The 57671-nt window shown below is 71.7% G+C and carries 48 protein-coding genes (2 of these 48 only partly in view); 23 read left to right on the plus strand and 25 right to left on the minus strand.

Annotation, left to right across the window (positions count from 1 at the left end; translation table 11 throughout):
- The 7 genes from OCS65_RS15160 to pafA all read right to left on the minus strand — a co-directional run.
- A protein-coding gene (locus OCS65_RS15160) for a DUF4333 domain-containing protein (RefSeq protein WP_006945769.1) crosses the window boundary here: on the minus strand, positions 1–90 show its 5' end (the start). It extends 738 nt beyond the left edge of the window; only the first 90 of its 828 coding nucleotides appear in the window; it begins with the start codon at positions 88–90; the stop codon falls past the left edge of the window.
- A gap of 107 nt (positions 91–197) precedes the next feature.
- Entirely contained in the window at positions 198–2927 is a 2730-nt protein-coding gene (locus tag OCS65_RS15165) for a DEAD/DEAH box helicase (RefSeq protein ID WP_263507219.1), read from the minus strand.
- Positions 2928–2936: 9 nt separating this feature from the next.
- Complete coding sequence (gene tatC, locus OCS65_RS15170; protein ID WP_029543765.1) at positions 2937–3896, minus strand: twin-arginine translocase subunit TatC; 960 nt, start codon at positions 3894–3896, stop codon at positions 2937–2939.
- Positions 3897–3982: 86 nt separating this feature from the next.
- Positions 3983–4243: a Sec-independent protein translocase subunit TatA gene (tatA, locus tag OCS65_RS15175; protein ID WP_006945773.1), complete on the minus strand. Its 261-nt coding sequence runs from the start codon at positions 4241–4243 to the stop codon at positions 3983–3985.
- 95 nt (positions 4244–4338) lie between these two features.
- Positions 4339–5313, minus strand: a complete 975-nt coding sequence (locus OCS65_RS15180; protein ID WP_006945774.1) for a helix-turn-helix transcriptional regulator — start codon at positions 5311–5313, stop codon at positions 4339–4341.
- Positions 5310–6425, minus strand: coding sequence for a helix-turn-helix transcriptional regulator (locus tag OCS65_RS15185; RefSeq protein WP_263507221.1), 1116 nt, complete (start codon positions 6423–6425; stop codon positions 5310–5312). The genes OCS65_RS15180 and OCS65_RS15185 overlap by 4 nt, the downstream gene beginning before the upstream one ends.
- 66 nt (positions 6426–6491) lie before the next feature.
- Positions 6492–7850 (minus strand): Pup--protein ligase, encoded by a 1359-nt coding sequence (pafA, locus tag OCS65_RS15190; protein ID WP_263507222.1) that lies wholly within the window; start codon positions 7848–7850, stop codon positions 6492–6494.
- Between the two features lie 31 nt (positions 7851–7881).
- On the opposite strand from pafA, the gene OCS65_RS15195 reads away from it, so the two are divergent.
- Positions 7882–9447: a phosphatase PAP2 family protein gene (locus OCS65_RS15195; RefSeq protein ID WP_263507223.1), complete on the plus strand. Its 1566-nt coding sequence runs from the start codon at positions 7882–7884 to the stop codon at positions 9445–9447.
- Here the strand turns inward: OCS65_RS15195 and prcA are convergent.
- The 6 genes from prcA to arc form a co-directional block, all read right to left on the minus strand.
- Entirely contained in the window at positions 9435–10214 is a 780-nt protein-coding gene (gene prcA / locus OCS65_RS15200) for a proteasome subunit alpha (RefSeq protein WP_006931185.1), read from the minus strand. The two genes, OCS65_RS15195 and prcA, sit on opposite strands and share 13 nt — an antisense overlap.
- Positions 10211–11077: a proteasome subunit beta gene (gene prcB / locus OCS65_RS15205; protein WP_006931184.1), complete on the minus strand. Its 867-nt coding sequence runs from the start codon at positions 11075–11077 to the stop codon at positions 10211–10213. Before prcB ends, prcA begins: the two co-directional genes overlap by 4 nt.
- Positions 11074–11265: a ubiquitin-like protein Pup gene (locus tag OCS65_RS15210; RefSeq protein WP_003937722.1), complete on the minus strand. Its 192-nt coding sequence runs from the start codon at positions 11263–11265 to the stop codon at positions 11074–11076. Before OCS65_RS15210 ends, prcB begins: the two co-directional genes overlap by 4 nt.
- A gap of 139 nt (positions 11266–11404) precedes the next feature.
- A complete protein-coding gene (gene dop, locus OCS65_RS15215; RefSeq protein WP_263507224.1) occupies positions 11405–12898 on the minus strand; it encodes a depupylase/deamidase Dop in 1494 nt (497 codons plus the stop codon).
- Between the two features lie 10 nt (positions 12899–12908).
- Complete coding sequence (locus OCS65_RS15220; protein WP_006931181.1) at positions 12909–13340, minus strand: nitroreductase family deazaflavin-dependent oxidoreductase; 432 nt, start codon at positions 13338–13340, stop codon at positions 12909–12911.
- Between the two features lie 73 nt (positions 13341–13413).
- On the minus strand, positions 13414–15189 hold the full coding sequence (gene arc / locus OCS65_RS15225; RefSeq protein ID WP_029543755.1) for a proteasome ATPase: 1776 nt from the start codon (positions 15187–15189) through the stop codon (positions 13414–13416).
- Between the two features lie 174 nt (positions 15190–15363).
- On the opposite strand from arc, the gene OCS65_RS15230 reads away from it, so the two are divergent.
- Positions 15364–15837, plus strand: a complete 474-nt coding sequence (locus OCS65_RS15230) for a nuclear transport factor 2 family protein (protein ID WP_185712757.1) — start codon at positions 15364–15366, stop codon at positions 15835–15837.
- An 85-nt stretch (positions 15838–15922) separates the two neighbouring features.
- Here OCS65_RS15230 and OCS65_RS15235 read toward each other — a convergent pair whose 3' ends face one another.
- Positions 15923–16774 carry a tRNA (adenine-N1)-methyltransferase gene (locus OCS65_RS15235; protein ID WP_029543751.1) on the minus strand — a complete coding sequence of 284 codons (852 nt, stop codon included), beginning with the start codon at positions 16772–16774 and terminating at the stop codon, positions 15923–15925.
- Positions 16775–16844: 70 nt separating this feature from the next.
- On the opposite strand from OCS65_RS15235, the gene OCS65_RS15240 reads away from it, so the two are divergent.
- The 3 genes from OCS65_RS15240 (at position 16845) to OCS65_RS15250 (ending at position 20478) form a co-directional block, all read left to right on the plus strand.
- On the plus strand, positions 16845–17726 hold the full coding sequence (locus OCS65_RS15240) for a RecB family exonuclease (RefSeq protein ID WP_006931176.1): 882 nt from the start codon (positions 16845–16847) through the stop codon (positions 17724–17726).
- Positions 17723–18544, plus strand: coding sequence for a thioesterase family protein (locus tag OCS65_RS15245; RefSeq protein ID WP_006931174.1), 822 nt, complete (start codon positions 17723–17725; stop codon positions 18542–18544). Before OCS65_RS15240 ends, OCS65_RS15245 begins: the two co-directional genes overlap by 4 nt.
- Positions 18545–18633: 89 nt before the next feature.
- Positions 18634–20478 carry an alpha/beta fold hydrolase gene (locus tag OCS65_RS15250; RefSeq protein WP_263507230.1) on the plus strand — a complete coding sequence of 615 codons (1845 nt, stop codon included), beginning with the start codon at positions 18634–18636 and terminating at the stop codon, positions 20476–20478.
- 22 nt (positions 20479–20500) lie between these two features.
- On the opposite strand, the gene hisG is transcribed toward OCS65_RS15250, so the two are convergent.
- From hisG to metH, 6 genes are all read right to left on the minus strand, one after another.
- The gene (gene hisG / locus OCS65_RS15255) at positions 20501–21364 is read right to left on the minus strand and encodes an ATP phosphoribosyltransferase (RefSeq protein WP_006931171.1); all 864 of its coding nucleotides are present in this window, start codon (positions 21362–21364) and stop codon (positions 20501–20503) included.
- Between the two features lie 126 nt (positions 21365–21490).
- The gene (locus OCS65_RS15260) at positions 21491–21754 is read right to left on the minus strand and encodes a phosphoribosyl-ATP diphosphatase (RefSeq protein ID WP_003937712.1); all 264 of its coding nucleotides are present in this window, start codon (positions 21752–21754) and stop codon (positions 21491–21493) included.
- Between the two features lie 77 nt (positions 21755–21831).
- A complete protein-coding gene (locus tag OCS65_RS15265) occupies positions 21832–22719 on the minus strand; it encodes a pseudouridine synthase (RefSeq protein WP_251550973.1) in 888 nt (295 codons plus the stop codon).
- Between the two features lie 2 nt (positions 22720–22721).
- The gene (gene trhO, locus OCS65_RS15270) at positions 22722–23582 is read right to left on the minus strand and encodes an oxygen-dependent tRNA uridine(34) hydroxylase TrhO (protein ID WP_006931162.1); all 861 of its coding nucleotides are present in this window, start codon (positions 23580–23582) and stop codon (positions 22722–22724) included.
- Between the two features lies 1 nt (position 23583).
- On the minus strand, positions 23584–24273 hold the full coding sequence (locus tag OCS65_RS15275) for an HAD family hydrolase (protein WP_065922552.1): 690 nt from the start codon (positions 24271–24273) through the stop codon (positions 23584–23586).
- Positions 24266–27835, minus strand: a complete 3570-nt coding sequence (metH, locus tag OCS65_RS15280) for a methionine synthase (RefSeq protein WP_029543737.1) — start codon at positions 27833–27835, stop codon at positions 24266–24268. Before metH ends, OCS65_RS15275 begins: the two co-directional genes overlap by 8 nt.
- Positions 27836–27886: 51 nt before the next feature.
- Between metH and OCS65_RS15285 the strand changes: the two genes are divergently transcribed.
- The 4 genes from OCS65_RS15285 to OCS65_RS15300 all read left to right on the plus strand — a co-directional run bounded on the left by OCS65_RS15285 (position 27887) and on the right by OCS65_RS15300 (position 32849).
- Positions 27887–28780, plus strand: a complete 894-nt coding sequence (locus tag OCS65_RS15285) for a PAC2 family protein (RefSeq protein WP_006931159.1) — start codon at positions 27887–27889, stop codon at positions 28778–28780.
- Complete coding sequence (locus OCS65_RS15290) at positions 28777–29916, plus strand: MFS transporter (RefSeq protein WP_006931157.1); 1140 nt, start codon at positions 28777–28779, stop codon at positions 29914–29916. The genes OCS65_RS15285 and OCS65_RS15290 overlap by 4 nt, the downstream gene beginning before the upstream one ends.
- A 90-nt stretch (positions 29917–30006) precedes the next feature.
- Positions 30007–32517, plus strand: a complete 2511-nt coding sequence (gene nirB / locus OCS65_RS15295; protein ID WP_006931156.1) for a nitrite reductase large subunit NirB — start codon at positions 30007–30009, stop codon at positions 32515–32517.
- Entirely contained in the window at positions 32514–32849 is a 336-nt protein-coding gene (locus tag OCS65_RS15300; RefSeq protein ID WP_006931155.1) for a Rieske (2Fe-2S) protein, read from the plus strand. The genes nirB and OCS65_RS15300 overlap by 4 nt, the downstream gene beginning before the upstream one ends.
- On the opposite strand, the gene OCS65_RS15305 is transcribed toward OCS65_RS15300, so the two are convergent.
- A complete protein-coding gene (locus tag OCS65_RS15305) occupies positions 32836–33732 on the minus strand; it encodes a DUF4436 family protein (protein ID WP_231385904.1) in 897 nt (298 codons plus the stop codon). The genes OCS65_RS15300 and OCS65_RS15305 overlap by 14 nt on opposite strands.
- A 365-nt stretch (positions 33733–34097) precedes the next feature.
- On the opposite strand from OCS65_RS15305, the gene OCS65_RS15310 reads away from it, so the two are divergent.
- On the plus strand, positions 34098–35183 hold the full coding sequence (locus OCS65_RS15310) for a hypothetical protein (RefSeq protein WP_029543732.1): 1086 nt from the start codon (positions 34098–34100) through the stop codon (positions 35181–35183).
- A 6-nt stretch (positions 35184–35189) separates the two neighbouring features.
- On the opposite strand, the gene OCS65_RS15315 is transcribed toward OCS65_RS15310, so the two are convergent.
- Positions 35190–36248: a tyrosine-type recombinase/integrase gene (locus tag OCS65_RS15315; RefSeq protein ID WP_202917443.1), complete on the minus strand. Its 1059-nt coding sequence runs from the start codon at positions 36246–36248 to the stop codon at positions 35190–35192.
- A gap of 224 nt (positions 36249–36472) precedes the next feature.
- Positions 36473–37492 (minus strand): NAD(P)/FAD-dependent oxidoreductase, encoded by a 1020-nt coding sequence (locus tag OCS65_RS15320; RefSeq protein WP_185113654.1) that lies wholly within the window; start codon positions 37490–37492, stop codon positions 36473–36475.
- A gap of 80 nt (positions 37493–37572) precedes the next feature.
- On the opposite strand from OCS65_RS15320, the gene OCS65_RS15325 reads away from it, so the two are divergent.
- The 5 genes from OCS65_RS15325 (at position 37573) to OCS65_RS15345 (ending at position 46876) form a co-directional block, all read left to right on the plus strand.
- Positions 37573–38178 (plus strand): helix-turn-helix domain-containing protein, encoded by a 606-nt coding sequence (locus OCS65_RS15325; protein WP_006939377.1) that lies wholly within the window; start codon positions 37573–37575, stop codon positions 38176–38178.
- Positions 38179–38706: 528 nt separating this feature from the next.
- Complete coding sequence (locus tag OCS65_RS15330) at positions 38707–39711, plus strand: hypothetical protein (protein ID WP_263507238.1); 1005 nt, start codon at positions 38707–38709, stop codon at positions 39709–39711.
- Positions 39712–39894: 183 nt separating this feature from the next.
- Positions 39895–41361, plus strand: coding sequence for a TIGR02677 family protein (locus tag OCS65_RS15335; RefSeq protein WP_006939368.1), 1467 nt, complete (start codon positions 39895–39897; stop codon positions 41359–41361).
- Positions 41358–42728 carry a DUF2398 family protein gene (locus OCS65_RS15340; protein ID WP_006939367.1) on the plus strand — a complete coding sequence of 457 codons (1371 nt, stop codon included), beginning with the start codon at positions 41358–41360 and terminating at the stop codon, positions 42726–42728. Before OCS65_RS15335 ends, OCS65_RS15340 begins: the two co-directional genes overlap by 4 nt.
- Positions 42725–46876: a TIGR02680 family protein gene (locus tag OCS65_RS15345; protein WP_006939366.1), complete on the plus strand. Its 4152-nt coding sequence runs from the start codon at positions 42725–42727 to the stop codon at positions 46874–46876. Before OCS65_RS15340 ends, OCS65_RS15345 begins: the two co-directional genes overlap by 4 nt.
- A gap of 277 nt (positions 46877–47153) precedes the next feature.
- Here OCS65_RS15345 and OCS65_RS15350 read toward each other — a convergent pair whose 3' ends face one another.
- On the minus strand, positions 47154–48119 hold the full coding sequence (locus tag OCS65_RS15350) for an alpha/beta hydrolase (protein WP_185712755.1): 966 nt from the start codon (positions 48117–48119) through the stop codon (positions 47154–47156).
- A 158-nt stretch (positions 48120–48277) separates the two neighbouring features.
- Here OCS65_RS15350 and OCS65_RS15355 point away from each other — a divergent pair, with 158 nt between their 5' ends.
- Genes OCS65_RS15355 through OCS65_RS15365 form a run of 3 tightly spaced genes read left to right on the plus strand, consistent with a single transcriptional unit; the run spans position 48278 to position 51067 of the window.
- Complete coding sequence (locus OCS65_RS15355) at positions 48278–48949, plus strand: hypothetical protein (protein ID WP_050035252.1); 672 nt, start codon at positions 48278–48280, stop codon at positions 48947–48949.
- Positions 48942–50297, plus strand: coding sequence for a glutamine synthetase family protein (locus OCS65_RS15360; RefSeq protein WP_050035251.1), 1356 nt, complete (start codon positions 48942–48944; stop codon positions 50295–50297). The genes OCS65_RS15355 and OCS65_RS15360 overlap by 8 nt, the downstream gene beginning before the upstream one ends.
- Positions 50294–51067 carry a gamma-glutamyl-gamma-aminobutyrate hydrolase family protein gene (locus tag OCS65_RS15365; protein ID WP_050035250.1) on the plus strand — a complete coding sequence of 258 codons (774 nt, stop codon included), beginning with the start codon at positions 50294–50296 and terminating at the stop codon, positions 51065–51067. Before OCS65_RS15360 ends, OCS65_RS15365 begins: the two co-directional genes overlap by 4 nt.
- Positions 51068–51134: 67 nt before the next feature.
- On the opposite strand, the gene OCS65_RS15370 is transcribed toward OCS65_RS15365, so the two are convergent.
- The gene (locus tag OCS65_RS15370; protein WP_050035249.1) at positions 51135–51815 is read right to left on the minus strand and encodes a TetR/AcrR family transcriptional regulator; all 681 of its coding nucleotides are present in this window, start codon (positions 51813–51815) and stop codon (positions 51135–51137) included.
- Positions 51816–52297: 482 nt separating this feature from the next.
- Between OCS65_RS15370 and OCS65_RS15375 the strand changes: the two genes are divergently transcribed.
- From OCS65_RS15375 to OCS65_RS15395, 5 genes are all read left to right on the plus strand, one after another.
- Entirely contained in the window at positions 52298–53926 is a 1629-nt protein-coding gene (locus tag OCS65_RS15375; RefSeq protein ID WP_185712754.1) for a class I adenylate-forming enzyme family protein, read from the plus strand.
- A gap of 10 nt (positions 53927–53936) precedes the next feature.
- Positions 53937–54731 (plus strand): enoyl-CoA hydratase/isomerase family protein, encoded by a 795-nt coding sequence (locus tag OCS65_RS15380; protein WP_050035246.1) that lies wholly within the window; start codon positions 53937–53939, stop codon positions 54729–54731.
- Positions 54728–55825, plus strand: a complete 1098-nt coding sequence (locus tag OCS65_RS15385; RefSeq protein WP_407108172.1) for a Zn-dependent alcohol dehydrogenase — start codon at positions 54728–54730, stop codon at positions 55823–55825. Before OCS65_RS15380 ends, OCS65_RS15385 begins: the two co-directional genes overlap by 4 nt.
- Before the next feature lie 44 nt (positions 55826–55869).
- On the plus strand, positions 55870–57327 hold the full coding sequence (locus OCS65_RS15390) for an aldehyde dehydrogenase family protein (protein WP_050035244.1): 1458 nt from the start codon (positions 55870–55872) through the stop codon (positions 57325–57327).
- Positions 57328–57439: 112 nt separating this feature from the next.
- On the plus strand, positions 57440–57671 hold the start of the coding sequence (locus tag OCS65_RS15395) for a flavin-containing monooxygenase (protein ID WP_050035243.1). The gene runs 1433 nt beyond the window's last position; only the first 232 of its 1665 coding nucleotides appear in the window; the start codon lies at positions 57440–57442; its stop codon lies off the right edge, out of view.

Here is a 57671-nt window from a genome sequence, read left to right on the forward strand (position 1 = left end):
CCCCTGCTCGGCTCCGGAGGACGGCGGGGGGGACGGCGCCCACTGCTTGGTCGAATCGTCGGAATCCTGCGGGTCGTGCGGACCGCTCATTGTCGCCTCCACCTGCCTTCGCTGTGTCCAATTACCGTAGCCGTAGCGCCCCACCCACCACGAGAAAGCCGTGTGGCAGCGCGCGTATCAAACCACACGCGGTGTCGTCACGCCGCATCGACCGCGACGACACCGCGCCGGATCGCGCCGATCGCCCGGGCGGCGGTCTTCGCGATCTGAGGGTCGACCGCGCCGGTGCGGATCTGGTCGAGCAGATCGATCACCTGCCGGCACCAGCGCACGAAGTCGCCCGCCGACAGGTCGCGTCCGGCGGCCCCGGCGGCGATCAGGGCCTCCGTCAACGACTGGGTGCTCACCCACGTGTAGATGGCATCGACGAACCCGGGATCCGGTTCGCGGGTGGGGGGCAGCTTGAAACGAACCTCGTCGGCGCGCAGCTGCCCGCACAGGCGGACGGTGTCGGCGAGCGCGCGGCGCAGCGGCCCGGTGGGCCCGTACTCGGTGGCGCCCTCCTCGACGCGCGCCTCGTACACCACCGCCGAGACCACCGCGGCGAGCTCGGCGGGCGAGAGTCCCGCCCACACGCCGTGGCGCAGGCATTCGGCGACGAGCAGGTCGCTCTCGCTGTAGATGCGGGCGAGCCGCTCCCCCGCCTCGGTGGTCGACGGGTCGTCGCCGGCGGTGAGGTAGCCCCGCTCGGTCAGCAACGCGACGATCCGCTCGAAGGTGCGAGCGAGGGAGTTGATGGTGGCCGCGGACTGGCGGCGCATCTGTGCGACCTCCCGGCCGAGCCGGTTGTAGCGTTCCCCGAGCCGGGCGAGGCGCTCGAGGTCGGGATGCTGGTGGGCCGGGTGCCGGCGCAGGCGCCGCCGCAGGTCGTCGATCTCGCGGGTGTCGCCGTTCTTGGCGTGCTTGGGGCGGCGCGGCGCGGAAATCCCGGTGCTGCGCAGCGCCGACGCGAGGTCACGGCGGGCCCGGGCGGTGCGGGCGTCGGCGTGCCGGGGCAGCCGGAGCTTGCCGAGCGCGGTGGCCGGTGCCGGGAAGTCCGCGGCCGAGACCCGCCCGGACCAGGCGTCCGCGGTGACCACCAGGGGCCGGGGGTCGGTGACGTCGGTGTCGGTTTCGAGGACGACGGCCAGTCCGGTGCGCCGGCCGCCGGGGATGGCGACGATGTCGCCGCGGCGCAGCGCGAGCAGCGACGCGACCGCGGCCTGCCGGCGGTCCTGCCGGGCCTGGCGTTCGCGTCGCCGTTCGAGCTGGGTGAGTTCCTCACGCAGCTGCAGGTAGTCGATGATGTCGCCGTCCTCGCCGCCGAGCTGATCGCGGAGCTTGGCGAGGGCCTTCTCGTTGCGTTCGATGCCGCGGGTCAGGCCGACGACCGACTTGTCCGCCTGGAACTGGGCGAAGGACCGCTCGAGCAGCGCCCGGGAGTGCTCGGCGCCGACCGCGTCGATCAGGTTGACCGCCATGTTGTACGACGGGCGGAACGAGCTGCGCAGCGGGAAGGTGCGGGTGGAGGCGAGCCCGGCGACGTCGGCGGGCTCGAGGCCCGGCTGCCACAGCACCACCGCGTGGCCCTCGACGTCGATGCCGCGGCGCCCGGCCCGCCCGGTGAGCTGGGTGTACTCGCCGGGGGTGAGCTCGGCATGGGTTTCGCCGTTGTACTTGACCAGCTTCTCGAGCACCACGGTGCGGGCCGGCATGTTGATGCCCAGGGCGAGGGTTTCGGTGGCGAACACCGCCCGCACCAGGCCGCGGACGAACAGGTCCTCGACGGTGTGCCGGAAGGCCGGGAGCATGCCGGCGTGGTGGGCGGCGATGCCGCGTTCGAGGGCGGCGCGCCACTCCCGGAAGCCGAGCACCTCGAGGTCGGCGCGCGGCAGGTCGCCGGTGTGTTCGTCGACGATGGCCCGGATCTGCGCGGTCTCGGCGTCGGAGGCCAGGTGCAGACCGGCGCGCAGGCACTGGCCGACGGCGGCGTCGCAGCCGGCACGGCTGAACACGAAGGTGATCGCCGGCAACAGCCCCTCCCGGTCGAGGCGGGCGACGACCTCCGGACGCGGCAGCGGCCGGAACCCGATGCGCCCGCGGGGACCGCCCCACCGGCCGGTCGAGTCGAGGGCGGCGCGGCGGCGCACCTGCTCGACGAGTTCGCGGTTGACCACGACGCCGCGGCGGCCGGTGCCGTCCGCGGCGTCCGGGTGCGCGGTGGATTCGAACAGGTCGAAGATGCGGGGGCCGACCATGACGTGCTGGTGCAGCGGGATGGGCCGCACCTCGTCGACGACGACGGTGGTGTCGCCGCGCACGGTCTCCATCCAGTCGCCGAACTCCTCGGCGTTGGAGACGGTGGCGGACAGGCTGACCAGGCGCACGTCCTCGGGCAGGTGCAGGATGACCTCCTCCCACACCGCGCCGCGGAACCGGTCGGCGAGGAAGTGCACCTCGTCCATCACCACGTGGGTCAGCCCGATCAGGGTGGTCGAGGAGGCGTAGAGCATGTTGCGCAGCACCTCGGTGGTCATCACCACCACCGGGGCATCCGGGTTGACGGACTGATCGCCGGTGAGCAGGCCGACCGAGGCCTTGCCGTAGCGGGCGACGAGATCGGCGTACTTCTGGTTGCTCAACGCCTTGATCGGGGTGGTGTAGAAGCACTTGCTGCCGGCGCGCAGCGCCAGGTGCACGGCGAACTCACCGACGACGGTCTTGCCGGCGCCGGTGGGGGCGCACACGAGCACGCCGTGCCCGCCCTCGAGGGCGCGGCAGGCCTGCACCTGGAACGGATCGAGCGGGAAGGACAGCTCGGCGGCGAATTCGGCGAGCCGGGGCGGCAGCGCGGTCGCGGTGGATCCGGTGTCGGTGGAGTCGGTCACAGGCGGCGGCTAGAGGGTGTCGGAGTAGTCGGGCGGCGCGGGCCGGGCGGTGGGGCCGGGCGGCACCGTCGAGGTGGGCGCGGGCACCGGGGTGGGTGCCGTGATCGGGGAGCTCTCGTCGTCGTCGAGGTCGCCCCAGCCCTGTTCCCGGTCGCGGCGGGCGCGGCGCCTGTCGTTGAGGCGGGCGAGCTGGATGGCGAGTTCGAGCAGCAGGGTCAGGGCCGCGGCCAGCGCCAGCATCGAGAACGGGTCCTGGCCGGGCGTGGCGATGGCGGCGAAGACGAACATCGCCATGATCAGCCCCCGCCGCCACGACTTGAGCTTGGCGTAGCTGAGCACCCCGACGGCGTTGAGCGCGACGATGACGAGGGGAATCTCGAAGGACACCCCGAAGATCACGAGCAGGTTGATGATGAACCCGAAGTACTCCGAGCCCGACAGCGCGGTGACCTGCACGTCGTTACCGACGGTGAGCAGGAACGACAACGCGTGCGAGACCACCAGGTAGGCCAGGACCGCGCCGGCGACGAACAGCACCGCGCCGGAGACGACGAAGCCGATCGCGTAACGGCGTTCCTTGGCATACAGGCCGGGGGTGATGAACGCCCACAGCTCGTACAGCCAGATCGGGCAGGCCAGCACGATGCCCGCGGTCAGCGCCACCTTCAGCCGCAGCATGAACTGTTCGAACGGTCCCGTGGCGAGCAGCCGGCAGCTGTCGTCGGCGCTGATGTCGGCGCGCGCGGACGCCGGCAGATCACAGTAGGGGCCGCGCAGGATCTCGCCGAGGCTCGGGAGCCCGAACAGGCCGGCGCTGTACCAGACGAACCCGACGATCGTGGTGAGCACCACGGCGGCGAGGGCGATGAGCAGGCGGGTGCGCAGTTCGTAGAGGTGCTCGACCAGCGACATGGTGCCGTCGGGATTGGTCTTGCGCCGGCTTCGACGCGGATCGAACGGGATGCGCACGGTGCGGTTCTCAGCTCCTGTCACGGCCGCCGGGATCAGCGGAGGACCGGGACATCCGCACGGATGCCCCGGTCAGGGAAATACGGTCAGGCCGAACGTGATTCGGGCTGCGGCGTCTGCGGCTGCGGCTCCACGGGGGCCGGGGCCGGCTGGGCCGGCGGCAACGGGCTCGGAGCCTGCTGCTGCGCGGGGCGCGCGTCGTCGTTCTGCATCTCCTTGACCTCGCTCTTGAAGATGCGCAGCGACCGGCCGAGACCGCGGGCCGCGTCGGGCAGCTTCTTCGAACCGAACAGGATGATCACGACGATCGCGACGATGGCCCAGTGCCAGGGGCTCATTGCACCCATTATCAACCTCCACTGATCTGCTGGCGTCGATGCTACCGGACCGACCCTGCACCGGCGCGCCGCACAGGGGCGTTCACGACGAGTTCGGAGCAGGTTCACAGCCCGTTCCCGGCGGGGGCGTCGTACGCGGCCAGGGCGGCCTGCGCCCGGTCCCGCACCGCCGCGACCAGCTCCGGCGGACCCAGCACACTGACCCCCGCGCCGAGGCCGACGGTCAACCGCGCCATCCAGTCCAGCGACGCGTAGTGCATCACCGCGTCGATGACCCCGTCGTCGTGCACCCGCACGTCGATCAGCGGGTAGTAGTCGAGCAGCCACCCGTAGCCGGGGTCGATCCGCAACCGGGCCGCCGGCAGCGTCGGGTCGCCGGCGAACAGGTCGAGGTGGTCGTCCTCGCGCAGCGCCCGTTCGGGCGGGTCCGCCGGTTCGTCGAGTTCGGTGGCGGCGTCGATGCGGTCGAACCGGAACAGCCGCACCCCTTCGGCGGCCCGGCACCAGGCCTGCAGGTAGGTGTGTTCGCCGACCAGCACGATCCGGATCGGATCGACGTCGCGTTCGGACACCGCATCGCGGGAGGCCGAGTAGTAGGTCAGGTGCAGCACCCGGCGGTGCTGCACCGCCGAGCGCACGGTCGCCGCGACCGGATCCTCGGCGACGGGCTGCGCGGGGGCGGGCGTGCGGTCGGCGGCGGCCGCGGTGCCGGCGGCGGCCTCGATCTTCGCGATCGCCCCGAGCGCCGCGGTGGGGTCGACCACGCCGGGCATCTCCACCAGCGACCGCAACGCCACCAGCAGCGCCGTGGCCTCGGTGGACGTCAGCCGCAACGGCCGGTCGATCCCGGCGGTGAAGGTGACGACGATGCTGTCCTCGGAGAACGAGAGGTCGATCAGGTCGCCGGGACCGTAGCCGGGCAGCCCGCACACCCACAGCTGGTTCAGGTCGTCCATGATCTGTTTCGGGGTGACTCCGAGATCGCGGGCGGCCTCGGCGGCGCTGATCCCCGGATGGGCCGTGAAGTACGGCACCAGGTTCAGCAGCCGGGTCAACCGCCCGGACAGTCGTGTGCTCATCGGCTCTCCCCCCGGTCGGCACCGCCGCCGCTGTTCGAGACGGCACCGCCGCCGCTGTTCGAGACGGCACCGCCGCCGCTGTTCGAGACGGCACCGCCGCCGCTGTTCGAGACGGCACCGACGGTGGCCGTCGTGGTGGTGGCCAGCACCCGGGTGAGGATGCGGCGCACCTCCGCGCGCAGTTCCGGCGGGTCGAGCACCAGCGCGTCGGCGCCCTGCCCGGCGATCACCCGCCCGATCCACTCCCACGACCGCACCGGAACGTCGAGGACGGTGCCGGGACGGTCGCCGACCGCGCGGCGCTCGTGCTCGGTGCCGAGCCGGCGCAGTTCGAACGCGCGCCCGTCCGCGACCCATACGCGGGCGTGCCCGGTCACGTCGCCGGAGGTGGTGGCGGTCAGGGCGTGTGCCCGCAGGTCCACCCCGTCGGGGATCCGCACGACCCCGGCGGGGCCGAACGCGGTGACGTCGTCGTCGATGCGGGAGAGCCGGAAGGTGCGCGGCGCCCCCCGGTCCCGGTCGAACCCCACCAGGTACCAGCGGCCGTGCACGGTGACCACGCCCCACGGTTCGACGGTGCGCTCGGTCCACGGGTCGGTCGGGGAACTGCGGTGCCGGAAGCGCACCGCGCGGCGCGTGTCGACGGCGGCGAGCACCTGCCCCAGCACCGGCTCGGAGCCGCGGCTGCGGGTCGGCATCGCGGTGATCGCGCCCGCCGGGTCGGCATCGACCTGCACCCCGGCGGCGCGCAGCTTGAGCAGCGCGCCCTGCGCCGCGGAGGTGAGCTCCGGCGACTCCCACAGTGCCGCCGCCACCGCGACGGCGGCCGCCTCGGCGCTGGTCAGCTCGATCTCGGGCAGTTCGTAGGCGTCGCGGTTGATGCGGTAGCCCTCGACGGTGGAGAACCGCGACGGCATGCCGGTCTCGAGCGGGATGCCCAGGTCGCGCAGCTCGTTCTTGTCGCGTTCGAACATGCGGCTGAACGCTTCGTCGCTGCCCGATTCGTCGTATCCGGCGACGGAGGCGCGGATCTTCTCGGCGGTGAGGAACTGGCGGGTGGACAGCAGGCAGATGACCAGGTTCACCAGCCGCTCGACTTTGGAATTCGCCACGCGGTGCAGCCTAATCCCCCGCCCGCCGGCCGACCCGGTTACCGGACGCGGACGACCCGCGGCACGCTACATCGAGGCGATGAGCCGTTCGACGCGCTCGTCGACGGAGCGGAACGGGTCCTTGCACAGCACCGTGCGCTGCGCCTGGTCGTTGAGCTTGAGGTGCACCCAGTCCACGGTGAAGTCCCGGCCGGCGTCCTGCGCGGCGGCGATGAAGTCGCCGCGCAGCTTCGCCCGGGTGGTCTGCGGCGGGGTGTGCACGGCCGCGTCGACGGACTCGTCGTCGGTCAGCCGCGCCGCCAGCCCCTTGCACTGGAGCAGATCGAACACCCCGCGCCCGCGCTTGATGTCGTGGTACGCCAGATCCAGCTGGGCGATCTTCGGGTCGGACAGCTCCAGGTCGTAGCGGTCCTGGTAGCGCTGGAACAACTTGCGTTTGATCACCCAGTCGATCTCGGTGTCCACCTTCGCGAAGTCCTGCGACTCGACCGCGTCGAGCACCCGGCCCCACAGATCCACCACCTGCTCGACGTGCGGATCGGGTTCGCGGGTGCGCAGGTACTCCACCGCCCGGCCGTGGTACTCGCGCTGGATGTCGAGGGCGCTGGCCTGCCGGCCCCCGGCCAGGCGCACCGGCCGCCGCCCGGTCAGGTCGTGGCTGACCTCCCGGATGGCCCGGATCGGGTTGTCGAGGGCGAAGTCGCGGAACGCCACGCCGGCCTCGATCATCTCGAGCACCAGCGACGCGGAGCCGACCTTGAGCATCGTGGTGGGCTCGGACATGTTCGAGTCGCCGACGATCACGTGCAGCCGCCGGTACTTCTCGGCGTCGGCGTGCGGCTCGTCGCGGGTGTTGATGATCGGCCGGGACCGGGTGGTCGCCGACGACACGCCCTCCCAGATGTGCTCGGCGCGCTGCGACAGGCAGTAGGTCGCGGCCTTGGGGGTCTGCAGCACCTTCCCGGCGCCGCAGATCAGCTGCCGCGTCACCAGGAACGGCAGCAGCACGTCCGAGATGCGGGAGAACTCCCCGGCCCGCACCACGAGGTAGTTCTCGTGGCAGCCGTAGGAGTTGCCGGCCGAGTCGGTGTTGTTCTTGAACAGGTAGATGTCGCCGCCGATGCCTTCCTCGGCGAGGCGCTGTTCGGCGTCGATCAGCAATTCCTCGAGCACCCGCTCCCCGGCGTGGTCGTGCTCGACGAGCTGGAGGAGGTCGTCGCACTCGGCGGTCGCGTACTCCGGGTGCGAACCCACGTCCAGGTACAGGCGCGCCCCGTTGCGGAGGAACACGTTCGAGCTGCGGCCCCAGGACACCACCCGACGGAACAGATACCGGGCGACCTCGTCGGGGCTCAGCCGCCGGTGCCCGTGGAAGGTGCACGTGACGCCGAACTCCGTCTCGATGCCCATGATTCGTCGCTGCACACTTCGACAGTACCGCGCGGAACCACCGAGCATGAGCCGCAACGAGATTACGGTTGTACCCGTGATCTTCGCTCCCGCCCCGCTGACGCGCCTGGACCGGTCCCTGTTCGCCGGCAGCGCCGCCCTGCGTCCCTCCCCCGCCGACCCCGTGCTGCGGGGCCTGAGCCGCGCCGCCGACCACGGTCGGCTGTGGATGAGCTGCGCGGCGGCGTGCGCCGCGATCGGCGGCCGGCCCCGCCGCGGCGCCGTCCGCGGCATGCTGGCGCTGGCCGGGGCCAGTGCCCTGGCCAACGGGGTGCTCAAGCCGCTGCTGCCGCGCCGCCGGCCCCCGGCCCGGCAGGACGGCCCGCTGCGCCGCTCGCTGCCGACGCCGCGCTCGTCGTCGTTCCCGTCCGGGCATTCGGCGTCGGCGGCGGCGTTCACCACCGGGATGGCCCTCGAATCCCCGGTGACGGGGGCGTTGCTCGCGCCGGTGGCCGCGGCGGTCGCCTACTCCCGGGTGCACACCGGGGTGCACTGGCCGGCCGACGTGGTCACCGGCGTCGCCGTCGGTGCGGCGGTGGCCCTGGCCACGCGCCGCTGGTGGGCGGTGCGCCCCGACGAGCCCGCCCGGCTGGGCCCGCCCGGCCCGGCCCCGGCCCTGCCGCAGGGCCGGGACCTGCTGGTGCTGGTCAACCCCGGCGCCGGCCGCGACGACGACGCGGGCGTGATCGCGGCGGCGCTGCCCCAGGCACGGGTGGTCACCCTCGACCCGGACGAGGAGTTCACCGCCCAGCTGGACCGGTTCGTCGCCGAGCACACCCCCGCAGCGCTCGGCGTCCACGGCGGGGACGGCACCGTGCGAGCCGCGGCGAGCGCGGCCGTCGCGCACGGGCTGCCGCTGGCGGTGTTCCCGGGCGGCACCCTGAACCACTTCGCCCGCGACGCCGGGCTGCTCGACCTGGAGCAGACCGTGCGCGCGGTCGAGCGGGGGCAGGCGCTGCGGGTCGACCTCGGCCGGGTGTGGGTGGACGGCACCGGCCCGGACGGTCCCGATCGGTCCGGCCCGGACGGTGCCGACCGGTCCGGCCCGGACGGTGCCGACCGGGGTGGACACGTGTTCGTCAACACCGCCAGCGTGGGCGGCTATCCGGACTCGGTGCGGCTGCGTGAGCGGTGGGAGCCGAGGATCGGCAAGTGGCCGGCCGCGGCGGCGGCGCTGGCCGCGGTCCTCGCGACCGCGAGCCCGCTGCGGGTGTCGCTGGACGGGGTGCCCACCGCGGTGTGGTTGCTGTTCGTCGGCAGCGGCCGGTACGCGCCGGACGACCGGGTGCCGATGTCACGGCCCCGCATCGACACCGGCACCCTGGACGTGCGGTATCTGCGGGCCGACCTGCACTGGTCGCGGACCCGGCTGCTCGCGGCCGCGGTCACCGGCAGCCTCGCCGGATCCCCGATCCACGTGCGGCGCGAAGCGCCGGCGCTGTCGGTGCGGGTGCGCAGCGGCCGGGTCGCCCTGGCCACCGACGGTGAGGTGCTCGCCGAGGGCGCGCTGTTCGAGTTCCGCAGCGTCCCCGGCGAGCTCACCCTCTACCGGCCCCTCGATCAGGAACCCTGAACGGGCCCCGACCCGTCCGGCCCGGTGGTGCCGGTGTCGTCGCCGGACCGCTCGCCGGTGCCGGGCAGCAACTGGTCGAGCGCGGCGCCGGTGATGCGGCGGAACGCGCGACGCGGGCGCGGCTTCTCGAGCACCGCCACCTCGAGCTCGGCGCGGCCGAGCACCCGGGTGCCGATCTCGGCCCCGGCGGCGGGCACCTGCTGCAGCGCCTGCACCGCGACCTGCACCGCCTCGGCGAGGGACAGACCCGGCCGGTACGACTCGCGCAGGGCGGTGGCGATGGGTTCGGTGTGCCCGCCCATCACCACGAACTGCGGTTCGTCGACGATCGAGCCGTCGTAGGTGATGCGATACAGCTGCGCGGTGTCGGCGGAGTCGGCGCGGCCGACCTCGGCGACGCAGATCTCCACCTCGTACGGCTTGGGCTGCTCGGTGAAGATGGTGCCCAGGGTCTGCGCGTACGCGTTGGCCAGCGACCGCACGGTCACGTCGCGCCGGTCGTAGGAGTAGCCGCGCATGTCGGCGTGCACGATCCCGGCGCGCCGCAGGTTCTCGAACTCGTTGTACTTGCCGACCGCGGCGAACCCGATGCGGTCGTAGAGCTCGCTGACCTTGTGCAGCGCCTTCGACGGGTTCTCGGCAACGAACACCACCCCGTCGGCGTAGATCAGCACGACCACGCTGCGGCCCCGCGCGATGCCCTTGCGCGCCAGTTCCGAGCGATCGCGCATGATCTGCTCGGCGGACGCATAGTACGGCAGCGTCACTGCGCACCTCCCTGCCCGTGCTCGGCGACGGTGCGGTCCGCGACCACGGTGCGGGCCAGCGCCGACAAGGTCTGCTCCGGCACCTCGGTGGCGCCGTCGGCGGTGATGACCACCGCGGTGGGATAGATGCCGCGGGTGGTGTCCGGGCCGCCGGTGGCGGTGTCGTCGTCGGCCGCGTCGTAGAGCGCCTCGACGACGGTGCGCAGCGCGGCCGCCTCGTCGGCGTCGGCGCGGTAGAGCTTCTTCAGCGACGACTTGGCGAACAGCGATCCCGAGCCCACCGCGTGGTAGCCGGCGCGCTCCTCGTAGCGGCCCCCGACCACGTCGTAGGACACGATCCGGCCGGCGCGCTGCGGTTCCGGGGCCTCGAGGTCGTAGCCGACCAGCAGCGGCACCACCGCCAGGCCCTGCATCGCGGCCCCGAGGTTGCCGCGCACCATCGACGACAGCCGGTTGGCCTTGCCGTCGAAGGTCAGCGGCACACCCTCGATCTTCTCGTAGTGTTCGAGCTCGACCGCGAACAGGCGCACGAGTTCGATGGCCAGGCCGGCGGTGCCGGCGATACCGGCCGCGGAGTAGCTGTCGGTGACGAACACCTTCTCCACGTCGCGGCTGGCGACCATGTTGCCCATGGTGGCGCGCCGGTCACCGGCGATGAGCACGCCGCCGGCGAACGTCACGGCGACGATCGTGGTGCCGTGCGGGGCGATGTCCGCGTCGGCGCCCCGCAGCCCGGGACGGTTCTCCGGCAGCAGTTCCGGCGCATGCATGCGCAGGTGGTCGGAGAACGAGGACAGCGGGGAACCGAACGGCATGCGCGGCGGGTGGACGGGGAACGGGATCGGCGAACGCTCCGCTGTCACTGGCCGCCCTTCTGCACGTACGCACGCACGAAGTCCTCGGCGTTCTCCTCGAGCACGTCGTCGATCTCGTCGAGCAGGTCGTCGGTCTCGGCCGCGAGCTTCTCGCGTCGTTCCTGACCGGCACCGCCGTCGCCGACGACCTCGTCGTCGTCGCCTCCGCCACCGCGTGTGGTCCGCTCCTGAGCCATAGCGGTCGACCTCCTCGTTCGTTCGTGGGGCCCGCTCCGGCCTCGGCCGGTGCGAGCTCCGACTGCTCGGACCTCCACCCTACCGAGCAGATGCGACACTCCGCGCGACTACGCGCGTGTCGCGCCCGCCCGGGACGGGTCAGCTGGTCAGTTCGTCGACCAGTTGGGCCGCCGAATCCACCGAGTCGAGCAGCTTGCCGACGTGCGCGCGGCTGCCCCGCAGCGGCTCGAGGGTGGGGATGCGTACCAGGGATTCGCCGCCGAGGTCGAAGATCACCGAGTCCCAGCTGGCGGCGGCGATGTCGGCGCCGAACCGGCGCAGGCACTCGCCGCGGAAGAAAGCGCGGGTGTCCGACGGCGGGGTGTGCACCGCGTCGAGCACATCCGGCTCGGCGACCAGGCGCTCCATCGAGCCGCGGGCGACGAGCCGGTTGTACAGGCCCTTGTCCAGCCGCACGTCGGAGTACTGCAGGTCCACCAGGTGCAGCCGCGGCGCCGACCACGCCAGGCCCTCCCGGTTCCGGAAGCCCTCGAGCAGGCGCAGCTTGGCCGGCCAGTCCAGCAGGTGCGCGCACTCCATGGGGTCGCGTTCGAGCAGGTCGAGGATCATCGCCCACTTGTCGAGGATGTCGCGCACCCGCTTGTCGTCGGTGCCGTCGTGGAACTTCGCGACGCGCTCGTGGTAGATCCGCTGCAACGCCAGGCCGGTCAGCTCACGGCCGTCGGTCAGGGCGACGGTCTTGCGCAGCGTGGGGTCGTGGCTGATGTGGTGCACGGCGGTGACCGGCCGGGCCAGCTGCAGGTCCGACAGGTCCACCCCGGCCTCGATCAGGTCCAGCACCAGCGCAGTGGTGCCGACCTTGAGGTAGGTCGACATCTCGGCGAGGTTGGCGTCGCCGATGATCACGTGCAGGCGCCGGTACTTGTCGGCGTCGGCGTGCGGCTCGTCGCGGGTGTTGATGATGCCGCGTTTGAGGGTGGTCTCGAGCCCGACCTCGACCTCGATGTAGTCGGCGCGCTGGGACAGCTGGAATCCTGCCTCGTCGCCGGACTGGCCGATGCCGACCCGGCCGGAACCGGTGATCACCTGGCGGGAGACGAAGAACGGGGTCAGCCCGGCCACCACCGCCGAGAACGGGGTGTCGCGGGCCATGAGGTAGTTCTCGTGGGTGCCGTACGAGGCACCCTTGCCGTCGACGTTGTTCTTGTACAGCTGCAGGCGCGGCGCGCCGGGCACGCTCGAGGCGTGCCGGGCGGCGGCCTCCATCACCCGTTCGCCGGCCTTGTCCCAGATCACCGCGTCGAGGGGGTCGGTGACCTCCGGCGCCGAGTATTCGGGGTGGGCGTGGTCGACGTACAGCCGGGCGCCGTTGGTGAGGATCATGTTGGCGGCGCCGACTTCGTCGGCGTCGATGACGGGGGCCGGACCGTTGAAGCGGCCCAGGTCGAATCCGCGGGCGTCGCGCAGTGGGGATTCGACCTCGTAGTCCCAGCGGGTGCGCTTGGCGCGCGGCACCCCCTCGGCGGCCGCGTACGCCAGGACCGCCTGGGTGGACGTGAGGATCGGGTTCGCTGTGGGCTCGTTGGGTGAGGAGATCCCGTACTCGACCTCGATGCCGATGATCCGCTGCATGACGTCGAGATTAGGTGATCGGTGCCGGTCCGGCCGGGCCGGGCGGGCCGGGGCGGGCGGCGGACGGGGCGACGGCGGCGTCGAGATACTCGACCGAGCCGGTCGCGCGCAGGACCGTGCGGACGCCGGGCGGCGCCCACCGCACGGCCGGGTCGCGGCCGAGCACGGGGTCGACGAGGTCGATGCGGCGGCCGCGGGTGTGCAGGGTGCAGCCGCCGGCGGCGAGGACGTTGCGCACCCAGTCGGTGCGGGGGCCGTAGGTCAGGGCGATGCGGTAGCCGCCGTCGCGACCGAACACCAGCACCGGGGTGCGGTAGCGGCGCCCGGTACGCCGGCCGCGGTGCTCGATCACCGCCGTCAGCGGTAGGTGTCCGGCCACCGGCCGGGCGAGCCGGTTGGTGACGACCCTGTTGAACCGGGCCAGGGCGCGGGGCAGCGGCACGGTCAGCCTCCTGCCGGTCGCGTCGCACGCCGGTGGGGCCGCCGCGGGACGCGGCGACCCCACCGGCGCGGCGTCACAGGTACTGGCCCGTGTTCGACTCGGTGTCGATCGCCCGGCTGGCGCTGGCGTTCTTGCCGGTGACCAGGGTGCGGATGTAGACGATGCGTTCGCCCTTCTTGCCGGAGATCCGGGCCCAGTCGTCCGGGTTGGTGGTGTTGGGCAGGTCCTCGTTCTCGGCGAACTCGTCGACGATGGAGTCGAGCAGGTGCTGCACCCGCAGACCGGGCGCGCCGGTCTCGAGTACCGACTTGATCGCGTACTTCTTGGCGCGGTCGACGATGTTCTGGATCATCGCGCCGGAGTTGAAGTCCTTGAAGTACAGGACCTCCTTGTCGCCGTTGGCGTACGTCACCTCGAGGAAGCGGTTCTCCTCGCTCTCGGCGTACATCCGGTCGACGACCCGTTCGATCATGGCGCGCACGCACGCCCCGCGGTGCCCGCCGAACTCGGCGAGGTCGTCGGCGTGCACCGGCAGTCCCTCGGTGAGGTACTTGGAGAAGATGTCCAGCGCCGCCTCGGCATCGGGCCGCTCGATCTTGATCTTCACATCGAGTCGGCCGGGCCGCAGGATCGCCGGGTCGATCATGTCCTCGCGGTTGGACGCGCCGATCACGATGACGTTCTCGAGACCCTCGACGCCGTCGATCTCGGACAGCAGCTGCGGCACCACCGTGGTCTCGACATCCGACGACACACCGGAGCCGCGGGTGCGGAAGATCGAGTCCATCTCGTCGAAGAACACGATCACCGGCGTGCCTTCGGAGGCCTTCTCGCGGGCCCGCTGGAAGATCAGCCGAATGTGGCGTTCGGTCTCGCCGACGAACTTGTTGAGCAGCTCGGGGCCCTTGATGTTGAGGAAGTAGGACTTCGCTTCCTTCGAATCCTCGCCGCGGGCCTCGGCGATCTTCTTGGCCAGCGAGTTGGCGACGGCCTTGGCGATGAGGGTCTTGCCGCAGCCGGGCGGGCCGTACAGCAGCACGCCCTTGGGCGGGCGCAGCGCGTACTCACGGAACAGGTCCTTGTGCAGGAACGGCAGTTCCACCGCGTCGCGGATCTGCTCGATCTGCCGGCCGAGGCCACCGATGTCGTTGTAGTCGACGTCGGGAACCTCCTCGAGGACGAGGTCCTCGACCTCGGCCTTGGGGATGCGCTCGAAGGCGTAGCCGGCCTTGCTGTCGACCAGCAGCGAATCACCCGGCCGCAGCTTGAACGACGGCTCGGCGTCCTCGCTCACCTCGACGGTGCCGGCCGCCGCGGCGGCCGCGGCGGCGAGCGGCGCGGCCAGCCACACGATGCGCTCCTCGTCGGCGTGTCCGACGACGAGGGCGCGGGTGCCGTCGTCGAGGACCTCGCGCAGGGTGGTGATCTCTCCGACCCGCTCGAATCCGCCGGCTTCGACGACGGTCAGCGCCTCGTTCAACCGGACCGTCTGGCCGGAGACGAAACCATCGGGTTCGAGGTTCGGGGACACCGTGACCCGCATCTTGCGGCCGGAGGTGAACACGTCCACGGTCTGATCGTCGTAGATGCCGAGCAGCACCCCGTAGCCGCTGGGGGGCTGACCGAGCCGGTCGACTTCCTCGCGCAGGGTGATCAGCTGCTGGCGCGCCTCCTTGAGCGTGTCCATCAGCTTGCCGTTGCGCACGGTCAGGGAGTCGATCCGGGCCTCGAGGTCACGGACCTGTTCGGACGGTTCGACGAGCCGCCGCCGCAGGGCGGTCGCCTCGGCGCGCAGCGCTTCGAGTTCTTGTGCCGCCGCAACCGAATCCGGGTTCTCTGTCGAGCTCATGTGCGACTCCCTCCACTATCGGTCTTTCCACGCTACCGGCAGACGGCCGACTGTGTGGTGCGACGCGAAATCGGCATGCTGCGAATGCGTGTCGGACTCCTCACGGCCGCGGGCCCGAATCCCCGATACCGATGTTAGCCTTGCCTTTCTCTCTGCCGGGTCGAAAGGATTCCCGTGACCACTCGCACCAGACGGGCCGCTGCCGCCGTCGCCGTCGCCGCACTGACCGCGCTGCCCGCCTGCGCCGCCGACGACTCCGCCGGTGGGTCGCCCACATCCTCCGCCGCGACGACGTCCGCGGCCGGCCCCGCCGCCGCGGCAACCGAGGGCGAGCTCGAAGCGGTACTGACGACGTTCTTCGACCCGGCGGTGTCGGCGGCGGACAAGGCCGTGGTGGTCGAGGACGGCGACGACCGGGGCGCGCTGCTCGAGCAGTTCAACGGGGTGCTCGCCGGCTACCCGCTCACCGCCGACGTCGAGTCCGTGAACGCCGTCGACGACGACACGGTCTCGGCAACCGTGCAGGTCACCGGTCCGCACGGCGGCGCCCCGATGCCGCTGACGTTCGAGCGGGAGGACGGCACCTGGCGGCTGGAGGACGAGAGCACCTGCCAGCTCCTGGCGATGGGGTCGCTGAACTGCTCGTGACCGGGGCGGCTCGGCCGCCGTGGAGATCAGGCGGCTCGGCCGCCGTGCGGATCAGGCGGCTCGGCCGCCGTGCGGACCGGAGCGGTCAGCCCTTGCTGGGCCGGCGCTGCGGCTTCGGTGTGACGGTGCCCTCGGCGAGGCGGCGGGCGCTGACCAGGAACGCGGTGTGCCCCTGCATCCGATGCTCCGGACGCACGGCCAGGCCGACCACGTGCCAGCCGCGCACCATCGACTCCCACGACCGCGGTTCGGTCCAGCAGGTCTGCTCACGCAGCGCCTCGACCACCTTCGACAGCTGAGTCACCGTCGCCACGTACACGATCAGCACCCCACCGGGTACCAGCGCCTTCGCCACCGTCGGCAGCGCGTCCCAGGGGGCCAGCATGTCCAGCACCACCCGGTCGACCGGACCGTGCCGGTCGAGGTCGTAGTCCGCGACGTCGCCCACCGTGAGATCCCAGTTCCCGGGACGCTCCCCGAAGAACGTCTCGACGTTGCGCACCGCGTGCTCGGCGTGGTCGTCGCGCACCTCGTAGGAGATCACCCGGCCGGTCGGCCCCACGGCCCGCAGCAGCGAACAGGTCAGCGCACCCGAACCGGCGCCCGCCTCGAGCACCCGGGCGCCGGGGAACACGTCGCCCTCGTGCACGATCTGCGCGGCGTCCTTGGGGTAGATCACCTGCGCCCCGCGCGGCATGGACAGCACGTAATCGGTCAGCAGCGGCCGCAGCGCCAGGTAGGGGGTGCCGTTGGTGGAGGTGACGACGCTGCCCTCGTCCGTGCCGATGAGCGCGTCGTGCAGGATGCCGCCGCGGTGGGTGTGGAACTCCTTGCCCGCCTCGAGCACCACCGTGTACTTGCGGCCCTTGGCGTCGGTGAGCTGCACCCGGTCACCGACCTCGAACGGTCCGCTGCGCCCGAGTCCACCTGCTGCCATCGCCGTATCCACCTTCGTCCGCTCCGCCGGTACCGACACCGTGTCGGTCCCGGGCCATACCCTGCCAGGTGTGAGCACAGCCGCGACGACGCCCCCCACCGACGACCGGCCCGCGGCCCCGCGGACGCCGGCGCTGTCGCCGTCGCGCGCCGCCGACTTCAAGCGCTGTCCGCTGCTGTACCGGTTCCGGGCGATCGACCGGATCCCCGAGGTCCCGTCGCGGGCCCAGCTGCGCGGCAGCGTCGTCCACGCAGCCCTCGAGGCGTTGTTCGCGCTGCCGGCCGCCGAGCGGCGGCCCGGACCCGCCGGCGAGCTGGTGGCACCGGCGTGGCAGCGGCTGCTCGAGGAGGCACCCGACCTCGCCGACGTGATCGGCCCGGGCGAGCGCGACCGGTTCCTCACCGAGGCCCGCGCCCTCGTCGCCCGCTACTTCGCACTCGAGGATCCCACCGGGTTCACCCCGCAAGCGTGCGAGCTGCGCGTGGAAACCGAACTGGACGACGGGCTGCGGCTGCGGGGCTTCGTCGACCGGATCGACATCTCCCCCCAGGGGCTGGTGCGCGTGGTCGACTACAAGACCGGCCGGGCACCCCGCGAGACCGGCGAGGCGGCGGCGCTGTTCCAGCTGAAGTTCTACGCGCTGATGGTGCTGCGCACCCGCGGGGTGGTGCCGGCGCGGCTGCGGCTGCTGTACCTGGCGGACGGACAGGTGCTCGACTACACCCCCGACGGGGACGAACTGCGCCGCTTCGAGGGCACCGTGCGCGCCCTCTGGGCGGCCGTGCGCACCGCGACCGACGCACGGGACTTCCAGCCCAACCCGGGGCCGCTGTGCCGGTGGTGCGATCATCGGGTGCGGTGCCCGGCATTCGGCGGCACCGCCCCGCCCTATCCGGGCCGGCCGGACGAGCCCGCCGGCGCGGCCCGTCCAGAGGAGGAAACGAGCGAGTGAGCGACGCGGCGTACTTCGTGCCGATCGACGGCGGCCCCGGCGACGGGGGCACTGCCGTCGAACGGTTTCGGCCCACCGCCCATACGGTCAGCACGTGGGCACCGACGATGCAGCACGGCGCCCCGCCGTCGGCGCTGCTGGCCCGCGCCCTCGAACGCTGCGGCCGCCGCCCCGACGCCCGACTGACCCGCATCTGCGTCGAACTGCTCGGCCCGGTGCCGCTGACCGAGATCGAGGTCCGCACCCGCATCGACCGCCCCGGCCGCAAGGTCGAACTCGTCGTCGCCGAGCTGTGGGCCGCCGGCCCGGACGGCACCCCCCGAGCGGTGGCCCGTGGCACCGCCTGGCGCATGCAGACCGCCGACCTGCCCGAGGTCGCCCACGCCGCGGACGCGCCGCTGCCGCCGCCGGCGCAGGGCGTCGTCGAACACCCCGGCTCGGCGTTCTGGCAGACCGGATTCGTGCGCACCCTGGACTGGCGCACGATCACCCCGATCGGGGCGCCGGGGCCGTCGGCGGCGTGGCTGCGCACCGACCTGGCGCTCGTCGAGGGCGAGGCCCCGACCCCGGTCGAGCGGCTGTTCACCGTCGCCGATGTCGCCAACGGCGTCGGTTCCAAACTCGACCCCGCCGTCTGGACCTTCCTCAACACCGACCTGACGGTGCACCTGTTCCGGGAACCGGTCGGCGAGTGGGTCGGCATCAGCGCCGAGACGTCCACCGGCCCGGACGGGGTGGGCATGACCGCCGGGGTGCTGTACGACGAGGACGGCGCCGTCGGACGGATCGCGCAAACCGTGCAGGTCCGCCCCCGCTGACCCCGCCGCGGGCACCGATCACCGGGCGGGCGCCGGCGGACCGTGCCACACTCGACCGGACATTTCGGTCGGCACCAGGGGAGGACGACATGCCCGCGACCGGTCCCCACCGCAGAGCCCGCGCCGCCACCGCCGCGCTGCGCACGGCACCGTGGTGGACGTCCGTGCTCCTCGGACTCGTCTGCCTGCTGCTCGGCCTGCTGCTCACGACGAGACCGCTGACCTCACTGTCCGCGCTGGGCCTGCTCATCGGCCTGGCCGCGATCACCGCCGGCACCGCCGACCTGCTCGCCACGTACCGCTCCCACGCCGGGGCGGCGGCGACCGCCACCGCCCTCGCCTGGATCGGGTTCGGCATCGCCGTCCTCGCCTGGCTCGGCCGGGCCCTGGATCTGCTCGCCCCCGCCGTCGCGCTCGCCCTCGTCGTCGGCGGCGCCCTGCGTCTGGTCCGCGCCGCCCGCGGCGACCTCGACGAGCGACTCACCACCGCAGTCCTCGGCCTCGCCGACATCGTGTTCGGTGTCCTCGCCTGGCGCTGGCCCGACGTCACGGTCCTCGTCGTCGCCTTCCTGTTCGGCATCCGCACCGTGTTCTTCGGCCTCGCCCGCATCGGCGACGGACTCGCCGCCCTCGACGACCGCACCCCCGGACCCACCCCGACGGCGCCCCGCCGCACCCCGGCCCGGTACCGGCGACCGGCCGTGGCGGTTCTCGCGCTGCTCGTGGCCGTCGCCGCAGCCGGCGTGGCGGTCCGCCTCCGCGCCGGCTCCCCCGTCGTCGACGCGTTCTACACCGCACCGCACCGGATGCCCGATCATCCCGGCGCGCTGCTGCGCGCCGAACCGTTCACCCGCGCCGTCCCCGACGGCGCCGAGGCCTGGCGCATCCTCTACACCACCACCCGCGACGACGACCAGCCCGCCGTGGCCAGCGCCCTGGTCGTGGTCGCGAAGAACGCCCCGCCCGGACCTCGACCGGTGATCGCCTGGGCCCACGGGACCACCGGTTTCGCCGAACCCTGTGCGCCCACCCTCCTCGACGACCCGCTCGGCGCCGGCGCCCTGCCCGCCGAGTCCGCGCTCCTCGACGACCCGCTCGGCGCCGGCGCCCTGCCCGCCGAGTCCGCGCTCCTCGACCGCGGCTGGGCCCTGGTGGCCACCGACTACGTCGGCCTGGGCACCGCAGGCCCGCACCCGTACCTGATCGGGCAGGGCGAAGGACGCTCGGTGCTCGACGCTGTGCGTGCGGCCCACCGCCTCGACCACCTCGACCTCGCCGACCGCACCGTCGTCTGGGGGCACTCCCAGGGCGGGCACGCGGCCCTGTGGGCGGGGCTGCTCGCCCCCACCTACGCCCCGGACACACCCGTCGCCGGGATCGCCGCGATGGCCCCCGCCAGCGACACCGTCGCGCTGACCACCGGACTCGACACCGTTCCCGGTGGCAGCGTGTTCGCCTCGTACGTCCTCGCCGCCTACACCGCGGTCTACGACGACGTCGACGGCGACACCTACGTCGGGCCCGCCGCCCGCACCCTCGTGCGCGAGATGGCGACAAGGTGCCTGTCCGAACCCGCCGTCTACGTCTCGGTCCTGTCGGCACTCTCGCTCAGTCGCGACCGGTCCGTGCTGCGCACCGACCCCACCACCGGACCCCTCGGCCGCCGCCTCGCGGAGAACGTCCCCACCGGCACGACGGCCGTGCCCGTCCTGCTCGCGCAGGGCGCCACCGATTCCCTCGTCACCGCCGCCGTGCAGGACGGCTACGTGCGCGACCGCTGCGCCGAGAACTGGGCCCTGGACTACCGCAGCTATCCCGGCCGGGACCACCTCGGGCTCGTCGCCGAGGACTCCCCGCTCGTACCCGAACTACTCACCTGGACCGAACAGCGTCTCGTCGGCATCGCCGCCCCCGGCACCTGCCCCGGGCGCTGACGCGCCGGACGCTCGGCCGCGGCTACTCGGCGCCGCGCATCGCGCGGCACGACCGGATGTCCGTCGCCAGGATCGCCCGCGCCCCGATCTCGGCGAGCCGATCCATCACCGCGTTGTGACCCTTGCGCGGCACCATCGCCCGCACCGCCACCGACGAGTCGTCGGCGAGCGGTGAGATCGTCGGCGACTCCAGACCCGGAGTGATCTGCACCGCCTCGTCGAGAACCGGCTTGGGGCAGTCGTAGTCGAGCATCACGTACTGCTGCGCGAACACCACGCCCTCGATGCGGGCGACGAGCTGGTTGCGCGCCGAATCGCCGCGGCTCGCGCCCTCCTGCTCGATCAGCACGCCCTCCGAGTCGCACAGCGACTCCCCGAACGCCACCAGATCGTGCTGGCGCAGCGTCCGGCCGGAGCCGACGACGTCGGCGATCGCGTCGGCCACCCCCAGCTGAATGGAGATCTCCACCGCGCCGTCGAGGCGGATGACCGTCGCCTCGATCCCCCGCGCCGTCAGATCACGGCGGACCAGGTTGGGGTACGACGTCGCGATCCGCAGGCCGGCGAGGTCCTCGATCTTCCAGTCCCGGCCCTTCGGCGCCGCGTAGCGGAAGGAGGAGTACCCGAACCCCAGAGCGAGCCGCTCGGTGACCGGCGCCGCCGAATCCAGCGCCAGGTCACGGCCGGTGATGCCCAGATCGAGCTCGCCGGAACCGACGTAGATGGCGATGTCCTTCGGGCGCAGGAAGAAGAACTCGACGTCGTTGACCGGGTCGATAACGGTCAGGTCGCGCGAGTCGGTGCGGCGCCGGTATCCGGCCTCGCGCAGGATTTCGGCGGCGGACTCGGACAGCGAGCCCTTGTTCGGAACTGCGACGCGCAGCATGGACGGTCCTTTCGGCAACGGTGCGAAGAGCAGGGAAGGAAAATGCGGAAGGTCTCGCGGGCACGACGGCCGGCCCCGGGGCGGCTGCCCGACGGCGAGCCGTCACACATGCCCGACGGCGAGCCGTCACAGATGCTTGTAGACGTCCTCGAGCTTCAGACCCCGCCCGACCATCAGCACCTGCACCCAGTACAGCAACTGCGAAATCTCCTCCGCCAGCTGCTCGTCGCTCTGGTACTCGGCGGCGATCCACACCTCGCCGGCCTCCTCGATCACCTTCTTGCCCTGCGCATGGACGCCGGCGTCCAGGGCGGCAACGGTGCCGGACCCCTCGGGACGGGTGACGGCACGCTCGGACAGCTCGGCGAACAGGGAATCGAAGGTCTTCACGGGGGTTCATTGTTTCATGACCGCAGCGTGCTCCCGCACCCAGTGCCGCGACCGCCCCGGGCGCCCGGCCCGGACCGTCAGAACTCGAGGGCGAGGCCGCTGTCGAACCGGCGGCGCCGCCCGGTGCGCGGATCGTCGAACTCGACGGTCCGCGCCAGCAACCGCAGCGGATCCGAGAAATCGTCCGGCGCGCGGCGCCGGAACCGCGGATAGAAGTTGTCCCCGACGATTGGTATCCCCAGCGAGCTCAGGTGCAGCCGCAGCTGATGGGTGCGCCCGGTCCGCGGATGCAGCCGGTACCGGGCCAGGTCCCCGCGCCGGTCGAGCAGCTCGATCCGCGTCTCGGAGTTCGGCTCGCCGGGCTCCTCCACGGCCGTGAGCTCGCCGTGCCGCTTACGGATCCGGCTGCGCACCGTGCGGGGGAACTCGAGTCCCGGCCGGTACGGGGCGATCGCCTCGTACACCTTGCGCACCCGCTGCCGCTCGAACAGCTGCTGGTACGGCCCCCGCAATCCCGGATCGGTGGTGCACAGCAGCACGCCCGCCGTCATCCGGTCCAGGCGGTGCACCGGAACCAGGTCCGGCAGCCCGAGTTCCCGGCGCAGCCGCACCACCACCGTCTCCCGGATGTGCGCGCCCCGCGGGATCGTCGCCAGGAAGTGCGGCTTGTCCACGACGAGGAGCCCCTCGTCGCGGTGCAGGACCGTCACCGGGAACGGCACCGGCACCTCCGGCGGCGGCTCCCGGTAGAAGTACACGAACCGGCCCGACTGGTACCGGGTCTGCGCGGTCACCGGCCGGCCGTGCTCGTCGACGAGCTCACCGGCCGCGACGTGGCGGTGCCAGTCCTCGCCGGGCTCGGCGCCGCGCAGGAACCCGAGGATCGTGGGGGCGGGATCGGTGACGGGCAGCCGCAGCCGGTCCGGGCCGAGACCGTCGCGTACCGGCAGCGGCGACGCAGCCACCGTCAGGGCCCGACCGGGTCCGGCACGCACGCCTCGCACACCAGGCTCAGCTCCCGGCCGTTGACGTCCGGGTGGTTGCGGTAGCGCGAGGTCGGCGCCCGGCACAGCGTGCACCGGCCCAACACCGCCGCCGCGTCCGAGAACTCGACGTTCGTGCGGCCGTCGAAGACGTACAGCGAACCCTCCCACAGCCCGTCGTCGCCGAACGTCTCCCCGTACCGGACGATGCCGCCGTCGAGCTGATACACCTGCTCGAACCCGCGGTTGCGCATCAACGCGGACAGCACCTCGCAGCGCACCCCGCCCGTGCAGTAGGTCACCACCGGACGTGACTTGAGGTGGTCGTAGCGGCCGCTGTCGAGCACCGACACGAACTCGCGCGTGGTCCCCACATCCGGCACGACCGCCCCGCGGAACCGGCCGATCTCCGCCTCGAACGCGTTGCGCCCGTCGAAGAACACCACCTCGTCGCCGCGCTCGCCGATCAGCTCGTGCAGCCCGTGCGGCGACAGGTGCACCCCACCGCCGACCACCCCGTGCTCGTCGACCTTCAGCTCGTGCGGCGCCCCGAAGGTCACGATCTCCGGCCGTACCCGCACCGACAGGCGCGGAAAATCCCGCCCGGTGCCGTCCGACCACTTGATGTCGGCGTCGGCGAACGGCGCGTACGCGCGGGTGCCGCGCACGTACCGCTTGACGTCGGCGATGTCGCCCCCGACGGTGGCGTTGATGCCGTGCTCGGAGATCAGGATGCGACCGGTGAGATCGTTCGACGCCGCCAGGGTGTGCTGCCACAAGCGGATCGCCTCCGGATCGGCCAGCGGCGTGAACCGGTAGAACAACACGATCTTCGGGATCGCCACCTCAGCACGCCCCCGGCAGGTGCAGCGCGTGCAGGTCCGCGACGGTCAGCCCGTCCAGGGTCTCGCGGAACACCCGCCGCGGCGAGGTCGGCACCTCCGTCAGCGACGGCACCACCAGCACCGTGCAGCCCGCGGCCTCCGCCGCCGCCGCCCCGGTGGGCGAGTCCTCCACCGCCAGGCACTGCGCCGGCTCGAGCCCCAGCAGCTGCGCCGCCCGCAGGTACGGAGCCGGATCCGGCTTGCCGGCCGGCACCTCGTCGCCGCACACCGAATGGTCGAAGTGCTCGCGCCCGAGCGTGTCCAGGGCGAACTCGCACAACGTCCGGTCGGTGTTGGTGACCAGCGCCGACCCGAGCCCGGCGGCGCGCACGGCCCCCAGCGTCCGACGCGCCCCGGGCCGCCACGGCAGCCCCTGCGCGAACAGCTCCCCCATGCGCCCGTACAGCCACGTCTTCGCCGCGGCCAGGGCGTCGGGATCCGGTTCGAGGTCCAGCGACGCGAACACCGTCCGCAATGCGAACGCGCTCGACGCCCCGATCGTCGCCCGCCGTGTCTCGTCCGCCATCGGCCCGCCCAGGCGCAGCGACAGCTCCCGGATCCCGATGTCCCACAGCGTTTCCGATTCGAGCAGGGTGCCGTCCATGTCCCACAGGACGGCCCGCAGCGTCGACGTGGTCACCGCACTAGACATTGAAGTACTTCGCCTCCGGGTGATGCAGGACGAACGCGTCGGTGGACTGCTCCGGATGCAGCTGCAGCTCCTCCGACAGCTCCACCCCGATCCGGCCCGGTTCGAGCAGCTCGACCAGCTTGACGCGGTCCTCGAGATTCGGGCACGCCCCGTACCCGAACGCGAACCGCGCCCCGCGGTAGCCGAGCTTGAAGAACTCGGCCACGTCCGCCGGATCCTCCTCGGCCAGGGTGTGGCCGCCGGCGAGCACCAGCTCCTCTCGGACCCGCCGATGCCAGTACTCGGCCAGCGCCTCGGTCAGCTGCACACCGATGCCGTGCACCTCCAGATAGTCCCGGTAGGAGTTCGACGCGAACAACTCGTTCGCGAAGTCCGCGATCGGCTGCCCCATCGTCACCAGCTGGAACGGCAGCACGTCCACCTGCCCCTCGGCCCGCGCATCCGCCCGCGACCGCACGAAGTCGGCGATGCACAGGAACCGGCCGCGCTGCTGCCGCGGATACGTGAACCGGTAGCGCTCGGCGGCATCCGGATGCGGCTCCGCCAGCACCACCACGTCGTCGCCCTCCGACACCGCCGGGAAGTACCCGTACACCACCGCAGCGTGCGCCAGGATCCCCTCGGTGGACAGCCGGTCCAGCCAGTACCGCAGCCGCGGCCGGCCCTCGGTCTCCACCAGCTCCTCGTAGGTGGGCCCGTCCCCGGTGCGCTGCCCGCGCAGCCCCCACTGCCCCAGGAACAGCGCCCGCTCGTCGATCAGGCCGGCGTAGTCGGCCAGCGCCACCCCCTTGACCACCCGGGTGCCCCAGAACGGCGGGGTGGGCACCTCGAGGTCGGCGGCCACATCGGAGCGCTCCGGGACCTCGACCGGCGTCTCGGCGGCCTTGCGCTTCTCCGCGATCCGCCGCGACCGCTCGTGCCGGGCCTTGCGCTCGGCGGCCTTCTCCCGCGCCGCGATCGCCTCCGGGCTGTCCGCCGCCGGGCCCTCGCCGCGCTTGACGGCCATGACCCGGTCCATCAGATGCAGGCCCTCGAACGCATCACGCGCGTAGGACACCTGCCCCTCGTAGATCTCGGCCAGGTCGTTCTCCACGTAGGAGCGGGTCAGCGCGGCACCCCCGAGCAGCACCGGGAACCGCTCCGCCACCCCGCGATGGTTGAGCTCCTCGAGGTTCTCCTTCATCACCACGGTCGACTTCACCAACAGCCCGGACATGCCGATCACGTCGGCGTTCTTGTCCACCGCCGCGTCCAGGATCGTCGCGATCGGCTGCTTGATGCCGAGGTTGACCACCTCGTAGCCGTTGTTGCTCAAGATGATGTCGACGAGGTTCTTGCCGATGTCGTGCACGTCGCCCTTGACGGTGGCCAGCACGATCCGGCCCTTGCCCTCGTCGCCGGTGGACTCCATGTGCGGCTCGAGATGCGCGACCGCCGCCTTCATCACCTCGGCGGACTGCAACACGAACGGCAGCTGCATCTGCCCCGAGCCGAACAGCTCCCCGACCGTCTTCATCCCCGACAGCAGCGTGTCGTTGATGATCGCCAACGGTGGGGTCGTCTGCATCGCCTCGTCCAGATCCGCCTCGAGCCCGTTGCGCTCGCCGTCGACGATCCGCCGCTCGAGCCGCTCGAACAGCGGCAGCGCGGCCAGCTCCTGCGCGCGGGACTCCCGCGACGACGCCGCCGACACCCCCTCGAACAGCGCCATCAGCTTCTGCAGCGGGTCGTAGCCCTCGCGCCGCCGGTCGTACACCAGATCCAGCGCCGTCTCGCGCTGCTCGTCCGGGATCCGCGCCATCGGCAGGATCTTCGACGCGTGCACGATCGCCGTGTCCAGCCCCGCCTGCACACACTCGTGCAGGAACACCGAGTTCAGCACCTGCCGCGCCGCGGGGTTCAGGCCGAACGACACATTCGAGATGCCCAGGGTGAAGTGCACCCGCGGATGCCGCCGCTTGATCTCGCGGATCGCCTCGATCGTCTCGATGGCGTCCCGGCGGACCTCCTCCTGACCGGTGGAGATCGGGAACGTCAGGGCGTCGACGATGATGTCCTCCTCGCCGAGCCCCCATCTGCCGGTCAGATCCGCGATCAGCCGCTCGGCGATGCGCACCTTGTGCTCGGCGGTGCGGGCCTGGCCCTCCTCGTCGATGGTCAACGCCACCACCGCGGCGCCGTGCTCGACGACGTGCTCCATGATCCGCTCGAACCGCGAACCGGGGCCGTCGCCGTCCTCGTAGTTCACCGAGTTCACCGCGCACCGGCCCCCGAGATGCTCGAGGCCGGCCCGGATCACGTCCGGCTCCGTCGAGTCGATCATGATCGGCAACGTCGACGCCGTCGCCAGCCGGCCCGCCAGGTCCGCCATGTCGACGGCGCCGTCGCGGCCCACGTAGTCCACGTTCAGATCCAGCAGGTGCGCGCCGTCGCGGATCTGGTCCTTCGCGATGTCCAGGCACTTCTGGTGGTCCCCGGCGAGCATCGCCTCCCGGAACGCCTTCGACCCGTTCGAATTGGTGCGCTCCCCGATCATCAGGATCGACGAGTCCTGCTCGAACGGCACCGCCGAGTACAGCGACGACACGCCCGGCTCCGGCCGGGGGCCGCGCTCGGCGCGCTCGGTCGCGTGCACCGCCTCGGCGACCTGCCGGATGTGCTCGGGGGTGGTGCCGCAGCAGCCGCCGACCAGCGCCAGACCGAACTCGGCGACGAATCCGCTCAGCGCCTCCGCCAGCTCTTCCGGCGTCAACGGGTACTCGGCGCCGTTCGCTCCCAGCACCGGCAGGCCCGCGTTCGGCATCACCGACACCGGCAACCGGGCGTGCTTGGACAGATGCCGCAGGTGCTCGCTCATCTCCTCCGGGCCGGTCGCACAGTTCAGCCCGATCAGATCGATGCCCAGGGGTTCGAGCGCCGTCAGGGCCGCCCCGATCTCGCTGCCGAGCAGCATCGTGCCGGTCGTCTCCATCGTCACGTGGGTGACGATCGGGATGCGCCGGCCCGCCCGCTCCATCGCGCGGCGGCTGCCGACGATCGCGGCCTTCGCCTGCAGCAGGTCCTGACAGGTTTCGACGAGGATGGCGTCGGCGCCGCCGTCGAGCATGCCCAGCGCCGACTCGGTGTAGGCGTCGCGCAGCGTGGCGAACGGGGCGTGACCGAGGGTGGGCAGCTTCGTGCCCGGACCCATCGAGCCGAGCACGAACCGGCCCATGCCGTCCGGGCCGGGACCCATCTCGTCGGCCACCTCCCGGGCCAGGCGGGCGCCGCGTTCGGACAGGTCACGGATGCGATCGGCGATGTCGTAGTCGGCGAGATTGGGCAGGTTGCAGCCGAAGGTGTTGGTGGAGACGGCATCCGCCCCGGCCTCGAAGTACGCCCGGTGGATCCCCCGGATGACGTCGGGCCGGGAGTCGTTGAGAATCTCGTTGCACCCCTCGAGGCCGCGGAAGTCGTCCAGACTCAGATCCGCGGCCTGCAACATCGTGCCCATCGCCCCGTCTCCCACGACAACGCGCTGCGAAAGCGCATCGAGCAAGGCAGAGTGCAATGGGGTGGACATGCGTTCCAGACTAGTGGGCGGCCCGTCCGGCTCTCGCCGTAGGCTGGACAGGTGAGTGCAAGCGAGTTCGCCGAGACCCCGGAACCGGACGTGCCGACCCTGCGTGACCCGGTGCTGGTCGCCGCGTTCGAAGGGTGGAACGACGCCGGGGACGCGGCCAGCGGCGCCGTCGAACACCTCGAGCTCATCTGGGACGCCGAACCGTTCGCCGAACTGGACTCCGAGGACTACTACGACTACCAGGTCAACCGCCCCATGGTGCGTCTCGTCGACGGCGTCACCCGCGAGATCGAATGGCCCGCTACCCGCCTGTCGGTGTGCTCACCCCCCGGCAGCGACCGCGACGTGGTGCTGCTGCGCGGCATCGAACCCAACATGCGCTGGCGCAGCTTCTGCGACGCCATCATCGAGCTCGCCGACGAGATCGGCGTGCACACCGTCGTCATCCTCGGCGCCCTGCTCGCCGACACCCCGCACACCCGGCCCGTCCCCGTCACCGGCACCGCCTACAGCACCGACGCCGCCAAACGCTTCAACCTGGAAGGCTCCCGGTACGAGGGCCCCACCGGCATCGCCGGGGTCCTGCAGGACGCGTGTGTCCGCGCCGGCGTGCCCGCCGTGTCGTTCTGGGCCGCCGTCCCCCACTACGTGTCGCAACCCCCCAACCCCAAGGCCACCGTCGCGCTGCTGCGCCGTGTCGAGGACGTCCTCGACCTCGAGGTGCCTCTCGGCGAACTGCCGATCCTCGCCGAGGAGTGGGAACAGACCGTCACCGCGATGACGGAGGACGACGAGGAGATCGCCGAATACGTGCGGGCCCTCGAGGAACGCGGCGACGCCGAATCCGACATCTCCGACGTCATCGCCAAGATCGACGGCGACGCCCTCGCTGCCGAATTCGAACGCTACCTGCGGCGACGGGGCCCCGGCGGCTTCACCCAGTGAGCGCGGCACGCGCGTCGCTGCAGCGTGCCGCCCTCTACGCCGGTGGATTCCTCGGACCCTTCGGCGGTGGAGTCGTGGCGTCCGTGCTGCCGGAGATCGGCGCGGCCACCGGCGTGAGCGCCGGCGCGGCCGCGAGCACGCTCACCGCGTACCTCGGGCCGTTCGCGCTGACCATGCTCGTCTCCGGCACCCTCGGGGCACGGTGGGGACGGGTCCGCACCGTCCGCACGGCGTACATCGCGTACACCTGCGCGTCGCTGGCGTCCGCGCTCGCCCCCACCCTCGGGCTGCTGCTCGCGTCCCGCGCGTTGCAGGGCGTGGCCAACGCCTTCACCACCCCGCTGCTGCTCGCCGCGCTCGCCGCGATCGTGCCGCGGGCGCGGCTGGGCCGCGCCCTGGGCCTGTTCGGGGCGATGCAGGCCGCCGGGCAGACCTCGGCCCCGCTCGTCGGGGGCCTGGCCGCCGAGGTCGACTGGCGGTGGGCGTTCGTCGTGATCGCCGCCGCCGCCGCCGTCCTCGCCGTGATCGGGCTGCCCGAACAGCTGACCGCCCTCACCGGAGAGCCGCCGCCGCGGCTGCGCGACGCGCTGCGCCCCGACGTGTTGCGCATCGGTGTCGTCGCACTGCTCGGCTGGGGCGCCCTCGGCGGCCTGAACTTCCTGCTCGCCTTCCGCGCCGAGGACGTCTTCGGCCTGACCCCCACCCAGCGGGGCCTGCTCCTGACCGGATTCGGGGTCGCCGGCATCCTCACCGCCCGCCGCGTCGGCACCCTCATCGACCGCATCGGCGCCCGCCGCACCGTCCTGCTCGGCGCACTCGCCGGCGCCGCCCTCGTCGTCGTCGCCGGCACCGCCGGACTGCTGTGGCTGGTCGCGGCCGCCTGGTTCGTCGCCGGCATCGCCTCGCAGTGCGTGCTCGTCGGTGTCAACGCCGCGGTCCTCGGCTCCCGGGGCCGCAACCGCGGCGGCGCCGTCTCCGTGGTGCAGGCCTTCCGGTTCTCCGGCGGCGCCGTCGCCCCGCTGGCGCTGACGCCGCTCTATGCCGCGGCGCCGGTCGCGAGCTTCGTCGTGCCCGCCCTCGTGCTCGCCGTCGTCGCCCCGCTGGCGATGCCACGCCGCGACACCGCCCCCGGCTGACACCCCCACCCCGGCGGCGGTGAGCACTTCCTGACCGCCGCGTAACCCCGGTGCCGCCGATCCGTCACCGCCCCCGGCAACCCTGGACGCATGACCCCAACCGCGTCGCACCCCCACGGCCCGCGCCGACGGCTGCTCGTCGTCGGCAACGGCATGGCCGGCGCCCGCACCGTCGAGGAGATCCTCGCGCGCGGCGGCCGGGACCAGTTCGAGATCACGATGATCGGCGACGAGCCGTACGGCAACTACAACCGGATCATGCTCTCCCACGTGCTGGCCGGCCAGGCCGACGTCGACGACGCCGAACTCGTCCTCAACCCCATGAGCTGGTACCGGGAGAACGGAGTCACACTCCACGCCGGCGACCGCGCGACCCACCTCGACCGGTTCGGCAAGGTCGTCACGTGCGAATCCGACCGGCAGGTCCCCTACGACCTGCTCGTCGTCGCGACCGGGTCGAACACCTTCTTCCCCAACATGGACGGCCTGCGCGAACCCGACGGCCGGCTCGGCCGCGGCGTCTTCGGCTTCCGCACCCTCGCCGACACCAACGGCATGCTGCAGATGGCCGACGCCCACGACGACGTCCGCGCCGTCGTCGTCGGCGGCGGCCTGCTCGGCCTCGAAGCCGCCTACGGGCTGCGCACCCAGGGCCTGACCGTCACCGTGGTGCACTCGCCCACCCACCTGATGAACCAGCAACTCGACGAACGCGGCGGCCGGGTGCTGCGCACCGAGATCGAGAAGCTCGGCATCACCGTCCACACCGGTACCCGCACCACCGCCGTCCTGCGCGACGACCACAGCCGGGTCACCGGCGTGCAGTTCGCCGACGGCACCGTCGTCGACACCGACATGGTCGTGGTCACCGCCGGCATCCGCCCCAACACCGAATTCGCCCGTGCCGGCGGCATCGTCGTCGAACGCGGCATCGTCGTCGACGACCAGATGCGCTGCGAAGAGGAGTCGAGCATCTACGCCGTCGGCGAGTGCGCCCAGCACCGCGGCGAGGTGTACGGCCTCGTCGCCCCGGTATGGGAGCAGGCGGTCGTCCTCGCCGAGCACCTCACCGGTGCGAATGCGCACGCCGCCTACCAGGGATCCCGCACCAGCACCAAGCTCAAGGTCGCCGGCATCGACGTCGCCTCGATGGGGGTCAAGGAACCCGAGCACGAGGACGACGAGTTCGTCCAGTTCTACGATCCGCGCAGCGGCATCTACAAGAGCATCGTCGTGCGCGACGGCCGGCTCGTCGGCGCGATGCTGCTCGGCGACGTGAGCAAGGCCGCCACCCTCGCCCAGGCCTTCGACGGCAAGCTCGAGATCCCGGCGGACCGCGCGGCGCTGCTGTTCGACCTCGGCGACCCGCAGGGCGCCGACGTCGCCGCAGACCTGCCGGACGAGACCCAGGTGTGCAACTGCAACGGCGTCAGCAAGGGCGACATCGTCGCGTGCGTCCACGACGGCGCCGACACCCTCGTGCAGGTGTGCGCCCGCACCCGCGCCGGGAAGGGCTGCGGCTCGTGCAAGGGCCTGGTCGCCGACATCGTCGCCTGCGCCGCCGGCGGCGCCCTCGCCGAGGACCCCGCCGCGAACTGGTACGTGCCGTGCATCCCGCTCGCCAAACCGGACCTGATCGCCGAGATCCGCCGCCGCGACCTGCGCGCGGTCTCCCAGGTCTTCGCCGAACTCGCCACCGGCGGTCGCGAGGATGCCACTGCCAAGATGCCGCTCGCGTCGCTGCTGCGTACCGTGTGGGGCCCCGACTGGGTCGACGAACGGGGTGCGCTGTTCATCAACGACCGTGTCCATGCCAACATCCAGCGCGACGGCACCTTCTCCGTGGTGCCGCAGATGAAGGGCGGGGTCACCACCCCGGACCAGCTGCGCCGCATCGCCGACGTCGCCGACAAGTACGGCGTGCCCATGGTCAAGGTCACCGGCGGCCAACGCATCGACCTGCTCGGCATCCGCAAGGAGGACCTGCCCAAGGTGTGGGCCGACCTGGACATGCCCTCCGGATACGCCTACGGCAAGAGCTTCCGCACCGTCAAGACCTGTGTCGGCAGCGACTTCTGCCGGTTCGGTCTCGGCGACTCGACCGCCCTCGGCATCGCGCTCGAGGAGCGCTTCCAGGGGCTCGAGACACCCGCCAAGCTGAAACTCGCCGTGGCCGGATGCCCCCGCAACTGCTCGGAGGCGCTGTGCAAGGACTTCGGCGTCGTCGCGGTCGGCGACGGCCGCTGGGAGATCTACGTCGGCGGCGCCGCCGGCGCCCACGTCCGCAAGGGCGACCTGCTCGCCACCGTCGGCTCCGGCGAAGAAGTCCTCGCCCTCGCCGGCCGGTTCATCCAGCACTACCGCGAGAACGCCAAGTGGCTCGAACGGACCTACGACTTCGTGCCCCGCATCGGCATCGACCGGCTCCAGGCACTGCTGGTCCGAGACGAGGAGGACATCGTGACCGGACTCGACGAACGCGTCGGCACGGCCGTGGCGGGATACCGGGACCCCTGGCTCGAACGGACCACCCCGAAGTCGCCGGCGCAGTTCAGCCCCGCGCTGCCGTTGCTCCCGCTGCCGCAGGTGCCGGTCCGATGACCACGACCGAAAGCCGGACCACCGCAATGGAGTACGCGGTCGGCGCGTTGACCGACCTGACCCCGGGCGAAGGCCGCACGTACACGGTGGGCGGACGGCAGATCGCCGTGTTCCTGCTCGGCGACGGCGCCGTCCGAGCCCTGGACGCGGTGTGCCCGCACCGGGGCGGACCGCTCGCCGACGGACAGATCGACGACGACCTCGTCGTATGCCCCCTACACCAGTACGCATTCGTGTTCGACACCGGCCGATGCACCGCGCCCGGCATCGACCCGGTCCGCACCTACCCGGCGCGCGTGCACGACGGGCGGATCGTCGTCACCGTCGGGTGAGCGAGGGGTGGCTGTCGCGCCACCAGCAGAACACGTACAGCGTCAGAGCCGCGACGAGGGCGGTGACCACCCACATGGTCACCGCCACGTCGACCCACGACCCGATCGGCGGTGAGCCCGGCAGGATGCCCCGCAGCGGCACCACCGCGAACAGCATCGCCGCCATCCACGCCAGCATGTCGGTCTCCACCGCGCGGCGCCGCCGGAACGTCTGTACCGCGACGAACGCGGCCAGGACCGCGAGGACAACCATCATCAGCAGCAGGATCGCCGCGTACACGAGAGTGCCTCCGGTGCGCGTGAACACCACCTCGGTGCCGTCGACGCCATCGGGAAAGCCGAGCTCCGGAGCGGCGACGACGGTCCCCTGGTCGATCGCCCACCCGTCGATGCGGCCGTCGATCAACACGTCCGACGGCACCGGTTCTCGCTCCGACCCCTCCCCCACATCGGCCTCCACGACGACCGGCGTGACATCGAAGGTGTCGAACGGCCAGCGGATCGCCTGGCCGCGCGCAAGCAGTTCCACCGGGTAGCCGACGGGCACGGAATGGGCCGGGAAGAACAACTCCGACTGTGAGACGGCCGGCACTAGCAACACACTCAGCGGCACGGCGAGCGTGGCCCCGTTCGCATCGAGAAACGAGTCCCCGGGATAGATGGTGACCTCCGCATGCACCCGGTCGACCGTCGGCTGCAGCGACTTCATCGTCACCACCACGAGCACCGAGTCGGCATCGACGTTAACCGGCCGCCATTCCCGCGACTCGTGCGTGCTCACCCCGAACAGGACGAGTACGCCCAGGTATGCGGCCGTCACCGCCGCCCCGAGCGACACCAGCAGAGTCCGGCGAGACGGGCGATTCGGACGTGGCGCAGGCATTCCCGGACTGTAGCCCGCTGGGCCGCTGCCGACTCGTTTGTTCTTGGCGTATTTGGGTGCGGTTTTGTCGTGAAGTGAGGGTGATTTCGGTATTTTTTTTATTTCCGTCAGACTCAGAATATGGATACTACAAAGCGCCAGTCGAGAGCAGGACCCCTCGACTCACCCCAGCCGGCGGCCCGACCCCCTCCTCACGCGTCCGTTCCGCCGTTCCGTCTCCCCCGATCGAATCGGGTTGCCCTCCGGATCAAGATGTCGTGGTGGGGTGCGTGTCGCGGTCTCCTCCCCTGGCCGGGTCGGCCGGATGGCGGTGTGTTCGTGAATTGAAGAGCTTCCGTGTCGTACCGATTACCTATTGTGAAGACATGACAGCATCCGCCCAGCCCACAGAACCGGTCGACAGCGCGCTGGGGCCCCGCCCGGAGCGCCCCATCGACATCTACCGTCGCTCGATCGCCGTGGTGGAAGCGTGTCTGCCCCTGGGCTGGACTGCCACGTCCGACCGCCCCCGCTCCCCTGCCGCCCCCGAGCGCATCCTCGTGACCGCACCCGACGGCGAGTCGGTGTCGTACGCCGTCATCGCGTCCCGCGGAGTGCTCAGCGGGGACGTCGCGCGCATCGCCGCCGAACTGTCCGAGTCCGACCGGGGATTCGTGTGCGCGCACTACCTTTCCGATCCGGTGCGGCGCCAGCTCGACCAGCACGGCATCTCGTACTCCGACGCGACCGGGAATCTCACGCTCGTCGCGTCCCGGCCGGCGATCTGGGTGCGCAACCGGGGCGCCGACGCCGACCCGTGGCGCGGGCCCGGCCGTCCGTCGGGCGTGCTCACCGGTGAACCGTCCGAGCGAGTCGTCCGGGCACTTGCCGACTTCACCGGCGAGATGTCGGTGCCGGAACTGATCCGGCTGTCGGGCGCCTCCACCGGCGCCACCTACCGTGTCGTCGAGGTACTCGGGGAGCGGGAGCTGATCCGCCGCATTCCGCGCGGTCCGATCACCATGGTGCACTGGGAGAAGATGCTGCGAGCCTGGGCAGCGGACCGCAAACCCTGTACCACAAGGGGGTTCGCCGCACCGGACGGCGTCGGCACCGTACGGGCCGATCTCTCCGAACCGCTCGACCTGAGCTATGCGATCACCGGCCTCGGCGCCACCGACTACGCGGCCGCCGATCTTCTCGAGGTGTACGCCGACGACCCGGATGCGTTCGCCCAGGCACTCGGTCTGCGCCCCGTCGATCGCGGAGCCGACGTCGTGGTGGCCACGCCGTGGTCGTCGGTGGTGTTCGAGCGGATGCAGCGGCGCGACGGCCTGCGCTTCGCGGCACCGTCCCAGGTCTATGCAGACCTGCTGGCCGGACCGTTCCGCAACCTGAACGCCGCCGAACATCTACTGGCGGCGCTCACCGCCGACCAGAGCGCCTGGCGCCGACCCGTCGGTCGCACCTGACCGCGGTCAGAGGCCCAGCGTGGTGACGGCATTGCCGACGAGTCCGGCGTGCTGGCGGCTGTAGAGCGCCACCATCCGCTCGTCGGAATGCCCCGTCTGCGTCATGATCGTCTGAGTCGTGGCTCCGTTGCGGACGGCTTGGGTGACGAACCCGGCGCGCAGGCTGTGCCCGCCGAGCGTGGCGACCACCTCGGCGGCGAACCCGGCCTGCCGCGCCCGCCGCTGGATCATCGAGTGCACCGACTGCCCGCTCAGGGCACCGCTCCCGACGGCACCGGTGCGGTGGATCGTGCGGAACAGGGGCCGCTCGGCACGCCCCTCCCCCGGCGCCACACCGCGGCAGCAGTGCTCGTCGCCGGCGGCACGATCGTCGGTCAACAGCTCCCGGACTGCGGCCCCACCGTCCGCGTCCCACACGTCGAGCACCTCGCGCCAGCGCCGGTAGGCGCACACCGGACAGGTCCGCGGATCGCGGCCGTACGGAAGCGTGACGGTACGTCCGCGTGCGTCGCGGTCCGCCTTCGATCGGCGGATCGTCACGTACAGCCCGTCGGACCGATGGGCGACGACGTCGGAGGTGGTGAGGGCGGACAGCTCCGACCGCCGCATCGCGCCGGCCAGTCCGAGCAGCAGCAGGGCGGAGTCGCGGCGCTCGGCTACGCGGTCCGGCCACTCGGTGGCGCCGGCGCGCATCGCTCCGACGATCGCACGGATGTCGTCGGTGAGCAGTGGGGTGCGGCGTGCCGGGGGCGTCGCACGGGTCCGCCGGATGCCGCGCACCACGTCGCGCACCGCCTCGTGGTGTCCCGGTTTCGGCAGGCCCGCGAGGGCGTGCACCTTGTTGATCGTCGCGACCCACCGCGCGAGGGTCGACGGGGCGTAGGCCCAGCGCCCGTCGGGTCGAAGCTCGCCCGCCTTCTCGGTCAGGTACCAGCCCACGAGTTCGGGTGGCGCCGGTAGCGGCACGTGGCCCACGGCGTCGCACCACCGGGCGAACTTGCTCCAGTCGCTGGTCAAGGCCGCTCGGGTGTTGTCCGACGCGGCCTTGGCTCGGAGTCGGCGCATCGCCTCCTCCACCCCGGCGGGAAGTACCGGCGTGGTGATCGACGCCTCGAGGGACGCGTTGCCCGGCAACTGATTCGTCACGGTGACACCACTCCTCATGCCGAGTCGACCGCCTTCGCGGAACGGACGATACGCGCCTCGGCCGGAAACCCCGCCTCGGCGACGCCGATCAGCGCGGCGCGCCCGGCTCGGGCGCGCCGCGCGAGGGACCGGTCCGTTGCGGTTCACACGCCGCAGCGGGGGTCACCCTCCGCGGGTTCGGGCACGCGCGCTTGCGACCGGGCCGGGAACCGTTCCCGGTAGGCGTCGACCGCCCGGCGGGTCTCCTCGGCGACCAGGTCGGCGTTGATCTGGGCAGCGGCGGCCGCGCCCGCCGCTGCGGCCGCGCCGACCTGGGCGGCCGGATCGGTGACGTTCCCCGCCACCCACACTCCGGGGACGTCGGTGCGGCCGGTTGCATCCGCGGGGATGTGCTCTCCGACCCCGGCCGGGTGCTCCACGGCCCGCAGGCCGAGCGCCGCGAGGAAACCGGCGCGCGCCACCATCCGCGGCGCGACCACCAGCGCCTCCCGGGCGATCGTCCCGCCGTTGCTCAGCCGTACCCCGGTGAGGCGGTCGTCGACGATCTCCACGGCGGTCACCTCGCCGTCGACCACCCAGACGCCACGGGCGACCAGCTGCTCCGCCTGCTCGGCGGCAGGCGCCGGCGCGATGTGGGTGAAGAATGTGACGTCGGCGCTCCACTGCCGGAACAGCAGGGCCTGGTGCACCGACATGGGTCCGCTCGCCAGCACACCGATGGCCCGGTCGCGGACCTCCCAGCCATGGCAGTACGGGCAGTGCAGCACATCTCGCCCCCAGCGCGCCCGCAGCCCGGGCACGTCGGGAAGCTCGTCGACCAGCCCGGTGGTCACCAGCAGCCGGCGGGCGCGGGTCACCCGGCCGTCGGACAGGGTCACCTCGAACCCGCTCTCGCGGCGGGTCACGGCGGTCACGTCCGCGTGCACCACGTCACCGCCGTAGCCGCGGACCTCGTCTCGGCCGCGGCCGAGCAGTTCGGCCGGCGGGATCCCGTCCCGGGCCAACAATCCGTGCACGCCCGCAGCCGGAGCGTTGCGTGGGGCGCCCGCATCGATGACGACCACCGACCGCCGCGCCCGGGCGAGCATCAGCCCCGCATTCAGCCCGGCAGCCCCGCCGCCGATCACCACCACGTCGTATTTGTTTCCGAGCAGATCGCTCATCTCGATCACCTCCACGACGACTATGCGAGCCGACGGGAAGAACCCGCAACGTTGTTTGCCGATATGGCAAAGCGTGGGGCATGGACGACCTCGACCGAGCGCTCGAGACGGTCGGGCCCCGGCTTCGCGCGCTGCGGCGCAAACGCGAGACCACGTTGGCCGATCTCTCGGCAGCGACGGGCATTTCAGTGAGCACCCTGTCCCGACTCGAGTCCGGCACCCGCCGACCGACGCGCGAACTGTTGCTGCCCCTGGCCCGCGTGCACGGGGTGATGCTCGACGAGCTGGTGGGCGCCCCACCGACCGGCGACCCGCGCATTCATCTGCGTCCGATCACTCGTCACGGCATGACCATGGTGCCGCTCACCCGGCGCGCCGGCGGCATCCAGGCGTACAAGCTGGTGATCCCCGCCGACAGCGGCCGCGGGGAACCGGATCGCCAGACCCCTGAGGGCTACGAGTGGCTCTACGTCCTCAACGGACGGCTGCGACTCGTCCTGGGTGAGGACGACCTGGTTCTCGTGCCCGGGGAGGCGGCCGAGTTCGACACTCGCGTGCCGCATTGGTTCGGCGCCGCCGATGCCGCACCGGTCGAGTTCCACAGCCTGTTCGGCAAGCAGGGCGAACGGGCGCACCTTCGTGCCCGACCGGCCTCGAAAATCGTTCCGCACCAGCCTGATCCGTAGCCGGGCACCCGGTGCGCCCCGCCCCGGCGGTGGGCCCGGAAGGGCCGACGGGCCACCGCCGAGTCCGTCGTGGCACCCTCCCCACTTTTCGAACCCCCCGCACCCCTGACTCACCATAAGGGGGAGTTATGACGATCAAGCCAACCCATGCATATGTGCGTACCTCTGCCTCTCCCGAGCAACGATTGGACCGATTGCTCGTAACGTTTCGAGTTTCGCATCGCCTCACTAACCTCTTGAACTGGCATTACTATATTTAATTCATTTCATTTCGTAATTATTTTCATTTCGTGATACGTACGGATAACCCGGATGAACACTCCGGAGTCCGATATCGAGCCCGCGAAGGCCCGGGCGGAAGGCCCCCTCTCCTCGTGGGTGTGGCGGATGGTTTCGCTTGAGAAGCGACTGGGATGGAGTATTCGGTAAATTAATGTATTCCGTATGAATCCGATTCCGTAACCGTGTTTCGGCCCCTTCCCCCACCTGATAGATATGGCTGCAACCACTGCCCGAGACGAGGACTCCGTGAGCGAAGCGAGCACCGGCGAATCCCTACCCGACGAGCGCCCGAAGCCGGGACGACCGCGGAAGTACGCGTCCGCCGCCGACCGGGTCCGGGCCTACCGGGAACGGGAACGACAGAAGAGGGAGGCGGCCTCGCTGGCCGAGCCGACCACTCCCCCGGGTCCGGCCGAAGCAGCCACCAACCTGGCGTCCGCCGTCGTCGCACTCCGCACCCTGAGCGCGACGACGCTCGAGCAGTACAGCGCCGTCGCCGCGCAGATCACCGCCGCCGTCGACAAGCTCACCGACCCGGACGCGCTCGAGGCGCAGATGAACCGGGCCACCACGGAACTGGCGAAGGTGAAGGCGGACGCGGACGCCAGGATCGCCCGCCTGCGCGAGCAACTCGCCCAGGCGACCGAGGACCGCGACAACGCGGAGACCGCCGTCGAGGCCGTCGACCGGGAGCTGGCGGACGCCCGCGCGGCGCACGACACCCGGATCCGGGAACTGGAGACCGCACATCGCGACGAGTCGACGCGAGCGGCCCAGGAGCACGCGGACACCCTGCGCACCTGGCAGGAACGCATCGATGCCACCGCGGCCGCGCACGCCGCGGAGCTCGCCGAGTACCGGTCGACCGTCACCACCCAGCAACAGCAGCTCGCCCGGCTCGAATCGGAACTCGCGACCCTGCGTGACGATCTGGTGCACACCCGCGCCGCCGCGGAGAAAGAGGCAGCCACGGCCGCCGCGGCCACCGCCCGGCTCGACACCGATCTCACCGCGGAACGCGCCCGCGTCGAGAAGCTGCGCGGCGCCCTGGAAGAGGCCCGCATCGCGGCGGCGGCCGCCCAGGCCGCCGAGACCGCGGCCCGCGACCGGGGCGACGAACTTCGGGCCGAGATCATCGACCTGCGCGGCGAGCGGGATCGGCTACGGGTCGACCTCACCGCGGCGCGCGCCGCAGCGGCCGAGTCCCGCCACGAGGCGGACACGACGCAGACGGCGCCGGCCGAGAGCTGACCGGGCGGCGGGATCCCCGACCTCGGCGGCGGCCGGACGCCCATGAGGGGCACGGGCTGCACCTCCGCCCGGGTGTGGCGCGCACGGCACCGGGGGTTGCGCGGCACGAGGGCCGCCCCCGCCTACCCTGTCACGGTGAACGAAACGCAGCCGCCCGCCGGGCCCACCGATCCGGGGGCCGGGGTGCAACACGACCGGCTCCGGTTGTTCTCGTTCGCGACGGCCGAGAAGCGGGCCGAATACCTCTGGGTGCTGCGTGCTTTCGACCTCGCCCGCGCCAACTACGTGGTGCTGCTGCACGCCGCCGAGGTCGCGGCGATCCTCGAGCGGACCGGCTCGGCGGATCCGGCGGCGGCGCTGTCGGCCCAGGACGTCGCACCGCTGCTCGAGCAGCTGCACGCCTGGGGTGTGCTCGAGCGCAGCTACGACGGCACCCGGGCGGCGTCGCTGGCCGAGTACCGCAACCGGCACTACGTGTATCAGTTCGGCCGGGCCGGTTATCACGCCTTCCGGGCCGTGGAGGATGTGCTGCGGGCGCGCGGCGAGGACGCGTCGCTGTCGCGTCTCGCGCTGGCGGATCTGCTGGCCGACCTGACCGAGCTGGCGGCCGCGAACGCGGCCGGGGACGGAGAGCTCATCTATCGCAAGCTGTCGCGGCTGGACACGACGTTGTCGGACATGGCCGAGCGGGCCGCGGGGTTCTATCTGATGCTCGGTGACCTGGTGCGCACCACCGAGGTCACGCCCGAGTCGTTCCTGGCGCACAAGGATGCGGTGCTGGCGCACATGCGCGAGTTCAGCACGGACCTGGCCCGCTACGCACCGAAGCTGGCGGCCGCGCTGGCACGGGTGCAGGAGACGGGGATCGACCGCATGCTGGGGTTCGCCGCCGCGCACGACGAGCGGGTGCTGCTGCCCGCACCCGAACGGCAGGCGGACTGGCGAGCCCGATGGCGCGGCCTCGAGCGGTGGTTCGTCGGCGCCGGGGACGTGCCGAGCGAGTCGGAGCGGTTGCGGGAGGGCACGATGAGCGCGATCGCGGCGGTGCTGGCGCTGCTGCGCCGGGTGACGGAGACCCGGCGCGGCGGGGTGAGCCGCGAGTCGCAGCTGCGGCACCTGGCCGGCTGGTTCGCGGCCGCGCCGAGCGAGGAGTCGGCGCACGCGCTGTTCGGAGCGGTGTTCGACCTGGGCCGCCCGCGTCACTTCTCCGCCGTGCATCCCGACCCGGAGACGATCCCGGTGACGACGTCGTGGTGGGAAGCGGCACCCGTCCCGATCGCCCGGACGCTGGCCGAGACCGGGCGCACCCCGTCGGCGGGGGCGCCGGCGCGGGTGCAGCGCAACGAATCCGGGATCCGGCGGTTGCGGGAGCGGCAGCTGGCGGCGCAGCGGGCGCGGGCCGAGGCGGCGCGATCCCTGGCGGCGGGCGGCGTGGACGAGCGGGAGTTGTCCGAGCCGGAGACCGAGGTGCTGTTGAGCCTGCTCGACGCGGCGCTGTCGGCGCGCGTTCCGGTCAGCGGCACCGTGCCGGGGGCGACGGGCACGCAGAACGGGGTGCGGCTGACGTTGAGCCCGGCCGCGGAGGGCACGGTGGTACGCACGGCGCGGGGCCGGCTGCATCTGGACGGGCTGCGGGTGAGCGTGCAGTGAGGGCCCGGCGGATCTCGCCGCTCGACCGGGATTCGTACCAGCGGGCGGCGCGCCTGATCCTGTCGCACCATCTGGTGACCGCGCAGTACCCGGACCGGGCCGCGCTGCCGCTGCTGCGCCGGTGGGCGACGGAGCTGCGGGAGGACCTGCTCGAGTTGTTCGGATACCGGCTGGAGGTGACCGAGACGACCGCGCGGTTGTTCACCGTCGCGGACCGGCTCGATCCCGGGGGCGGCGCGCGCACGGTCACCGACCGGCCCTTCGACCGTCGCCGGTACGCCTACCTGGCGCTGGCGCTGGCGGCGCTGGGACGCGCCGGCGGGCAGATCACGCTGTCGGAACTGGCCGAGCAGGTCGCGTCCGAGGCCGGCCAGGTGCCCGGGGTGGAGCTGGCCACCGAGCGTGCGACCGACCGGGACGCGTTCGTCGACGCGGTGGCGTGGCTCGCCGCGCGGGGGGCGATAACGCTGGCGGACGGCGACGCCGGCGGCTGGGTGTCGGATCCGGACCGGGGTGAGGCGCTCTACGACATCGACCGGCCCGTGGTGGCGGCGCTGTTCCGGCCGCCGCGCGCGCTACAGCACCTGCGCTCGGTGCGGGGCCTGCTCGCCGCCGGTGACGGCCGCGACGGGGACCGGATCGCGGACACCGCCGAGGTGGCACGGCGGGTACGGCGGGCGCTGGTGCAGCGACCGGTGGTGTACGCCGAGGAACTCGACGACGACGCGCGGCTGCAGCTGGCGCTGCCACGGACGACCGCGGGGATCGAGCTGCTGACGGGGCTGGTGGCCGAGCGGCGCGCGGAGGGCGTCGCGCTGGTCGATTCGTCGGGGCGGATGTCGGATCTGCGGTTCCCGGGGGTGGGAACGGTTCCGCAGGTGGCGTTGTTGCTGGCCGGGGAGATCTGTGCGCGGGTGTCGGATCCGGAGTCGGTGCCGGTGCGGTTGCCGAGGCCGGCGGATGCGGAGGCGGAACTCGAGGCGGGACTGGACGCGGCGATTCCGGCGGCCGGGGTGTTCGCGTCGCTGGCCGGTGATGCCGGCGCCGGGCCGGCGGACACGACACCGGCGCAGCAGCCGGCGCCGACGCATCCGCTGGTCGAGGACAGCTGGCTGGCGGAGACGGCGGCGAGGCTGGTCGACGAGTTCGGCCGTACCTTCGCCGCGCAGTGGCAGGCCGACCCGGCGGGCCTGCTGGAGGCGGCGGTGACGTTGTTGCAGCGGCAACGGTTGGTGGCACGGGTGCCGGGCGGGGTGCTGGCGTTGCCGGCGCTGGCCCGGTTCCGGGGAGTGGTGGTGACGGTGCGCGAACGCGACCCGCGCCTCGCGCCGGCCGGTGAGGATTCGAACGAAGCGGAGATGTCGTGAGCAGTGCCCGTTTCCGGCCGACACGTGCCGGGATCATCAATCTGTGGGACTACCGGGACCAGGAGTTCTCGTTCGCGGACGGCCGGCTGGTGCTGCGCGGGCCCAACGGGTCGGGCAAGACCAAGGCGCTCGAGGTGCTGTTCCCGTTCGTGTTCGACGGGCGTATCGAGCCGCGGCGGCTGAACCCGTTCGCCGGCGAGGAGCGCACAATGCGGTCCAACCTGCTGTACCAGGGGCAGGACAGCGCGTATTCGTATGTGTGGATGGAGTTCTGCCGCGGCCGCCGGGACGATCCGGAGGCGGTGACCGTGGGGGTCGGGATGCGGGCGGCGCGCGGCAACGACAAGGTCACGCGGTGGTATTTCGTCGTCGACGGCCGGGTCGGTGTGGACTTCTCGCTGCTGGATGCGGCCGATCGCCCGCTGACGCGACGGCAGCTGATCGAGGAGGTCGGGGCCGACGCGGTCACGGACCGGCCGGTGGACTACCGGGCGGCGATCGATGCGCGGTTGTTCGGGCTCGGGATCGAGCGGTACGACCAGCTGATCAACCTGATCCTGACGCTGCGCCGGCCGCAGCTGGCCAAGAACCTGGACCCGAAGGGGTTGTCGCAGGCGCTGACCGACGGGTTGCGGCCGCTGGACGAGCAGCTGGTGCTCGAGGCGGCGCGGTCGTTCGCCGACATGGAGGAGGTCTCGCGCGCGCTGGAGTCGCTGGCGGCGGCGGACGAGGCGGCGCAGCGGTTCGTCGCGGTGTATGCGACCTACCTGGGTCAGCAGGCCCGCGCCGACGTCGACCGGCTCGGGGCGCGGTTGGCGGCGGTCGAGAGCGGGAGTGCGGAGTGGACGGCGTCGGTGACGGCGTTCGACCGGGCCGGCGCGGAGCGGGCGCAGGCCCACGAGCGGCTCGAGCTCGCGGAGCGGGACCTCGAGCAGGCCCGGGCGACTCTCGAGGCGCTGCAGCGGTCGAGCGCGTACGAGGGCAAGCAGCAGCTCGACGATCTGGCGCAGGTGGTGGCGGACCTCGAGCGCACCACGGCCGGGCAGGCGGAGCAGGCGCAGCGCGCGAGGGCGGAGCTGGCGCAGCGCGACGAGGAGGCGCGGCGGGCCGCGGCCGCGGCGACGGACGCGGCGGCCGCGGTGGGCCGCGCCGAGGACGCACTCGCCGCGGCGGCGCGGGATGCGGGTGTGGAGTGGGCGCCGCCGGCCGAGGACGCGCCGGGCGAGCAGATCGCGGCGACGGTGGCGGCGTGTGCGGAGGAGCGGGCCGCGGATGTGCGGGCGGTGCGGGCGGCGGTGGCGGCCGCGGAGGGCGCGGCGGCGGCGCGGGTGCGGGCCGAGACGACCGCCGAGCGGGGCCGGGCGCAGCTCGAGTCGGCCCGGGCGGCGGTGGCCACGGCGGACGCGGTGGTGGAGCTGGCCCGCGCGGAGGCGTCGAACCTGTTGCGGGAGTGGTGGGTCGGTCACCGGGACACGTGGTCGGTGCTCGGCCTGCCGGAGGAGCTGGTCGAGGCGCTGGCCGCGGCGATCGCGGCGGCCGGCGACGACGAGGCCGCGACGCCGGCGGCGGCGCTGGCCGAGCGCACGGCCCCGGTGGTCGAGGAGTTGCGGTTCCGCGGCCGCGGCCTGGAGGCGGAGATCACGCACGCGCGGGAGCGGATCGCGGTGTTGCGGGCCGAACGGGACCTGGTCGAGGCCGAGCGCGACGACGCTCCCCCGTCGTTCCCGATGCGGCCGACCGGGTCGTCGGACCCGTCGGGGGCGCCGCTGTGGCGGCTGGTGCGGTTCGCGGACGACGTGAGCGCGGAGGCGGCCGCGGGACTCGAGGCCGCGCTGGAGGCGGCGAACCTGCTGACGGGCTGGGTGTGCGGCGGTGCGGGGGACGTGCCCGCGGGGGCGGTCGCGCTGATGCCGGTGCCGCCGGCGCAGCGCCCCACCGGCCGGACGTTGGCCGACGTGCTGGTGGTGGAGCCGGACACCGGGGTGCCGGCCGAGCGGGTGCGGGCGGTGCTGGCGTCCGTCGCGGTGCGGGATGCGGTGACGGACGAGACCGGCCCGGCCGTCGACGAGCGGGGCGGCTACCGCCAGGGGGTGCAGCTGGGTCGGCACACGAAGGCGGAGGTCGAGTACATCGGGGCCACCGCGCGGGCCCGTCGCCGTCGCCTGCGGGTGACCGAGCTCGACGCGGAGATCGCCGCGGCGCAGAACCGGATGGCGGGCGCGGAGGCGGAGCGGGCGGAGCTCGACGGACGGCTCGCGCAGCTGGAGCGGGCCGCGGCGGCGGTGCCGCGCACCGGCGCGGTGCTGGCGGCGCTGCGGAAGGTCAGCGAGTGCGCGGGTGCGCTGCGCACTGCCGGGGAGGCGGCGGCCGCGGCGGACCGGGACCTCGATCAGGTGATCGCCGAGTGCGCCGTGAAGGAGCAGCGGGTGCGCTCGGTCGCGGCCCGGCACCGGGCGCCGCACACGGCCCGCGAGCTCGAGCATCTGGCGGCGGCGATCCGGTTCTTCGAGTCGCAGGGCCAGGCGGTGCTGCGCGCCCGGCGTGAGCACGTCGCCGCGGCCGAGCGGGCGCGGGAGGCGCAGGTGCGGCGCGACGACGCCCGGCTGGCGGCGGAGGAGTCCGCCGAGCGGGCGGTGACGGCCGAGGAGTCGCTGGGGCAGCAACAGCAGCGGCTGGGGACGCTGCGCGAGGCGTTGGGTGCCGACGCGCAGCAGATCGACGCGCAGCTCGCGCAGGCGCGCGAGCGGATCGAGGCGGCGCGGGTGGAGCAGCGCGCCGCGCGCCGCGCGCACGACGACGCGGTCGAGCGGCTCGGGAAGGCGGAGGCGGCGCACGTCGCGGCGGAGCAGGCGCTGCGGTCGGCGCTGACCGAGACGCGGGCCGACGCCGCACAGCTGGCGCCGTATGCGCGGCCGGACGTGCTGTCGCTGCTGGGAATCTCGGAGGAGCTGCGGTGGCCGTCGGCGGCGGCGTGGCCGGCGCCGGAGCAGGTGGTGGACCGGCTCGCCCGGGCGGGCGGGGACGTGCCTGCGGTGCCCGCGGAGGTGGGGGCGCTGTACGCGGCGCTGGCGGCGGCGACGGCGACGATCAAGGGCGGGGACGGTGCCCGCAAGGCGGCCCGGTCGGCGTTGACGTCGGCGTTACAGGAGTTCGACGGGCAGCTCGCGGCGGCCGGTCAGGACTATCGGCTGCAGTGGGACGCGCCGGACGGGTTGACGGTGGTGCGGGTGCAGGACGAGCAGGGGTTTTCGTCGGTGGCGGAGTTCGCGGTGCGGATCTCGGCGGCGCGGCGGGATCAGGAGCTACTGCTGACCGACGCGGAGCGGCGCATCCTCGAGGATGCGCTGCTGGCGGGGCTGGCGCAGCAGATCCACGAGCGCACCGAGGACGCGCGGGATCTCATTGCCCGGATGGGGGCGGAGATGCGGCAGCGGCGCATGTCGTCGGGTACGACGGTGGGGGTGCGGTGGGTGCCGGCCGATCATCTCGACGATCAGGCGCGGGCGGTGTGCCGGCTGCTGGACCGGGAGGTCTCGGCGCTGGGGCCGGTGGAGCTGGCGAGCGTCCGGGCGCATTTCGCGGCGCGGATCCGGGCGGAGCGGGCGGCGCATCCGGAGCGGTCGTATCCGGAGATCCTGGCGACGACGCTGGATTACCGGCGGTGGCGGGTGTTCGCGTTCGGGTTGATCGGGGCGGACGGCGCGGAGGACCGGCTGACGGTGGCGCGGCATTCGGCGTTGTCGGGGGGTGAGCAGTCGGTGTCGCTGCATCTGCCGTTGTTCGCGGCGGCGCATGTGATGCTGGATTCGGCGGATCCGCAGGCGCCGCGGCTGCTGGCGCTGGACGAGGCGTTCGCCGGGGTGGACGACAACGGCCGGGCGGAGCTGCTCGGGTTGAGCGTGCAGTTCGACCTGGATCTGTTCATGACGGGCTACGACCTGTGGATCACGTATGCCGGGGTGCCGGCGTGTGCGCACTACGATCTGGCGCATTCGGTGGCCGAGCACACGGTCGGGGCGACGCTGCTGGTGTGGTCGGAGGGCGGGTTGCTCGCCGAGCACGACGGGTCGGATCTGGCGGCGGCGCTGGGGTCGCCGGGCACGCGGCGGGTGCCGGTGCCGGTGGAGGGGGCGCTCGAGTTCGCGTAGGCGTGCGGGCGCTCCCCTACCGGATCGATGCGGGAGTCGGTGTATCCACCTCTGCTCTGATGTGCCGGCGGCGGGTGCTGTCTCTGGGCTGGGCGTGAGTTTGGTCTTCGGGTGGTATGTGTTTCGCATTTCATGGTATTCCGTAATGCTCGGATTTTTCTGGTGACGTTGTGATGCGTCGCAAACAGCAGGCCCCCGACGTCGAGTCGGCGCAGGTGCGATACCGATGCGCGTAGGGCGCAGGTCCGCCGCCCACAGTGCGCAGAACCGTGCGGAGCTATGTCCGCGCGATCTCGTGCAGGTACAGGCACACCTCGTCGATCGCCTGTTTCGTCTGCGCGAACATGCCGATCTCGGTGAAGAAGCCATGGAAGACGCCGGTATACCTGGTAAGCGAGACGGGGACGCCGTCACGCCGCAGCCGTGCCGCGTATGCCTCGGCGTCGTCCCGGATCGGGTCGACCTCTGCGGTCAGGATGAGGGCGGGCGGCAGGCCGCGCAGCGACTCGGCGCGCAGGGGTGCCGCGAGGTGGTCGCCCATCCGGTGTTCCGGGCCGATGTATTGGTCCCAGCACCAGCGCGCATCCGCGGTGCTCAACAGCGGTGCGTCGGCGAAGTCCGACCACGACGGCGCGGTGAATGTCCCGTCGACGGCGGGGTAGGCGAGCACTTGGGTGACCGGGAGGGGGCTGCGCTCGTCGCGTCGGTACAGGCACAGGGCGGCGGCGAGATTGCCGCCCGCGGAGTCGCCCCCGACCGCGAGGCGCCCCGGATCGATGCCGAGCTCCGGTGCTGTCCGGGTCAGCCACCCGTAACCGTCGATGCAGTCTTCCAGTGCTGCCGGGTATGGGTTTTCGGGGGCCAGGCGGTAGTCCAGGGATAGGACGGTCCAGCCGGACCCGGCGGCGATCGCGCGGCACAGCTTGTCGGCTCCGTCCAGGGTGCCCAGGACGAAACCGCCGCCGTGCAGGTAGACGAGGGCGGGCCTGCCACCGTTCGGAGCGGCACTGTCTGCGCGGTACAGGCGAGCCCGGATCGTACCTGCACGGGTCGGGACGGTCAGTTGTCGGACCTGATCCAGCGGCGTGAGCGGCTCGGCGGGTGCAGCCGTGTTCAGGAGCGCCCGGGTCCGCTCCGGTCCCAGCTGTCGGATGGGTTTCCGCAGGACCTGGGTGATCATCCGGGCCGCGGCCTTGGCATCGTCGTCGAGCAGATTCCACCAGGCGGGTGCGTTGTCGTTCATCTCGGGAACCTCGCAGGTCTTTGACAAGAAGTGATCTGTGCCTCATCATCATAGTCAGATGACCAAGACGTTTGACTATGAGTGGTCACATTCCCACCGGGATCCGCTGCCGACGGTGTACCGCGCACACGATCTCGTCGAATCGAAAGGACAGAAGGATGACCGAAACGACGATCGTCCCCGCGACACGCGGGGACGACGCGGTCGGCGGGGTCGACATTCGGATCGAGGACGATGCAAGTCCGATCGTCCGGCTGATCGGTCGGACCATCTCCGATTCCGTCCGCGCGGACGGTGCGGACGCCGTGGTGGCGGGGGTGGCAGGCACAGTCGCCGTCCGCTCCCACGACACCCCGCAGGCTGCGACGATCCGCATCTCGGACGGTGTCGTCGCGGTGTCGAGCGGTGTGTTCGTCGAGCCCGACCTCGCTTTGACCGTCGACCTGAACGCGCGGCTCGCCCTCGTCGGCGCGCCTGTTGTCGCAGGCGACGGTGATTTCCCCGCCAGGGCGCTGGCACTGCTGTCGCCGCCGCTACCGGACTGGCGGGTCGCCGCGGAGACGTTCTGGGCCGCGGCCCGATCGATACCGGGGATCCCCGACGTGCTCGTCGCCATTGCCGACGGCCCCGACGGTGTGGCCCAGCTGGTCGTCGGCGAGGGCGAGACCCACTATGCGATCGCCGGCCCCCCGGAACTGCTGGCCGGCATTTTCACGGGCGCCGACGACCTGATCGCCGCCCTGTCGACCGGTCTGATCGGCGTGCGCGGCACGCTCTCTCAGCTGTCGGTGCTGGTCGCCGCATCCTGGAAGGTTCGTTACGATGTCTGAAATCGCCGCCACCGCAACGGACCGCGACGCCGTCGTCCACACGGTCCGTCTCGAGGCCACCAATCACGATGGCTCGTTCCTCGGAAAGAGCTTGGCGCCCAAGAAGTTCGCCGCGGGCGCGGCCTCGGGCTTCGCGTTCGCCGATCTGCTGTTCGGTCTCGACCTGGGCAACGCGCCGACGTTCGGATTCGCCTACCCCGACTGGCGTGGGCACCTCGCCGACCTGCAGTTCCGGCCCGACATGTCGACCCTGGTGCAGTGGGAACCGGGTCTGCAGTCCGTGATCGGTGACTACTGGCAGGCGGACGGCACCCCGGTCGGGACCTGTCCGCGAAATCTGGCCCGAAAGCTGGTCGACCGACTCGCAACACGCGGTTTCACGGCCACCGTGGCGGTGGAGATCGAGGCGACCCTGTTCGAGGAGTCCATCCACGAGGCCCGCGCCAAGGGATATCGCGACCTGACCCCGCTCGGTGGTTCCGCCGGGACCGCGTATCACCTGGCGAAGTCGAAGGACTGGGTCGACTACATGTCGGCGGTCTCCCGTCGCCTCGGCGAGATCGGCATCGAGTGGGAGGCGTGGAGCGACGAGGATGCGGCCGGCCAGGTCGAACTCAACCTGATTCCCGGTGACCCGATCTCGGTCTGCGATGCCTGGGCTCGCACCCGGCAGGTGATGCGCGAGGTGGCCTTCGAACTCGGTCACACCGTGACCTTCATGGCCAAGCCGACGGCCGGGTACGGCCAGGCCTCGCACGTCAACCTGTCCCTGCAGCGCGACGAGACCAACGCGTTCTACGCCGCGGACGGGCCGTCGTCGACGATGCGGCATGCGGTCGGCGGGCTCCTTGCGACGATGCGGGGTGCGACGTCGATCATGCTGCCGCAGATCACCTCGTACCGCCGCCTGGTGGACCTGAGCGGGCCGCCCACGACGGTCACGTGGGGCATCGGCAACAAGAGCACCGCGGTGCGCGCGGTGTGCGGACACCCGGCGTACTCCCGCCTCGAGTACCGCGTTCCCGGCGCCGACGCGAACCTGTACCTCGCGGTCGCGGCCATTCTCGCCGGGGTGATCGCCGGCCTCGACGGCGCGATCGAGCCGCCCGAGCCGGTCACCGACATGGCGTGGTGTGTGCCCGACCTCGAGCGGTTGCCGGACACCATCACCAAGGCGGCCGCCGCTCTCGAGATGGACCCGATCCTGCGCGAACAGCTCGGGGACGAGTTCGTCGACTACTGGGTGGGCACGCGCCGCTGGGAGTGGATGCAGTTCCACACCACGGGCGGCGATCCGTTCGCCGAGCTCTCCGAATGGGAGTCGGCGCGATACTTCGAGTTCCCGTGAGCGCGGGGAACGCGACACCGGGCACCGTCCGGCCGCTGATCGGCATCACCGGCCGGCGGTTCCGGCTGGGGCTGGTGGGCGGCCTGGACCAGCGCTACGGTCACCTGTTCGCTGACGCCTTCATGTCCGACTTCTCGGACCGAATTGCCAGGGCCGGTGGGATTCCGGTGAACCTGCCCTACGATGCCGACTCTGAGGCACTGTGCCACTGGCTGGCGGGCGTGGTCGTCACCGGCGGCCAGGACGTTCACCCCGCGTGCTGGGGTGGCGATCTGTCGGTGGTCGGCGAGGTGGATCCGCGGGACGATCCGATGGTCCACGACCCCGACCGGGACGCGTACGAGATCGCGCTCGTGCATGCCGCACTTGCCAGAGACATCCCGGTCCTCGGGGTGTGCCGGGGCCTGCAGATCCTGAACGTCGCCCTGGGCGGCACGCTCATCGCAGACCTTCCGCCCGGCTCCGTCGAGCACCTGTCGGGTTCGGGCCCGCTCACCGACGGTGCCGACGACCACAAGGTGGCGTTCGCGCCCGGCTCGATCGCGGAACGACTGTTCGGCGCCAGCGCTGTGACCAACTCGTGGCACCACCAGGCGGTCGAGCGCTGCGGTACCGGCCTGGTGGTCACGGGGCGCACGGCCGACGGCGTCGTCGAAGCGGTCGAGCTGCCGGGCTCGGCGGTGCTCGGTGTCCAGTGGCACCCCGAGTGGATGGAGCGCGACGATCCGGCGCTGAGCTGGATCGTCGCCGAGGGCAACCAACGGATCTGACCCGGGAAAGACTGTCGGCCGCCACCGAAAGATGGCGGCCGACAGTTGTCCTTCGGTCGGCGCGGTATCAATCCACACTCACCCAGGACACGAGCGCACGCACGGTTTGCTCGGGCGAAGTCTTCGAGGCCCGGACCGGCGGACCGGCGGCCTCGCCGAGGTGTGCGGCCATCCAGGCGTCGAGCACGCCGAGGACCACGTCGATCTGTGGCTCCGCCGCTGTGCGGTCGGTGAACACCAGCCAGTTCAGCGCGAATCCGTCCGACAAGACGGACACGATGTAGGTCAGTTCGTCGAGGGTTTTCGGGTCGACCGACTGATCTGCAGCGGCCGCGGCGGCCTGGAGGATCGGCCGCATGGTCGCGAATGCTTCGTTGTACACCATCTCGGCCTGGTTGTCCTCCTGACGTTGGGCCCAGCTGATCAGCTCGACGATCGCCGCGCCGAAGTCCGGATTCGCCACGTACCACTCCAGCAGGCCGCGCAACAGAGTGCGCGCGGTGGTCGCCACATCGCCACGGATATCGTTGTGCGTCAGCACTTCTCGGTATCGACTGGCGACGTGATCGAAGACCGCCGCGAACAGCGCCTCCTTCGTGGCGAAGCAGTAGTGCAGCGTGGCCAGCGGAGCGTTTGCCTCCTGTGCGATGCGGCGGGTGGTGGCGCCGTCCACCCCGTGGGCGGCGATCATGCGCACGGCCGCCGCCACCAGTTCGGCGCGACGTTCAGCGGCGGGAATGCGAGCCATTCGTGCCTCCTGGCGAATCAAATACGAACGAATGATCAAGTCAATCCGACGCTACCAGCCCGATCTGCTCGGGCGCGCCGACTACACGTCCATCGACGTCGGCCTCCTCTCGGTGCGACCCGCACCCGAAGAGCAGTGGGAACGATCGAATGAGCACGCTCGGCCAGAGTGGGGCGATCGGGCGGGTCAGTCCAGCAGGAGCCGTCTCACCAGCGTAGTGATCACCTGGGCCGCGGCGGGGCCGAAAGAAATAGCCGTGCCGGCCGGTCCGGCCAGCAAAAAGAGGCACCCGACATCTTTTACAGTCGTTCGTATTGATCATATGACCATGTTCTTCTACACTATGACGGAACCCACAGTCCGGCGCCGTCCGCGATCGGAGGGTCCCAGGCCACGCGCTCATCGCGGATGCGCCCTCACGACATGAGCTCGGAAGCTGCACCCCGCATCAGCGCCGCATCACACCCGACAGCCCGAAGAGGATGACCATGACCGGAGTCGAAGCAGTTCGACCAGAACGCGCGCCCACCCTGACCCGGATGGCGCAGGACCCGCCGATCGGCAACCTCGTCGACCTGCTCGCGACTCGAGCTGAGCGTTCCGCAGACCGGGAGTTTCTCCGGTTCGGCGACGAATCCTGGACCTTCGGCGAGGTCGATGAGTGGACGTCCAGACTGGCCCACCGACTGATCGACAAGGACGACGTCCACGTCGGTGACCGTGTCGCGATCATGCTGCCCAACGTGGTGCAGTGGCCCATCGCCTGGCTCGCGATCCTCAAGGCAGGCGGCGTCGCGGTGCCGGTGAACTCGTCGTATCAGCGCGCAGACCTCGACTTCGTGCTCCGAGACTCCGGCGCCCAGGTGATGGTCACCGACGCCGCCCACACCACGCTCGCCGAAGAGGTACGCGCCGCGAACGGCGATCTGACCGAGGTCCGGATCGTCGAAGCCACATCGTGTGACGAGCTCGCGCAGTATCCGGCCGACCGGCCGCAGGTCGCCATCTCCGGCGAGACGCTCGCCAACCTCCAGTACACCTCGGGGACCACCGGATTCCCGAAGGCGTGCATGCTGACCCACGACTATTGGGTCCGGCTGGGATGGGTCTGCGCGAGCGCGGCGGACCTGGGGGCCGACGACGTAGCACTCACCTCGCAGCCGTTCTCCTACATGGACCCGCAGTGGAACACCTCGTTGTGCCTCACGATCGGCGCGCCGCTGGTGGTGCTCCCCCGATTCTCCACCTCGGGTTTCATGGCCGACGTCCGCCGACACCGGGCCACGTTCTGCTACGTGCTCGGCTCGATGCCCACGCTGCTGTTCAAGCAACCGCCGAGCCCGCAGGACCGGGACAACGACCTGCGCCTCGTGCTGTGCTCGGCCATCCCCGTCGCGCTGCACGCGCAGCTCGAACAGCGTTGGGGCGCACCCTGGCGGGAGATCTTCGGGATGACCGAAAGCGGGGTCGACCTGGTCAGCCTCCCCGAGGACACCGCGGACGTCGGCGGTGGGCGGCTGGGGCGGCCGGTTCCGACCAAGCAGGTCCGGATAGTCGATCCGCAGGGCCGAGAGGTTGCCGAGGGAGAATCCGGTGAGCTGATCACCTCCGGCCGACCGATGATGCTCGGCTACTGGAACCGGCCCGAAGACACCGCGCAGGTCCTGCGCGACGGCTGGCTGCACACCGGCGATGTCGCGGTCCGCGAGGAGGACGGCTACCGCCTGGTGGGTCGGGTCAAGGACATGGTCCGCCGCGGCGGGGAGAACATCGCCAGCGCCGAGGTCGAACGCGTCCTCGAACGCGACGACACCGTCGTCACGGCGGCGGTGGTCGGCGTCCCGGACGAGCTGTTCGGCGAGGAAGTCAAGGCCTTTGTGCAGCTGGCTCCCGGCGTGGAAGAGAGCCGCGCGACGGCAGAGCGAATCATCGGCGGCACGCGAACCCAACTGGCGCGGTTCAAGATTCCGCGCTACGTCGAGTTCGTCGCCGATCTTCCGCGCACCCCGTCCGAGCGTGTGTCCAAGCCGGCGCTCCAGGCACGGTCCGCCGAGCATCCCGGCACCACCTACGACCTGCAGCCGCCGCGCACCGCCGGCAACGGCAACTGAGGAACCGGACATGACCGACAACTACCTGGACACCCACCTCGACCACGACGTCGCGGTGCTCACCCTGAACCGCCCGGCGAAGCTGAACGCGATGACCGTGGCCACGCGGGTGCTGCTCGCGCAGACGATCCGCCGGTTCGGAACGGGTGAGCTCGTCCGCGGGATCGTCCTCACGGGCACCGCGCGGGCTTTCTCCGCCGGTGAGGACCTGCAGACCGTGCCGACCGGCTACGACGAGATTCGCGAGGCCTTCGCGACTTTCCACGACATCACCCGCGCAATTCTCGAGACGAAGGTTCCCGTGATCGCGGCCGTGAACGGGATCGCGGTCGGCGGCGCCTCGGAGGTCACCCTGTGCTGCGACTCGCGGATCGGCACCCCCGAGGCCGAGTACTTCCAGCCGGAAAACCACCGCGGAATCATCATCTCGAACGCCTCGAGCGTCCTGATGGGCCGCCTGGTACGCAACCACGCGATGCGCATCATCCTCGGCTCCGAGCGGATCGGCGCGGACGAAGCCCTGCGGATCGGGCTGCTCGACGAGATCGTGGCCCCGCAGACATTGCTGGACCGCGCGGTCGAAGTGATCCGGCAGTGGAACTGCGATCCTCGCATCACCGCACTGCATCTGGGTCTGCTGCGGCCGTGCCCGGAAGACATCGAGGCCGCGTTCGCCCGCGAAGACGACGCCGCCCGCCAGGCCTGGGAGTCCGGCGCCTTCACCGAGGGCATCGGGAGCTTCTGGACATCGAAGAACGCGGCGCCGTCGGCGCCCGCACAGAGCACTCGAGAGCGGAGACGATGATGATCACCACCGAAGCAGCACTTCTCACCGCGGTGAACGAACCGCTGGAGTTCACCGAGATCCGGGTCGACGACCCGGAGCCCAACGAAGTCCGCTTGGCGGTCTCGAATGTCGGCCTGTGCCACAGCGACCTGCACTACATGACCGGAACCGTGGGCGCCGACCTGCCCGTGGTGGTCGGGCACGAGGTGGCGGGCGTCGTCGAGTCGGTCGGCTCCGCGGTGACCTCGTTGCGTCCGGGCGACCGCGTCGTCGGTGCCCTCACGCCCTCGTGCGGGTTGTGCCGCAACTGCCAGGCCGGGCACTCGACGCAGTGCCAGCGTGTCCGGCAGATCCGGCAGCGGCCCCGCCCCGCTTTCCAGCTGCCGGGAGGTCAAGTCGTCGAGCGGCTCGGCGACGTCGGCGCGTTCTCCCGCCACACCCTGATGCGGGAGAACGCGCTGGTGAAAATGCCCGACGAGGTGGGGCTGCACGTCGGGTGCCTGCTGTCGTGCTGCATCATCACCGGCGTCGGCGCCGTCTTCCGCGGCGCGCAGGTACGCCCTGGCGCCACCGTGGCCGTGATCGGCTGCGGCGGTGTCGGGTCCGCCATCATCCAGGGGGCGCGGCTCGCCGGTGCCTCGGCGATCGTCGCCGTGGATCTCGACGATGCCCGGCTCGCGGCGGCCCGTACATACGGTGCCACCCACGTGGTGAACGGCGCAGTCGATGTCGCCACCGAGATCCGGAAGACGCTCGGCGACGGCGTGGACTATTCGTTCGAGGCCGTCGGTTCCGCGCGTACCGCGGCTACCGCACTGTCGGTCCTGCGGGCCACGGGCACCGCATGCCTGGTCGGCATCGCCCCCGACGGCACCGACCTCACGGTGCCGGCCTCGGACTTCTTCTTCGGGGAGAAGCGCCTCATCGGCTCCTACATGGGCTCGGGCCACGCCCGCGAGGACATCACCCAGTTCGCCCGTCTGTACCTGCAGGGCCGCCTGCTGCTCGACGAAATGGTCACCGACGTGATCCCGTTCCGCGAGATCGACAAGGGCTTCGAGGCGATGGGGTCGGGCGAGGTGACCCGCATCGTCGCCGACCTCACCGTGTGAGCACACCGGCCCCGCCCCCACCGACGCACCGAAGGAAGCCGCAGATGTCGAAGCTGCACCTGCCCCAGCCGACCAACTACATCGCCGACGAGTGGTCCGAGTGCCGGACGATCCCGGAGGCGTGGAATCTCGATCCCAACACCGGCCAACCCGTCCACCGCGCCGTCACCACCAGCTCGGACGATGTGGAGCGCGCACTGCGCCATGCCGAGCGGTCCTACGGCTTCCGACGCTGGGATGACGCGGCGAGCGAGGAACGCGCGGCGGTCATCGAGCGTGCGGCCGACGTCGTCGAGGCCCGGATCGAGGACATCGCCCGGACCGATGCTCTCACCAGCGGCGTCCCGATCGCACAGGCTCGGATGGTCGCGCAGTTCCTTCCGCACCGGATCCGCTCGTCGGCGGCGGACCTGCGCACCATCCCGCGTCGCACGGCGTTGGAGGCCGGGGGCCGCGACGTGCGGCTGTACAAGGTTCCGTGGGGCCCCGCAGCCATCCTCACCCCGTGGAACGGCCCTAGTTTCATCCCCGCCGCGAAGATGGTGAGCGCGCTGGCCGCCGGCTGCCCCGTCATCCTCAAACCGTCCGAGTACGCGCCGAGCAGCGCCCAGATCGTCGTCGAGTGCTTCGTCGAGGCCGGCCTGCCCGACGGTGCGCTGCAGCTCGTCCACGGCGCGGGCGACGTGGGCGCGGCACTCACCGGCGATCACCGCGTGAAAATCGTCTCGTTCACCGGCGGCCCGAACGCCGGCCGCGCGATCGCCCGCGCGGCGGCCGAAGACTTCAAGGTGCTCCAGCTCGAGCTCGGCGGCAACAACCCGGCCCTCGTGCTGGACGACGCCGACATCGACGTGGCCGCCGACGCGATCCTGGACGGGATGACCAAGCTCAACGGTCAGTGGTGCGAGGGCCCCGGAAAGGTGCTGGCGCACAAGAGTCTCGTCGAGCCGCTGCTCGACGCGCTGCTCGATCGGATCTCCCGTATCGACATCGGGCACTCGCTCGAGGAGAACACGCAGCTGGGTCCGATCTCGAACGCCCCGCATTTCGCCACGCTGCAGAGCCGGATCGACGAGCTGCGGGCCCACGGTGCGAGCATCCATCAGCCCGCAAAGCTGCCCACCCTCGACGGGTTCTTCCTTTCGCCCACCGTCGCGTCGGGAGTCGACGCGTCGGTGGCGACCGCCGAGTTGTTCGGGCCGCTGATCAGTCTGCATGCCGTGGAGTCCGATGAGGACGCTTTGCGCGTTGCCAACGCCGACCCCTCGGGTCTCGACGCGTACGTGTTCGGCGGCGATCTGGACCGCGCGATCGAGGTCGGATCCCGGGTGCTGGCGGGTGAGGTGCGTGTCAACGGGGCCAAGATCGCCGATCTCGCCGACGGCTCGGCCCAGAGTTTCTGGGGTACTTCCGGAATCGGCGGTCACGCCCCCGGGGAGTCCGTCCGGGTGTTCTGCGGCGACCGCGTGGTCGGCGTCGACGCACCCGATTTTCCGATGTAGCGACCGCGGCTGCATTCGCCACACCCCTCGACTGTGACCGGGACCACTGGTCTACTTCTTCTAAGTCATTTGATCCAGTCATTTGACCGTTTCGATGAAAGCGACACATGCCATGAACCCCACCCCCTCCTCGACGACCGCGGTCGTCGATGTCATCGGTGTCGGCGCCGGATTCTCCGGGCTCTACCTCTCCCACCGGCTCACCACCGCCGGGTGGACCTTCTCCGGTTTCGAAGCCGGCCGCAGCGTCGGCGGCACCTGGTTCTGGAACACCTACCCGGGGGCCCGCTGCGACGTCGAGAGCATCTACTACTCGTACTCGTTCGACGAGGCACTCCAGCAGG

Origin of the sequence: Rhodococcus aetherivorans, assembly GCF_025722975.1 — a bacterium.
Classification (GTDB): Bacteria; Actinomycetota; Actinomycetes; order Mycobacteriales; family Mycobacteriaceae; genus Rhodococcus; species Rhodococcus aetherivorans.

What these genes read in the sequence shown, in the direction of transcription:
- OCS65_RS15375 (WP_185712754.1), top strand. Translation starts at nt 52,298, where the DNA reads ATGACCATGACCGGAGTCGAAGCAGTTCGACCAGAACGCGCGCCCACC.
- OCS65_RS15195 (WP_263507223.1), top strand. Translation starts at nt 7,882, where the DNA reads ATGAGCCGCAACGAGATTACGGTTGTACCCGTGATCTTCGCTCCCGCC.
- OCS65_RS15385 (WP_407108172.1), top strand. Translation starts at nt 54,728, where the DNA reads ATGATGATCACCACCGAAGCAGCACTTCTCACCGCGGTGAACGAACCG.
- dop (WP_263507224.1), bottom strand. Translation starts at nt 12,898, where the DNA reads ATGCAGCGGATCATCGGCATCGAGGTCGAGTACGGGATCTCCTCACCC.
- OCS65_RS15210 (WP_003937722.1), bottom strand. Translation starts at nt 11,265, where the DNA reads ATGGCTCAGGAGCGGACCACACGCGGTGGCGGAGGCGACGACGACGAG.
- OCS65_RS15370 (WP_050035249.1), bottom strand. Translation starts at nt 51,815, where the DNA reads ATGGCTCGCATTCCCGCCGCTGAACGTCGCGCCGAACTGGTGGCGGCG.
- OCS65_RS15350 (WP_185712755.1), bottom strand. Translation starts at nt 48,119, where the DNA reads ATGAACGACAACGCACCCGCCTGGTGGAATCTGCTCGACGACGATGCC.
- hisG (WP_006931171.1), bottom strand. Translation starts at nt 21,364, where the DNA reads ATGCTGCGCGTCGCAGTTCCGAACAAGGGCTCGCTGTCCGAGTCCGCC.
- OCS65_RS15315 (WP_202917443.1), bottom strand. Translation starts at nt 36,248, where the DNA reads ATGCGCCGACTCCGAGCCAAGGCCGCGTCGGACAACACCCGAGCGGCC.
- OCS65_RS15300 (WP_006931155.1), top strand. Translation starts at nt 32,514, where the DNA reads ATGACCACGACCGAAAGCCGGACCACCGCAATGGAGTACGCGGTCGGC.
- nirB (WP_006931156.1), top strand. Translation starts at nt 30,007, where the DNA reads ATGACCCCAACCGCGTCGCACCCCCACGGCCCGCGCCGACGGCTGCTC.
- OCS65_RS15320 (WP_185113654.1), bottom strand. Translation starts at nt 37,492, where the DNA reads ATGAGCGATCTGCTCGGAAACAAATACGACGTGGTGGTGATCGGCGGC.
- OCS65_RS15380 (WP_050035246.1), top strand. Translation starts at nt 53,937, where the DNA reads ATGACCGACAACTACCTGGACACCCACCTCGACCACGACGTCGCGGTG.
- OCS65_RS15310 (WP_029543732.1), top strand. Translation starts at nt 34,098, where the DNA reads ATGACAGCATCCGCCCAGCCCACAGAACCGGTCGACAGCGCGCTGGGG.
- OCS65_RS15325 (WP_006939377.1), top strand. Translation starts at nt 37,573, where the DNA reads ATGGACGACCTCGACCGAGCGCTCGAGACGGTCGGGCCCCGGCTTCGC.
- OCS65_RS15355 (WP_050035252.1), top strand. Translation starts at nt 48,278, where the DNA reads ATGACCGAAACGACGATCGTCCCCGCGACACGCGGGGACGACGCGGTC.
- OCS65_RS15360 (WP_050035251.1), top strand. Translation starts at nt 48,942, where the DNA reads ATGTCTGAAATCGCCGCCACCGCAACGGACCGCGACGCCGTCGTCCAC.
- OCS65_RS15390 (WP_050035244.1), top strand. Translation starts at nt 55,870, where the DNA reads ATGTCGAAGCTGCACCTGCCCCAGCCGACCAACTACATCGCCGACGAG.
- OCS65_RS15250 (WP_263507230.1), top strand. Translation starts at nt 18,634, where the DNA reads ATGCCCGCGACCGGTCCCCACCGCAGAGCCCGCGCCGCCACCGCCGCG.
- arc (WP_029543755.1), bottom strand. Translation starts at nt 15,189, where the DNA reads ATGAGCTCGACAGAGAACCCGGATTCGGTTGCGGCGGCACAAGAACTC.
- OCS65_RS15275 (WP_065922552.1), bottom strand. Translation starts at nt 24,273, where the DNA reads ATGTCTAGTGCGGTGACCACGTCGACGCTGCGGGCCGTCCTGTGGGAC.
- tatA (WP_006945773.1), bottom strand. Translation starts at nt 4,243, where the DNA reads ATGGGTGCAATGAGCCCCTGGCACTGGGCCATCGTCGCGATCGTCGTG.
- metH (WP_029543737.1), bottom strand. Translation starts at nt 27,835, where the DNA reads ATGTCCACCCCATTGCACTCTGCCTTGCTCGATGCGCTTTCGCAGCGC.
- OCS65_RS15180 (WP_006945774.1), bottom strand. Translation starts at nt 5,313, where the DNA reads ATGAGCACACGACTGTCCGGGCGGTTGACCCGGCTGCTGAACCTGGTG.
- OCS65_RS15235 (WP_029543751.1), bottom strand. Translation starts at nt 16,774, where the DNA reads ATGGCAGCAGGTGGACTCGGGCGCAGCGGACCGTTCGAGGTCGGTGAC.
- OCS65_RS15305 (WP_231385904.1), bottom strand. Translation starts at nt 33,732, where the DNA reads ATGCCTGCGCCACGTCCGAATCGCCCGTCTCGCCGGACTCTGCTGGTG.